At 73.0% G+C, this 57,273-nt stretch carries 56 protein-coding genes and 2 pseudogenes (2 of these 58 running past the window's edge); 29 read left to right on the forward strand and 29 right to left on the reverse strand.

What is annotated here, in order from left to right:
- From ASG41_RS06105 to ASG41_RS06190, 19 genes are all read left to right on the forward strand, one after another.
- Positions 1–84, forward strand: partial view of a YciI family protein gene (locus ASG41_RS06105; protein ID WP_056291347.1) — the 3' portion only. It extends 324 nt beyond the left edge of the window; only the last 84 of its 408 coding nucleotides appear in the window; the start codon falls outside the window, past its left edge; it ends in the stop codon at positions 82–84.
- A complete protein-coding gene (locus ASG41_RS06110; protein ID WP_304438014.1) occupies positions 81–1,238 on the forward strand; it encodes an RNA polymerase sigma factor in 1,158 nt (385 codons plus the stop codon). The genes ASG41_RS06105 and ASG41_RS06110 overlap by 4 nt, the downstream gene beginning before the upstream one ends.
- A 216-nt stretch (positions 1,239–1,454) precedes the next feature.
- Positions 1,455–2,117 (forward strand): HAD family phosphatase, encoded by a 663-nt coding sequence (locus tag ASG41_RS06115; RefSeq protein WP_056291350.1) that lies wholly within the window; start codon positions 1,455–1,457, stop codon positions 2,115–2,117.
- Between the two features lie 40 nt (positions 2,118–2,157).
- Complete coding sequence (locus tag ASG41_RS06120) at positions 2,158–3,387, forward strand: sedoheptulose 7-phosphate cyclase (RefSeq protein ID WP_056291352.1); 1,230 nt, start codon at positions 2,158–2,160, stop codon at positions 3,385–3,387.
- A gap of 10 nt (positions 3,388–3,397) precedes the next feature.
- Positions 3,398–4,177: an O-methyltransferase gene (locus ASG41_RS06125; RefSeq protein ID WP_200938753.1), complete on the forward strand. Its 780-nt coding sequence runs from the start codon at positions 3,398–3,400 to the stop codon at positions 4,175–4,177.
- Positions 4,178–4,186: 9 nt separating this feature from the next.
- Positions 4,187–5,026, forward strand: coding sequence for a TauD/TfdA family dioxygenase (locus ASG41_RS06130; protein ID WP_082556634.1), 840 nt, complete (start codon positions 4,187–4,189; stop codon positions 5,024–5,026).
- Positions 5,027–5,124: 98 nt separating this feature from the next.
- Complete coding sequence (locus ASG41_RS06135; RefSeq protein ID WP_200938754.1) at positions 5,125–6,363, forward strand: hypothetical protein; 1,239 nt, start codon at positions 5,125–5,127, stop codon at positions 6,361–6,363.
- Positions 6,363–7,376 (forward strand): D-alanine--D-alanine ligase, encoded by a 1,014-nt coding sequence (locus ASG41_RS06140; protein WP_056291358.1) that lies wholly within the window; start codon positions 6,363–6,365, stop codon positions 7,374–7,376. The genes ASG41_RS06135 and ASG41_RS06140 overlap by 1 nt, the downstream gene beginning before the upstream one ends.
- Before the next feature lie 99 nt (positions 7,377–7,475).
- The gene (gene serS, locus ASG41_RS06145; protein WP_056291360.1) at positions 7,476–8,774 is read left to right on the forward strand and encodes a serine--tRNA ligase; all 1,299 of its coding nucleotides are present in this window, start codon (positions 7,476–7,478) and stop codon (positions 8,772–8,774) included.
- On the forward strand, positions 8,771–9,700 hold the full coding sequence (locus tag ASG41_RS06150; protein WP_056291362.1) for an HAD family hydrolase: 930 nt from the start codon (positions 8,771–8,773) through the stop codon (positions 9,698–9,700). The genes serS and ASG41_RS06150 overlap by 4 nt, the downstream gene beginning before the upstream one ends.
- On the forward strand, positions 9,697–10,503 hold the full coding sequence (locus ASG41_RS23440) for an HAD-IIB family hydrolase (protein WP_056291365.1): 807 nt from the start codon (positions 9,697–9,699) through the stop codon (positions 10,501–10,503). Before ASG41_RS06150 ends, ASG41_RS23440 begins: the two co-directional genes overlap by 4 nt.
- Positions 10,504–10,521: 18 nt before the next feature.
- Positions 10,522–10,767, forward strand: a complete 246-nt coding sequence (locus ASG41_RS24180; RefSeq protein WP_200938755.1) for a hypothetical protein — start codon at positions 10,522–10,524, stop codon at positions 10,765–10,767.
- Positions 10,722–11,180 (forward strand): hypothetical protein, encoded by a 459-nt coding sequence (locus tag ASG41_RS23445; RefSeq protein WP_200938756.1) that lies wholly within the window; start codon positions 10,722–10,724, stop codon positions 11,178–11,180. Before ASG41_RS24180 ends, ASG41_RS23445 begins: the two co-directional genes overlap by 46 nt.
- A gap of 218 nt (positions 11,181–11,398) precedes the next feature.
- On the forward strand, positions 11,399–12,055 hold the full coding sequence (locus ASG41_RS06165; RefSeq protein WP_056291367.1) for a TetR/AcrR family transcriptional regulator: 657 nt from the start codon (positions 11,399–11,401) through the stop codon (positions 12,053–12,055).
- 124 nt (positions 12,056–12,179) lie between these two features.
- On the forward strand, positions 12,180–13,736 hold the full coding sequence (locus tag ASG41_RS06170) for a bifunctional 3-(3-hydroxy-phenyl)propionate/3-hydroxycinnamic acid hydroxylase (protein ID WP_157519087.1): 1,557 nt from the start codon (positions 12,180–12,182) through the stop codon (positions 13,734–13,736).
- Positions 13,733–14,830, forward strand: a complete 1,098-nt coding sequence (locus ASG41_RS06175; protein ID WP_200938757.1) for a S9 family peptidase — start codon at positions 13,733–13,735, stop codon at positions 14,828–14,830. The genes ASG41_RS06170 and ASG41_RS06175 overlap by 4 nt, the downstream gene beginning before the upstream one ends.
- 87 nt (positions 14,831–14,917) lie before the next feature.
- Complete coding sequence (locus ASG41_RS06180; protein WP_056291369.1) at positions 14,918–16,159, forward strand: MFS transporter; 1,242 nt, start codon at positions 14,918–14,920, stop codon at positions 16,157–16,159.
- 123 nt (positions 16,160–16,282) lie between these two features.
- Positions 16,283–17,185 carry an intradiol ring-cleavage dioxygenase gene (locus tag ASG41_RS06185; RefSeq protein WP_056291371.1) on the forward strand — a complete coding sequence of 301 codons (903 nt, stop codon included), beginning with the start codon at positions 16,283–16,285 and terminating at the stop codon, positions 17,183–17,185.
- The gene (locus ASG41_RS06190) at positions 17,182–18,249 is read left to right on the forward strand and encodes a maleylacetate reductase (RefSeq protein WP_235564561.1); all 1,068 of its coding nucleotides are present in this window, start codon (positions 17,182–17,184) and stop codon (positions 18,247–18,249) included. The genes ASG41_RS06185 and ASG41_RS06190 overlap by 4 nt, the downstream gene beginning before the upstream one ends.
- Positions 18,250–18,300: 51 nt before the next feature.
- Here the strand turns inward: ASG41_RS06190 and ASG41_RS06195 are convergent, their stop codons facing one another.
- Together ASG41_RS06195 and ASG41_RS06200 are read right to left on the reverse strand one after the other, a co-directional pair.
- Positions 18,301–18,771: an anthrone oxygenase family protein gene (locus ASG41_RS06195; RefSeq protein WP_056291472.1), complete on the reverse strand. Its 471-nt coding sequence runs from the start codon at positions 18,769–18,771 to the stop codon at positions 18,301–18,303.
- Positions 18,768–19,622 (reverse strand): SDR family oxidoreductase, encoded by an 855-nt coding sequence (locus tag ASG41_RS06200; RefSeq protein WP_056291373.1) that lies wholly within the window; start codon positions 19,620–19,622, stop codon positions 18,768–18,770. The genes ASG41_RS06195 and ASG41_RS06200 overlap by 4 nt, the downstream gene beginning before the upstream one ends.
- Before the next feature lie 81 nt (positions 19,623–19,703).
- Between ASG41_RS06200 and ASG41_RS06205 the strand changes: the two genes are divergently transcribed.
- On the forward strand, positions 19,704–20,675 hold the full coding sequence (locus tag ASG41_RS06205) for an AraC family transcriptional regulator (protein ID WP_056291474.1): 972 nt from the start codon (positions 19,704–19,706) through the stop codon (positions 20,673–20,675).
- Here ASG41_RS06205 and ASG41_RS06210 read toward each other — a convergent pair.
- The 3 genes and pseudogenes from ASG41_RS06210 to ASG41_RS25385 all read right to left on the reverse strand — a co-directional run.
- Positions 20,651–22,303, reverse strand: a complete 1,653-nt coding sequence (locus ASG41_RS06210; RefSeq protein WP_056291375.1) for an NAD-dependent malic enzyme — start codon at positions 22,301–22,303, stop codon at positions 20,651–20,653. The two genes, ASG41_RS06205 and ASG41_RS06210, sit on opposite strands and share 25 nt — an antisense overlap.
- A 1,419-nt stretch (positions 22,304–23,722) precedes the next feature.
- Entirely contained in the window at positions 23,723–24,325 is a 603-nt protein-coding gene (locus ASG41_RS24580; protein WP_235564562.1) for an IS3 family transposase, read from the reverse strand.
- Between the two features lie 29 nt (positions 24,326–24,354).
- Positions 24,355–24,654, reverse strand: a pseudogene (locus ASG41_RS25385) (hypothetical protein); the annotation flags it as partial.
- 173 nt (positions 24,655–24,827) lie between these two features.
- On the opposite strand from ASG41_RS25385, the pseudogene ASG41_RS06220 reads away from it, so the two are divergent.
- Positions 24,828–25,786: pseudogene (locus tag ASG41_RS06220) on the forward strand (IS481 family transposase).
- Between the two features lie 13 nt (positions 25,787–25,799).
- Here the strand turns inward: ASG41_RS06220 and ASG41_RS25390 are convergent.
- The 9 genes from ASG41_RS25390 to ASG41_RS06255 form a co-directional block, all read right to left on the reverse strand.
- On the reverse strand, positions 25,800–26,888 hold the full coding sequence (locus ASG41_RS25390; RefSeq protein ID WP_369799995.1) for an FtsX-like permease family protein: 1,089 nt from the start codon (positions 26,886–26,888) through the stop codon (positions 25,800–25,802).
- A 20-nt stretch (positions 26,889–26,908) separates the two neighbouring features.
- A complete protein-coding gene (locus ASG41_RS25395) occupies positions 26,909–27,565 on the reverse strand; it encodes an ATP-binding cassette domain-containing protein (RefSeq protein WP_082556636.1) in 657 nt (218 codons plus the stop codon).
- Positions 27,558–28,586, reverse strand: a complete 1,029-nt coding sequence (locus tag ASG41_RS06225) for a peptidoglycan-binding protein (RefSeq protein ID WP_162245535.1) — start codon at positions 28,584–28,586, stop codon at positions 27,558–27,560. Before ASG41_RS06225 ends, ASG41_RS25395 begins: the two co-directional genes overlap by 8 nt.
- Before the next feature lie 146 nt (positions 28,587–28,732).
- Positions 28,733–29,362, reverse strand: coding sequence for a hypothetical protein (locus ASG41_RS06230; protein ID WP_157519089.1), 630 nt, complete (start codon positions 29,360–29,362; stop codon positions 28,733–28,735).
- 37 nt (positions 29,363–29,399) lie between these two features.
- Positions 29,400–29,711: a hypothetical protein gene (locus tag ASG41_RS23450; RefSeq protein ID WP_157519091.1), complete on the reverse strand. Its 312-nt coding sequence runs from the start codon at positions 29,709–29,711 to the stop codon at positions 29,400–29,402.
- Positions 29,712–29,912: 201 nt separating this feature from the next.
- Complete coding sequence (locus ASG41_RS22830) at positions 29,913–30,428, reverse strand: DDE-type integrase/transposase/recombinase (protein ID WP_162245536.1); 516 nt, start codon at positions 30,426–30,428, stop codon at positions 29,913–29,915.
- Positions 30,425–30,739 (reverse strand): leucine zipper domain-containing protein, encoded by a 315-nt coding sequence (locus ASG41_RS25400; RefSeq protein WP_082556639.1) that lies wholly within the window; start codon positions 30,737–30,739, stop codon positions 30,425–30,427. The genes ASG41_RS22830 and ASG41_RS25400 overlap by 4 nt, the downstream gene beginning before the upstream one ends.
- Positions 30,740–30,766: 27 nt before the next feature.
- A complete protein-coding gene (locus tag ASG41_RS25040) occupies positions 30,767–31,540 on the reverse strand; it encodes a maleylpyruvate isomerase N-terminal domain-containing protein (RefSeq protein ID WP_157519093.1) in 774 nt (257 codons plus the stop codon).
- Between the two features lie 455 nt (positions 31,541–31,995).
- A complete protein-coding gene (locus tag ASG41_RS06255; protein WP_157519095.1) occupies positions 31,996–32,277 on the reverse strand; it encodes a hypothetical protein in 282 nt (93 codons plus the stop codon).
- Positions 32,278–32,429: 152 nt separating this feature from the next.
- Here ASG41_RS06255 and lepB point away from each other — a divergent pair, with 152 nt between their 5' ends.
- The gene (gene lepB, locus ASG41_RS06260) at positions 32,430–33,314 is read left to right on the forward strand and encodes a signal peptidase I (protein ID WP_255352965.1); all 885 of its coding nucleotides are present in this window, start codon (positions 32,430–32,432) and stop codon (positions 33,312–33,314) included.
- Here the strand turns inward: lepB and ASG41_RS06265 are convergent, their stop codons facing one another.
- Positions 33,315–33,842, reverse strand: a complete 528-nt coding sequence (locus tag ASG41_RS06265; protein ID WP_056291391.1) for a bacterial proteasome activator family protein — start codon at positions 33,840–33,842, stop codon at positions 33,315–33,317.
- Positions 33,843–33,926: 84 nt separating this feature from the next.
- Between ASG41_RS06265 and ASG41_RS06270 the strand changes: the two genes are divergently transcribed.
- Complete coding sequence (locus ASG41_RS06270; protein WP_056291393.1) at positions 33,927–35,144, forward strand: cysteine desulfurase-like protein; 1,218 nt, start codon at positions 33,927–33,929, stop codon at positions 35,142–35,144.
- On the opposite strand, the gene ASG41_RS06275 is transcribed toward ASG41_RS06270, so the two are convergent.
- Positions 35,141–36,115 carry an NAD(P)H-quinone oxidoreductase gene (locus ASG41_RS06275; protein ID WP_056291396.1) on the reverse strand — a complete coding sequence of 325 codons (975 nt, stop codon included), beginning with the start codon at positions 36,113–36,115 and terminating at the stop codon, positions 35,141–35,143. The two genes, ASG41_RS06270 and ASG41_RS06275, sit on opposite strands and share 4 nt — an antisense overlap.
- 61 nt (positions 36,116–36,176) lie before the next feature.
- Between ASG41_RS06275 and ASG41_RS06280 the strand changes: the two genes are divergently transcribed.
- Positions 36,177–37,397, forward strand: coding sequence for an FAD-binding domain-containing protein (locus tag ASG41_RS06280; protein WP_056291398.1), 1,221 nt, complete (start codon positions 36,177–36,179; stop codon positions 37,395–37,397).
- Between the two features lie 75 nt (positions 37,398–37,472).
- On the opposite strand, the gene ASG41_RS06285 is transcribed toward ASG41_RS06280, so the two are convergent.
- The 4 genes from ASG41_RS06285 to folP all read right to left on the reverse strand — a co-directional run bounded on the left by ASG41_RS06285 (position 37,473) and on the right by folP (position 40,771).
- A complete protein-coding gene (locus tag ASG41_RS06285; protein WP_056291400.1) occupies positions 37,473–37,685 on the reverse strand; it encodes a DUF4177 domain-containing protein in 213 nt (70 codons plus the stop codon).
- A 97-nt stretch (positions 37,686–37,782) separates the two neighbouring features.
- Entirely contained in the window at positions 37,783–39,387 is a 1,605-nt protein-coding gene (locus ASG41_RS06290; protein ID WP_056291402.1) for an AMP-binding protein, read from the reverse strand.
- A gap of 87 nt (positions 39,388–39,474) precedes the next feature.
- On the reverse strand, positions 39,475–39,900 hold the full coding sequence (locus tag ASG41_RS06295; RefSeq protein ID WP_056291405.1) for a PaaI family thioesterase: 426 nt from the start codon (positions 39,898–39,900) through the stop codon (positions 39,475–39,477).
- Between the two features lie 10 nt (positions 39,901–39,910).
- Positions 39,911–40,771 carry a dihydropteroate synthase gene (folP, locus tag ASG41_RS06300; protein ID WP_056291406.1) on the reverse strand — a complete coding sequence of 287 codons (861 nt, stop codon included), beginning with the start codon at positions 40,769–40,771 and terminating at the stop codon, positions 39,911–39,913.
- A gap of 47 nt (positions 40,772–40,818) precedes the next feature.
- Between folP and glsA the strand changes: the two genes are divergently transcribed.
- On the forward strand, positions 40,819–41,751 hold the full coding sequence (gene glsA / locus ASG41_RS06305) for a glutaminase A (protein WP_200938760.1): 933 nt from the start codon (positions 40,819–40,821) through the stop codon (positions 41,749–41,751).
- A 12-nt stretch (positions 41,752–41,763) separates the two neighbouring features.
- On the opposite strand, the gene ASG41_RS06310 is transcribed toward glsA, so the two are convergent.
- The 3 genes from ASG41_RS06310 to ASG41_RS06320 form a co-directional block, all read right to left on the reverse strand.
- Positions 41,764–42,690 (reverse strand): acetamidase/formamidase family protein, encoded by a 927-nt coding sequence (locus ASG41_RS06310; RefSeq protein WP_056291408.1) that lies wholly within the window; start codon positions 42,688–42,690, stop codon positions 41,764–41,766.
- Positions 42,687–43,904 carry a serine hydrolase gene (locus ASG41_RS06315; RefSeq protein ID WP_056291410.1) on the reverse strand — a complete coding sequence of 406 codons (1,218 nt, stop codon included), beginning with the start codon at positions 43,902–43,904 and terminating at the stop codon, positions 42,687–42,689. The genes ASG41_RS06310 and ASG41_RS06315 overlap by 4 nt, the downstream gene beginning before the upstream one ends.
- A gap of 191 nt (positions 43,905–44,095) precedes the next feature.
- Positions 44,096–44,383 carry an HU family DNA-binding protein gene (locus ASG41_RS06320; RefSeq protein WP_056291413.1) on the reverse strand — a complete coding sequence of 96 codons (288 nt, stop codon included), beginning with the start codon at positions 44,381–44,383 and terminating at the stop codon, positions 44,096–44,098.
- Positions 44,384–44,698: 315 nt separating this feature from the next.
- Here ASG41_RS06320 and ASG41_RS06325 point away from each other — a divergent pair, with 315 nt between their 5' ends.
- Positions 44,699–45,631 carry an aldo/keto reductase gene (locus tag ASG41_RS06325; RefSeq protein WP_056291415.1) on the forward strand — a complete coding sequence of 311 codons (933 nt, stop codon included), beginning with the start codon at positions 44,699–44,701 and terminating at the stop codon, positions 45,629–45,631.
- On the opposite strand, the gene ASG41_RS06330 is transcribed toward ASG41_RS06325, so the two are convergent.
- On the reverse strand, positions 45,603–46,556 hold the full coding sequence (locus ASG41_RS06330) for a DMT family transporter (protein WP_056291417.1): 954 nt from the start codon (positions 46,554–46,556) through the stop codon (positions 45,603–45,605). The two genes, ASG41_RS06325 and ASG41_RS06330, sit on opposite strands and share 29 nt — an antisense overlap.
- A gap of 72 nt (positions 46,557–46,628) precedes the next feature.
- Here ASG41_RS06330 and ASG41_RS06335 point away from each other — a divergent pair, with 72 nt between their 5' ends.
- On the forward strand, positions 46,629–47,552 hold the full coding sequence (locus tag ASG41_RS06335) for a LysR family transcriptional regulator (protein ID WP_056291479.1): 924 nt from the start codon (positions 46,629–46,631) through the stop codon (positions 47,550–47,552).
- Here ASG41_RS06335 and ASG41_RS06340 read toward each other — a convergent pair.
- The 5 genes from ASG41_RS06340 to ASG41_RS06360 all read right to left on the reverse strand — a co-directional run bounded on the left by ASG41_RS06340 (position 47,545) and on the right by ASG41_RS06360 (position 54,797).
- A complete protein-coding gene (locus ASG41_RS06340; protein ID WP_056291418.1) occupies positions 47,545–48,621 on the reverse strand; it encodes an EAL domain-containing protein in 1,077 nt (358 codons plus the stop codon). The genes ASG41_RS06335 and ASG41_RS06340 overlap by 8 nt on opposite strands.
- A gap of 92 nt (positions 48,622–48,713) precedes the next feature.
- Positions 48,714–51,014: a bifunctional diguanylate cyclase/phosphodiesterase gene (locus ASG41_RS06345; RefSeq protein WP_056291419.1), complete on the reverse strand. Its 2,301-nt coding sequence runs from the start codon at positions 51,012–51,014 to the stop codon at positions 48,714–48,716.
- A 147-nt stretch (positions 51,015–51,161) separates the two neighbouring features.
- A complete protein-coding gene (locus ASG41_RS06350) occupies positions 51,162–51,932 on the reverse strand; it encodes a trimeric intracellular cation channel family protein (protein WP_056291421.1) in 771 nt (256 codons plus the stop codon).
- Positions 51,933–52,056: 124 nt separating this feature from the next.
- On the reverse strand, positions 52,057–54,111 hold the full coding sequence (locus tag ASG41_RS06355; RefSeq protein WP_056291423.1) for an acyl-CoA dehydrogenase: 2,055 nt from the start codon (positions 54,109–54,111) through the stop codon (positions 52,057–52,059).
- Positions 54,108–54,797: a TetR family transcriptional regulator gene (locus ASG41_RS06360; protein ID WP_056291426.1), complete on the reverse strand. Its 690-nt coding sequence runs from the start codon at positions 54,795–54,797 to the stop codon at positions 54,108–54,110. Before ASG41_RS06360 ends, ASG41_RS06355 begins: the two co-directional genes overlap by 4 nt.
- Before the next feature lie 62 nt (positions 54,798–54,859).
- On the opposite strand from ASG41_RS06360, the gene ASG41_RS06365 reads away from it, so the two are divergent.
- Positions 54,860–56,134, forward strand: coding sequence for an acetyl-CoA C-acetyltransferase (locus ASG41_RS06365; RefSeq protein WP_056291428.1), 1,275 nt, complete (start codon positions 54,860–54,862; stop codon positions 56,132–56,134).
- A 20-nt stretch (positions 56,135–56,154) separates the two neighbouring features.
- Positions 56,155–57,273: the 5' portion of a 3-oxoacyl-ACP reductase gene (locus ASG41_RS06370; protein WP_056291429.1), read on the forward strand. 222 nt of this gene lie beyond the right edge of the window; only the first 1,119 of its 1,341 coding nucleotides appear in the window; its start codon is at positions 56,155–56,157; its stop codon lies beyond the right edge, outside the window.

A 57,273-nucleotide genomic window follows, 5' to 3' on the forward strand; every position in this document is an offset into this window, starting at 1 on the left:
GCACCCGGCGCCGGGGGCGAGCCGATCCACGAGTGGCTGGAGCTGCGGCCCTTCCTGCAGGCCCCGCCCACGGTCCGGGAGTGACCCCGGTGGACGAGGGCCTGCTGCGCGAGCTGACCCCGGTCGTGCTGACCGCCCTCGTCCGCCGCGGGGCGGACTTCGCCGCCGCCGAGGACGCCGTCCAGGAGGCGCTGCTGGAGGCCTGGCGGGTGTGGCCCGCCGACCCGCCGCGGGACCCGCGCGCCTGGCTGGTCACCGTGGCCTGGCGCCGGTTCCTGGACGCCACCCGCTCGGACGCCGCCCGCCGGCGCCGGGAGGACGGGGTCGGGGAGGAGCCGGCGCCGGGCCCGGTGTCCGGGGTCGACGACACGCTGCGGCTGTACGCGCTGTGCGCGCACCCGTCGCTGTCGCCGTCCTCGGCGGTGGCGTTGACGCTGCGCGCCGTCGGCGGGCTGACCACCCGGCAGATCGCGGCCGCGTACCTGGTGCCCGAGGCGACGGTGGCGCAGCGGATCAGCCGGGCCAAGCGGAGCCTCGCCGGGGTCCGGTTCGACCACCCCGGCGACCTGGGCACCGTGCTCCGGGTGCTGTACCTCGTCTTCAACGAGGGCCACTCCGGGGACGTCGACCTGGTCGTGGAGGCGCTGCGGCTGACCCGCCAGCTCGCGGCAGCGGTCGACGACCCGGAGGTGCACGGGCTGCTGGCCCTGGTGCTCCTGCACTCGGCCCGCCGGGACGCCCGCACCGACGCCGACGGCGCCCTGGTGCCGCTGGCCCGGCAGGACCGCAGCCGGTGGGACACCGCGGCCGTCGCCGAGGGGGTCGCGGTGCTGCAGGCGGCGCTGGCCCGGGACCGGCTGGGGGAGTACCAGGCGCAGGCCGCGATCGCCGCGCTGCACGCCGACGCCCGCAGCGTCGAGGAGACCGACTGGGTGCAGGTCGTCGAGTGGTACGACGAGCTGGTCCGGCTGACCGGCTCCCCGGTCGCACGGCTCAACCGGGCGGTCGCGGTGGGGGAGGCCGACGGGCCGCAGGCAGGACTGGCCGCCCTCGCCGAGCTCGACGAGGCGCTGCCGCGGTACACGGCGGTGGCCGCCCACCTGCACGAACGCGCCGGTGACCCGGTCCTGGCGCAGCAGCTGTACGGGCGCGCCGCGGCCCTGGCCACCGACGCCGCGGAACGGCACCACCTGACCCGGCAGGCCGCCCGGCTGCACGGTGACCGCACCGTCCAGTGACGCGGTGGCGGGCCGGGTGCGGCGGCCCGAGGTGCGCCGCCGGCCCGGCCGTGGTCGGCTGCGCGCGCAGGCGGTGAGGGGACGGTCGTCCCGCCGCCCGGTGTCTGCGGCGAGAATTGCGGACACAGCCAGCGTAAACGTCGTTGGGCGTGGGTAGGGTCGCGGTCGCCGTGCCGGGCACCAGCCCGGCAGACGCCCCTCACGACGGAGTCGCCCGTGTCTGCCCTGCTCTTCGGTTCCATCAGCACCCTCGCCGACACCTCCGAGCTGCAGCGGGAGTCGTTCAACGAGGCGTTCGCCGCCCACGACCTCGACTGGCGCTGGGACCAGGACGACTACCGCGAGATGCTGCGCGGCAACGGGGGCGCCGACCGGATCGCCGGGTACGCCGCCGAGCGCGGTCAGGACGTCGACGCCGCCGCCGTGCACGCCACCAAGTCCGAGCTCTTCCAGCAGAAGCTGGGCCGCGGCGGGCTGACCGCCCGCCCGGGCGTGCTGGAGTCCCTGCGCAGCGCGAAGACCGCCGGCGCCAAGGTCGCGCTGGTCACCACCACCTCGCCGGAGAACGTCGTCGCGCTGGTGCAGGGCGTCGACGAGCTGTCCCTGGAGGACTTCGACCTCGTCGTCGACAACTCCGTCGTCACCGAGTCCAAGCCCGACCCGGCCGCCTACGCCTACGCGCTGCGCACCCTGGGCGAGGACGCGGCCGACGCCGTGGCCGTCGAGGACAACGTGGGCGGCGTCGAGTCCGCCAACGCCGCCGGCGTCACCGTGCTCGCCTTCCCGAACACCAACACCGCCTCGCACGACTTCAGCGCCGCCTCCCGGGTCGTCGACCGGCTGGACCCCGCGCAGCTGCCCGCCGGCCTGCAGGCCTGACGGACACCCCGACCGCGATCCCCGAGACCAGGAGAACCGCATGAGCACCGTCAGCTCCACCGTCACCCGCACCGCCGGCGGATTCCACGTCGAGGCCGTGCAGAAGACCGAGTACAGCCTCGTCCCCGTGGACGGCGTCTTCGCCCCGCACAACCCGCAGCTGGCCGACTGCTACCGCGCCGCCGGTCGCTGCCTGGCCGTCGTCGACGAGAACGTGCTGGCCCTGCACCGAGAGGCGATGCAGGCCTACTTCGACCACCACGGCATCGCCCTCACGGTGATCCCGGTGGCCATCGCCGAGACCGACAAGACGCTGGGCACCCTCGAGCGCCTGGTCGACGCGTTCTCCGCCTGGGGCCTGCTGCGCACCGAGGCCCCGCTGGTGGTCGGCGGTGGCCTGGTCACCGACGTCGCCGGGTTCGCGTGTGCCTCCTACAAGCGGTCCACGCCCTACATCCGGATCCCCACCACCCTCATCGGGCTGATCGACGCCAGCGTGTCGATCAAGGTCGCGGTCAACCACGGCAAGGCCAAGAACCGGCTCGGGGCCTACCACGCCTCCTCCACGGTCTTCCTGGACTTCTCCTTCCTGGCCAGCCTCGCCGAGGACCAGGTCCGCAACGGCATGGCCGAGCTGATCAAGATCGCCGTGGTGGCCAACCGGACGGTGTTCGACCTGCTCGACGAGCACGGCGAGGACCTGCTGCGCACCCGCTTCGGCCACCTCGACGGCACCCCGGAGATCCGCAAGGTCGCCGACCAGGTCACCGACGAGGCGATCGACACGATGCTCCAGCTCGAGGTGCCCAACCTCGCCGAGCTGGACCTGGACCGGGTCATCGCCTACGGCCACACCTGGAGCCCCACCCTGGAGCTCACCCCCGAGGTGCCCTACTTCCACGGGCACGCCATCTCGGTGGACATGGCCTACTCGGCGACCCTGGCCGCGGCCCGCGGCTACATCTCCGTCGCCGACCGGGACCGGGTGCTGGCCCTCTTCAGCCGGCTGGGCCTCACCGTCGACAGCCCGTACCTCACCGACGACCTGCTCCGGGACTCGACCAGGTCGATCCTGCAGACCCGTGACGGACTGCTCCGCGCCGCGGCGCCGAAGCCGATCGGGGAGTGCACGTTCATGAACGACGTCGACGACGACGAGCTCGTCGCCACCCTCGCCCTGCACCGCGAGGTCGCCTCCGCGCTGCCCCGCGGCGGTGCCGGGATCGACGCGTTCATGGTCCCGCGCACCAGCCCCGTCGTCTCCGCCTGACGTGGCACCGGTGAGCAGGCTCCGACCGGTCACCCCGCTGGGCATCCTGGCCCAGCGGCTCGACGACGTCGCCGACCGGCTGGACGGCGTCGACGCGGGTCTCGCGGCCGAGCTGCAGGCCCTGCGGGACCTCGCGGTCGGCTTCGAGCCCTACCTGGAGGAGCACACCTCGCCGGAGTCCCCGGCGCTGGCCAGGCTGGCCGAGCGGACCCGCTCGGCCGCCTGGACCGGCTCGCTGGAGGCCGAGATGCTCTCCGGGCACGTCGAGGGCCGGTTCCTGTCCTTCCTGCTCGGGATGACCCGGGCCCGGCGGGTGCTGGAGATCGGCATGTTCACCGGCTACTCGGCGCTGGCCATGGCCGAGGCGCTGCCCGCCGACGGCGAGGTGGTGGCCTGCGAGCTGGACGCCGACGTCGCCGCCTTCGCCCAGGAGTGCTTCGCGGAGTCCTCGGCCGGGGCCCGGATCGACGTCCGGGTCGGCCCGGCGGGGGAGACCCTGACCGCGCTGGCGGCCGAGGGGCAGGTCTTCGACGTGGTCTTCATCGACGCCGACAAGGCCGGCTACGGCGACTACCTGGCCACGCTGCTGGACGGGCACCTGCTCGCCCCCGGCGGCCTGGTCGCCGTGGACAACACCCTGATGCAGGGCCAGCCCTGGACCGGGGCGGCCACCCCCAACGGCGAGGCCGTGGCGGCGTTCAACGCCGCCGTCACCGCCGACCCCCGGGTCGAGCAGGTGCTCGTCCCGCTGCGCGACGGGATCACCCTGATCCGCCGCACCGACACCTGAGGAGCTGCTGTGCAGACCACCACCTGGGAACCCCTGGGTGCCGAGGTCACCGACCTCGACATCGCCGCGGCCACCGACACCGACGTCGCCGAGCTGCGGGCACTGCTGGCCGAGCGGGGCGTCGTCGTGCTCCGCGACCAACACGTGGACGACGAGGTCTTCCTCGCCTTCCTGCAGTCCTTCGGGCCGCTGGCCTTCACCGCCGGGGAGACCCCGGTCGAGGGGTTCCCCGACCTCAACGTGATCAGCAACGTGGGCCGGGCGGAGCCGCCGCGCAGCACCTTCCACGTGGACAGCTCCTACCTGTCCACCCCGCCGGCCTACACGGCGCTGCGCGCGGTGCAGATCCCCTCGCAGGGCGGGGAGACGGTCTTCACCAACCAGTACCGCGCCGCCCGGACGCTGCCCGCCGAGCTCCGCGAGCGGGTCGAGGGCCGCAGCATCCGGCACGTCGTCACCGGCATCGACCCGGCGCTGCTGACCGCCGAGGACGAGACCGAGGCCGAGCACCCGGTGCTGCGGCCGCACCCGCTGTCGGGCCGGACGGCGCTGTACCTGTCCACGCCCAAGCGCTGTGCCGCGGTCAGCGGCCTGGACGACGCCGAGGCAGCCGACCTGGTCGCGCAGCTGTACGCGCACTCGACCAGCGAGGACAACAGCCTGGCGCACGCCTGGGCGCCCGGCGACGTCGTCATGTGGGACAACGGCTGCGTGCTGCACCGCGGTGACCACTCCGTCGTCGTCGGCGACCGGGTGATGCACCGCGGCATGGTCGCCGACTACGGCCCCGCCGCCGCCGCCGCCGCCGCCGCCGCCGCCGCCGCCGACGACGACGGGTCGGGCCGCTGACCGCCGTCGCCACCCCGGCCGCCCGGCCGCGGCCGACGCCCTGGCGCTCGCTGGGTGCGCTGGCCGCGCTGACGCTCACCCTGCCGGTCGACCTGGCGGTGACGGCGGCCGCGCTGGTCACCACCCGGCCGCGCCGTCCGGTGCCGGCGGCCGAGCCGAGGACCGTGCTGATCAGCGGCGGCAAGATGACCAAGGCCCTGCAGCTGGCCCGGTCCTTCGCCGCTGCCGGGCACCGCGTGGTGCTGGTGGAGAAGGCCACCTACCGGTTCACCGGGCACCGGTTCTCCCGCGCGGTGTCCGCGTTCCACGTCGTCCCCGACCCGCGGGACCCCGGCTACGCGCAGGCGCTGCTCGACGTCGTCCGGGCGGAGGGGGTGGACCTGTACGTGCCGGTCTGCTCGCCGGTGGCCTCGGAGTTCGACGCCGCCTCGGCCGAGCTGCTGGCCGGGGAGTGCGAGGTGCTGAGCCTGGACGCCGAGCAGGTGCGCACGCTGGACGACAAGCACCGGTTCACCACGCTGGCCGCCTCGCTGGGCCTCAGCGTCCCGGACACGCACCTGGTGACCTCGCCCGAGCAGGTCCTCGACCACGACTTCACCGGTGCGACCAGGCCCTACGTGCTGAAGTCCATCGCCTACGACCCGGTGCACCGGCTGGACCTGACCCCACTGCCGCTGCCCACCCGCGCGGCGACGGAGGCGTTCCTGGCCGGCAAGCCGATCACCCCGGACAACCCGTGGATCCTGCAGGAGTTCGTCACCGGCGACGAGGTCTGCACGCACTCCACCGCCCGGGACGGCGAGATCACCGTGTGGTGCTGCTGCCCGTCCTCGGCGTTCCAGGTGAACTACGCCCAGGTCGACCTGCCCCGGGTGCGGGAGTGGGTGTCCACGTTCGTCCGGGAGCTGGGCCTGAGCGGCCAGGTGTCCTTCGACTTCCTGGTGGCCGAGGACGGCACGCCCTACGCGATCGAGTGCAACCCGCGGACGCACTCGGCGATCACGGTGTTCCACGACCACCCGGCCCACCCCGGGCTGGCCGACGCCTACCTGCACGCCCGCGACACCCCGCTCGAGCCGCTGCCCACCAGCCGGCCCACCTACTGGCTCTACCACGAGCTGTGGCGCGCGATCAGCGCCCCGCGGACCGCGCGGGAGCGCTGGCGGGTGGTCCGGGAGGGCAAGGAGGCCGTGTTCGACCGGGCCGACCCGCTGCCCCACCTCGTGCTGCACCACGTGCAGGTGCCGGTGCTGCTGGTGCGGAGCCTGCTGGCCCGCGGGGCGTGGATGCGGATCGACTTCAACATCGGCAAGCTCGTCCAGCCGGCGGGGGACTGATGACACTGCGCGTGCTGCACCTGGTCGGGTCGCCGACCAGCGCCTTCTTCGACGACCTGTCCCGGCTGTACGCCACGGACTGCCTGGCCTCGGTCGCCGACCCGGCCCGGTACGAGATGGTCCTGGCGCACGTCTCGCCGGACGGGTCGTGGCGGTTCCCGACCTCGCTGGACGCCCTCGCCGACGCCGAGCCGCTGCCCATCGGGGCGGCCGTCGCCCGGCTGGTCGACCTCGACGTCGACATCGCCCTGCCGCAGATGTTCTGCATCCCCGGGATGACGCACGTCCGGGCGCTGCTGGACACCCTGGGCATCACCTACGTGGGCAACCCGCCGGACCTGATGGCGCTGGGCGCGCACAAGGCCCGGGCCCGCGCGGTCGTGGCCGCCGCCGGGGTCGCGGTGCCGGCCGGGGAGGTGCTGTCGCCGGGGGAGGCGCCCACGCTGGCGCCGCCCGTCGTCGTCAAGCCGGTGGACGGCGACAACTCCGTCGGCGTCACGCTGGTGCGTTCGGCCGGCGAGTACGGGGCCGCGCTGGCCGCCGCCTGGGCGGAGTCGGGTCAGGCGCTGGTCGAGGACTTCGTGCCGCTGGGCCGGGAGGTGCGCTGCGGCATCGTCGTCCGGGACGGCGAGCTGGTGGCCCTGCCGCTGGAGGAGTACGGCTTCGCCGCCGGGCACGAGGTGCGCAGCGCCGAGGACAAGATCCGCCGTTCCGACGACGGGCAGCTGGGCCTGATGGCCAAGGACACCCCGACGGTCTGGATCGTGGACCCGGCCGACCCGGTGACCACCGCCGTCCACCAGGCCGCCCGGGCCGCGCACGTCGCGCTGGGCTGCCGGGACTACTCGCTGTTCGACTTCCGGGTCGACCCCGACGGCGTCCCCTGGTTCCTGGAGGCCGGGCTGTACAACTCCTTCGCCCGGCAGAGCGTCATCCCCACCATGGCCCGCGCCGCCGGCATCGAGCTGCCCGAGCTCTTCGCCGCAGCCGTGGCCGCGGCGCTCTCCCGCTGATCCCCGTCGAGTGCGCAGCCGTGCCGGTCACCGGGACGTGACGACCGGCATGGCTGCGCACTCGGTGCCGCCGGGACGCCGCCTCCTACGATCGACCCTGTGATCGACCTGCGCCTCGTCCGCGAGAACCCCGACCTCGTCCGCGCCAGCCAGCGTGCCCGGGGGGACGACGAGTCCCGGGTCGACGCCCTGCTCGCGGCCGACACCGACCGTCGGGCCGCCGTGCACCGCGCCGACGACCTGCGCGCCGAGCAGAAGGCCGCCTCCCAGGCGGTCAAGAAGGCCACCGCGGAGGAGCGTCCCGCCGTCCTGGAGCGGGCCAAGGCGTTGGCCGCCGAGGTCAAGGCCGCCGAGGAGGCCACCCGCACCGCCGACGAGGCGCTGCGCACCGCGCACCTGGCGATCGCCAACGTCGTGGCCCCCGAGGTCCCGCCCGGCGGTGAGGACGACGCGGTCACCCTGCGCACCGTGGGCGAGGTGCCGACCTACGACTTCGAGGTCCGCGACCACCTGGACATCGGCACCGCGCTGGGCGCCATCGACATGGAGCGCGGCGCCAAGGTGTCGGGCTCCCGGTTCTACTTCCTCACCGGCCCGGGCGCGCTGCTGGAGTTCGCGCTGGCCCAGCTGGCCATCACCCGCGCCGTCGCGGCCGGCTTCACCCCGGTCGTGGCCCCGGCCCTGGTCGGGCCCAAGGCGATGGAGGGCACCGGCTTCCTCGGCGAGCACGACGAGGAGGTCTACCGCATCGAGCGCGACGACCTGTACCTCGTGGGGACGTCGGAGGTCGCGCTGGCGGGCATGCACGCCGACGAGGTCCTCGACCTGTCGGCCGGGCCCAAGCGGTACGCCGGCTGGAGCTCCTGCTTCCGGCGCGAGGCCGGGTCCTACGGCAAGGACACCAAGGGCATCATCCGGGTGCACTGGTTCGACAAGGTCGAGATGTTCAGCTTCTGCGCCCCCGAGGACGCCGAGGCCGAGCACCTGCGCCTGCTGCAGTGGGAGGAGGAGTTCCTCCAGGCCCTCGAGCTGCCCTACCGGGTCGTCGACATCGCCGCCGGGGACCTCGGCACCAGTGCCGCCCGCAAGTTCGACATCGAGGCCTGGTTCCCCACCCAGGGCACCTACCGCGAGCTGACGTCGACCTCGGACTGCACCACGTTCCAGGCCCGCCGCCTCTCGATCCGCTCCCGCGACGCCGACGGCAAGCCGCAGACCGTCGCCACCCTCAACGGCACGCTGTGCGCGATCGCCCGCACCATCGCCTGCCTGCTCGAGGTGCACCAGCGCGCCGACGGCTCGGTGCACGTGCCGGCCGCCCTGCGCCCCTGGCTGGGCGGGCACGCCGTCCTCACGCCGGGCATGTCGCTGGTGCCCACCGCAGCACCGACCGCGTGACCGCACACGTCCCGGCCCGCGCCGCCAACACCCTCCCGAAGCACAGCGGCGGCGAGGGCAGCGACCTCGTCGTCGACCTCGGCGACGTGGGGCCGTGGCGGCCCAGGCTGGTCGCCACCGACCTCGACGGCACCCTGCTGACCAGCGAGGGCGTCGTCAGCGACCGCACCCGGGCCGCCATCGACGCCAGCTGGGCCGCGGGCGTGCCCGTCGTCGGCGTCACCGGCCGTGGGCCCCGGCTGCTGGACAGCGTGCGGACCGCACTCGGCGGGCGCGGCATCGGCGTCCTGGCCCAGGGCGGGTTCGTCGTCGCGTTCGGCGACACCCCCGCCGACGACGAGGTGCTCCGCACCGTCGGGCTGCCCCGGGACGAGGCGCACGCCGCCATCGCCGCCATCGAGGCGGTCACCGGCGAGCTCGTCGTCGCCGTCGAGGACGCCGCCACCCAGAGCGGTGCGCTGTCCCCGCTGCGGGTGCAGCACGGCTTCGACTGGCCCTACCCGGAGCCCGCCGACCTGCTGCCGCGGGACCAGGTGCTGCCCGACGGACCGGTGCTCAAGGTCTTCCTGCGCTCGCTGACGCTGGGACAGGACGAGCTGCTGTCGCTGGCCCGCTCGGTCACCGACCCGTCGTCCGCCGAGGTCACCCACGCCGGGCTGGGCTTCATCGAGGTGCTGCCGCCGGGGATCACCAAGGCCAGCGGCCTGGCGATCGCCCTGGAGCGCTTCGGCGTCGCGATGTCCGACGTGGTCGTGTTCGGCGACATGCCCAACGACCTGCCGATGATCACCGCGGTGAACGAGGCCGGGGGCCGGTCGGTCGCCGTCGCCAACGCGCACCCCGCCGTCGCGGCCGCCGCCACCGCGCGGACCAGCGGCCACGACGTCGACGGCGTGGCCCGCTACCTCGAGGCGCTGGCGCTGTGAGTGACTGGAAGCCCGGGCTGATCGCCAGCGACATGGACGGCACGCTGCTGCGCAGCGACGAGACCGTGGCACCGGCCACGCTGGCCGAGATCGCCCGCTGGGGTGAGGCCGGGGTGCCGTTCGTGCTGGCCACCGGCCGCCCGCCGCGCTGGATGGTGGCCATCCGCGAGGTGGTCCCCACCGGGACGGCGGTGTGCTGCAACGGGGCGGTGATGCTGGACCTGGGGGCCTTCGAGGTCACCCACGAGCGCACCGTGTCCGTCGAGGTGCTGCAGCGGGTGACCGCGGGCCTGCGCGCGGCCCAGCCGGGCACCTGGTTCGCCGTCGAGTACGGCCTGGAGTTCCGGCACGAGCCGGTGTACCAGCCGCGCTGGGACGTCAACGCCGCCGGCGTCGCCGAGGCGACCCTGGAGGAGATGGTCGCCGAGCCGGTCGCCAAGCTGCTGGCCCGGCACGAGCAGCTCTCCCGCGAGGAGTTCATCGCGCTGGTGGACGACGTCGTCGGTGACCTGGCGACGGTCACCAACTCCTCCTCCGACGCGCTGGTGGAAATCTCCGCGAAGGGCGTCACCAAGGCCACCGGCCTGGCCGACGTCTGCGCCCAGCGGGGGCTCACCGCCGCCGACGTCGTCTTCTTCGGGGACATGCCCAACGACGTCGCCGCCTTCGAGTGGGTCCGCGACGGCGGCGGTCGCGCCGTCGCCATGGGCAACGCGCACCCCGACGTGCTCGCCGCCGCCACCGACGTCACCGACACCAACGACGAGGACGGTGTGGCCAGGTTCCTGGCCTCCCTGCACTGACCCTCGACCGAGTTCCCGATGCTCGACCTGCGCCTGTTCGCCTCGGGACCTGCGCGAGGCGCGGCCATCACCCAGATGGCCGCGGCCATCACCATGGCCAGCGTCCTGTTCGGGCTGATCCGGCACTTCCAGTACGCCTACGGCTGGAGCCCGGTGCGAGCCGGCCTGGCCGACCTGCCGCTGATCATCACCATGCTCGCCGCCACCCCGCTCTCGGAGTGGCTGGCCGCACGCTCCGGGCACCGCACCGCACCGCCTGCCTGACCGGCGCCGTGCTGCTCGCGGTGTCCCTGCTGGGCATGGCCTGGGCCGTCGAGCACGGCTACCCCGCGATCGCCGTCGCCATGGTCGTGCTGACCACGGGCCTGCGCATCATCATGACGATCTGCGCCGTCGCCCTGGTCGAGGCGATGCCGGCGAACCGCACCTCCATCGGCGCCGCGCTCAACGACACCGCCCAGGAGGTCGGCTCGAGCCTGGGGACGGCGATCGTCGGCACCATGATCGCCGCGCTGGTCACCTCGACGCTGCCCGCCGGCGTCTGGACCTCCGAGCTCGTGCACTCCTCCTCCAGTGGGGAGCGGACCACCTACCTGGTCCTGGTCGGCGTCGTCGGTGTCCTCGCCACGTACGGCGCGCTCTCCCTCACCGACTCCCGCGCCACCGACGCCCCCTGACCCGGTGCGTGGTCCTGGTGGGCCACCGGGGTGGCACCCGGGAGGTGCTGCGTCCGCGACAGTCGTCCGGTCGGCCACCCCGCGGTCCGGCTCGCCCCTGGGGTGGCCGACCCGGACACCCCCCGTCACGCGGCTCGTCCCTTCGGGAACGGCCGTTCGATGTGAACATCAGCTCACATCGATCGGGACGGTGTGACAGGCGAACGTAGGCTCGCCCGGTGTCCGACCCGAGCGCTCCCCTCGTTCCGCCCGCCGTCCAGGCGCGGAGTCGCGAGACCGTCGACAAGATCGTCGCTGCCGGGCTGCGCCTCCTCCAGGAGGGCGGTGCTGGCGCCCTGACGATCGCCGCCGTCGCCCAGGCGGCCGGCGTCGCGGTGGGCAGCGTGTACCGCCGCTTCGGTGACAAGGAGCGGCTGTTCGCCGTGCTGCAGTCCCACTTCACCGCTGCGTTCCGCGCCGAGTACGCCCAGCGGGTCGCCGACACCGGCCTGGACGCGACCACCACTGCGCGGGAGGTGATCGACACGGCGGTCTCCGGCGTGGCCTGGACCTTCGAGGCCCACGCCCCCCTGCTGCGGGTGTTCATGCTCCTGGGGACCCAGGACGAGGCGGTGTTCGCGACCGGCTCCCAGGCCAGCGTCGCCGGCGGCCGGGTCTTCCGGGACACCGTCATGCTGGCTGCGCCCGCCCTGCGCCACCACGGCGACGTCGAGGCGGCCATCGACTTCGCCCACCGCCTGACGTACGCCACGTGCGCCCACCGTGTGGTGCAGGGGGAGTTCCTGGAGTCGGCGCGGCCGCTGCCCTACGACGCGCTCGTCCGCGAGCTGCAGACCGCCGTGGCCGGCTACCTGCTGGGGCCACCACCCTCCTGACCCGGGGCGGCGGGGGAGCCCTTGACTCTCCGTCGCCGTTCTGTGAACCTCTCCTCACATTTGCTGTGGTGCACGCCACGGCAGCGCCGCCAACGGAGGCGGTACTCGAGGAGTGGAGGCTGGCGTGGACGACGTCTACGACGTGGCGGTCATCGGATACGGGCCCACCGGGATGGCGGCCGCGTCGCTGCTCGGCCGGCTCGGACACCGGGTGCTGGTGTGCGAGCGGTGGCCCTCGCTGTACGGGTTGCCCCGGTTCACCCACATCGACGACGAGACGGCGCGCGCGGTACAGGCCTGTGGTGACGTGGCGGCAGCGCTGGCCGACTCCACCCCCGTCGAGTACCGCTGGGTGAACGGGGCCGACGAGGAGCTGCTGCACCTGCCGGCGACCGTGGGCACGATGGGCTACCCCACCCACATCTCGATGTACCAGCCCGACGTCGAGGACGCCGTCGACGCCCGCGTCCGGTCCCTCCCCGCCGTCGACGTCCGGCAGGGGTGGTCGGTGACCGCGCTGACCCAGACCGCCGAGCACGTCGAGCTGGACCTCGAGCGCTGGAAGGCGGCCGGCCCCGGCTCGCAGCAGTCCGTCCGGGCCCGGTACGTGATCGCCTCCGACGGCAGCAAGAGCGCCGTCCGCGAGCTGCTGGGCATCGGGCGGGAGGACCACGGCTTCAACGAGCGCTGGCTCAACTTCGACACCGAGTGGCTGACCGCCCCGCCGGCCGAGTACGGCGTCAGCAAGCAGTACTGCGACCCCGCCCGCGGGCACATGTACATGGGCATCGGGCGGAGCCGGCAGCGCTTCGAGTTCGCGCTGCTCCCCGGCGAGGCCACCAGCGACTTCGAGCACCCGGACAAGGTCTGGGAACTGCTGCGCGACGCCCACGGCCTGGGGCCCGACGACGTCCGGGTCATCCGGCAGATCGTCTACACCTTCGAGTCCCGGGTCGCCCAGCAGTGGCGGGACCGCCGGGTCCTGCTCGCCGGCGACGCCGCGCACACCATGCCCCCCTACCTCGGCCAGGGGGCGTGCTCGGGCATCCGCGACGCCACGAACCTGGCCTGGAAGCTCGACCTCGTCCTGCGCGGCGAGGCGCCCGACGACCTGCTGGACACCTACGAGCAGGAGCGCCGTCCGCACGCCACCGCCCTGGTGCACATGTCCGTGGGCCTGGGCGGGGTGGCGAACACGCACGACCCCGCTGCCGCCGCGCACCGCGACGAGGCGTTCCGGACCGGTTCGGCGCCCCCGCCCCCGGCGATGCCACCACTCCTGAGCGGGGTCCTCCGGCCCGGGCAGGGGCCGGAGCAGGGCGTCGGCGGACTCGTGCCGCAGGGCAGGGTCTCCACGGGTGCGGTTACGGGCCTGCTCGACGACGTCGTCGGGCCCGGCTTCGTCCTGGTCACCACCGCCGATCCCGCGGTGGTGCTGGGGGAGGAGGCCGCCGCGGTGCTGCGGCGACTGGGCTGCCGGGTGGTGCACCTGGGGGCCGACGTCGTGGACCTGGACGGCGTGCACACCCGCTACCTCGACGAGCTGGGGGCGTGCGCCTACCTGGCCCGGCCGGACTTCGTGCTGTTCGGCACCGCGTCGTCCCCGGCGGACGTCGAGGCGCTGGTGCTGGACCTGCGGGCCGCGGTGTCCGCGCCGTCGGCTGCGGCGGTCCTGTCGTGACCGCGCCGTCCACCGGCACGGTGCCCCCGACGGAGCTGGACCCGGCGACCGCGGCCATGCACCGGGCGGCGCCCGCCACCCGCCTCGTCGACTACGGCATGGACCCGGCCGAGGCCCGCGCCCTGCTGGCCCGCACGGCCGGCGGGGAGGACTGGACCACCGTGGCCGAGTCCTTCGGGACGGCGCAGCGGGTGCGCTCGGGACGGGCCGCGGACATGGGCCATCCGGTCACCGCGACCGAGGCCGCCGGCTTCGCCGCGGCGGCCTTCACCGTCGCCCAGCTGGCCCTCAACGCCGACGACGACCGCAAGCGTGACCTCTACCGCGCCCACGTCGAGGCTGTCGCCCGGGTGGCCACGCTGCGTGGACCGGCGATGGAGCGGGTGGTCGTGCCGTACCGGGGTGGTGAGCTGTCGGGCTGGTTGTGCCTGCCGCCGTCCGGGACGGCGGACGCCACGGTCGTGGTGTGGGGCGGCATGTCCGGCTGGGGCGCGAGCTTCCTCGGGGTCGCCGACGCCTACACCCGCCGCGGGCTGGCCTGCCTGCTCGCCGAGGGCCCGGGGCAGGGCGTGCCCCGCCTGGAGCACGGCCTGCACGTCGACGAACACGTGGCGGCGGGGTTCGGGGCCTTCCTGGACGTCGTCGAACGCCACCCGGCGCTGGGGGACCGCGTCGGCGTCCACGGCAACAGCTTCGGTGGCCTGTTCGCCGCACTGCTGGCCGCCTCCGACGACCGGGTCGGGGCCTGCGTGGTCAACGGCGGGCCGCCCGCCCCGGGCGTCCCGGAGTTCCGCGCTGCCCGCGAGCAGCTCCTGGCCGCCACCGGCACCGACGACCTGGACCGGTTGGCGCAGGTCCTGGCCGCGCTGGCCTTCGACGGCTCGACGGCCCCGGTCCGCTGCCCGCTGCTGGTGCTGCACGGCGGCCGCGACCCGCTGGTGACCCAGGAGCAGCAGGAGCTGTTCACCGTCGGGGCCGACCCGCGCACCACGATGGTCCGGGTGTGGCCCGACGGCGAGCACACCCTCTACGGCCACTCCGCCGGCCGCAACGCCCTCACCGCGGACTGGACGGCCGACCAGCTCCTCCGCTGACCCGCCCTCCCGCACCACCCCACCACCACGCCGACCCGGACCCGGGCCGGCGATCCCGCCCTGCCCACCGGACGACGAGGTCCCGACATGTCCCACAGCACCACCGCACCCGCCCCGACGACGGCCGGCGTCCCACGCACGGCCGGTCGCCGCCAGCTGCTCCTCCTGCTCGCGGTCTCCTGCATGTCCCCCCTGGGGGCCGTCCTCATCGCACCGGTCCTCCCGCAGATCGCCGCCGAGTTCGCCGCGACACCCGGCGTGGGGACGCTGGTCCCCGTGATGCTCGCGATCCCGGCGCTGCTAATCGGGCTGGGTGCGCCCTTCGCCGGGTTCGTCGTCGACCGGCTGGACCGCCGACGCCTGCTCGTGGTCGCCCTCGTCGGCTACGCCGTCGCCGGGACCGCACCGCTGTACCTGACGACCCTGTCCTCGATCATCGCCAGTCGCGTGGTCGTCGGGGTCTTCGAGGCCGCGATCATGACCTGCGCGACCACGCTGCTGGGCGACTACTGGTCGGGTCGGCAGCGCAGCCGGTACCTGAGCCTGCAGGTCCTCGTGACCGCGCTGGCGGCCACCGTCTTCCTGCTCGTGGGCGGGGCCCTGGGCAGCGTGGGTTGGCGGACGCCCTTCTGGCTCTACGCCGTCGCCCTGCTCCTGGCCGTCCTGGTCGTGGCACTCATCTGGCAGCCCACCGCGACGCGGGAGGCAGGGGACACGCGGGGCACCGGGGACGCCGTGGCTGCCGCGCCGATGCCGTGGCGACGGCTGCTGGTGCCGTGCCTGGTCACCCTGGCCGGCGGCACGGTGTTCTTCGCCCTGATCGTGGAGCTGTCGTTCCTGCTGACCGGTGCGGGCATGCCCTCCCCGGCGAGCATCGGTGCGGTGAGCGCCGTCATGGCGCTGGCCACCGCGGCCGGCTGCCTCACCTTCGCCACCAACGCCCACCGCACCCCGCGGACGCTGCTCCCACTGGAGTTCGGCCTCACCGGGCTCGGTTTCGCGCTCGTGGCGAGCACCACGACCGTGCCGGTGATCGTCGTCGGCGCCGTCCTCTCCGGCCTCGGCACCGGGATGCTGCTGCCCACCCTGCTGACCTGGTCGGTGAACCAGCTCGCCTTCCACCACCGTGGACGGGGCACCGGGGCGTGGACGGGAGCGCTGTACCTGGGTCAGTTCGCCGCCCCCGTCCTGATCTCCGCCGTGGCGGCCGGCGTCGGTGGTCTCCGCCAGGCGTTCTGGGTGCTGGCCGTCCTCTCCCTGCTCGTCGCAGCGGTCACCGCGGTGGTCACCCGGCACCACGACGTACCGCTGGACGTCACCCGGGACTGACCGGACCCGGCCGCGTCGCGCCCCTCGACGAGCGGAGGACGACCGCCCGCCGCCAGGCTGTGCTCCTCGTCCCCGCGTGCACGACCAGCACCCCGCTCCCCCCGGCCAGAGAGGAACGTCGTCATGACGCAACACCCACCCACCTCCAGCGACGAGCTGTTCAGCGAGGAGCGGTCGGCCGAGGTGGTCGCGGCGTCCTTCGCCGGCACCCCGGACCCGCGGCTGCGGGAGGTGCTCACCTCGCTGGTCCGCCACCTGCACGACTTCGTCAAGGACGTCGAGCTGACCGAGGCCGAGTGGGAGGCCGCGATCGGGTTCCTCACCGAGACCGGCCAGACGTGCACGCCGACGCGGCAGGAGTTCATCCTGCTCTCGGACGTGCTGGGGGTGTCGATGCTCGTGGAGACGGTCAACCACCGCACCGGCGGGACGGCGACCGAGTCCACCGTGCTGGGCCCGTTCCACATGGTCGCCTCCCCGGTCCGGGAGCTGGGTGAGGACATCGCCCTGGACGGCAAGGGCACCCCGTGCCTGGTCTCCGGGCAGGTCACCGGGCCCGACGGGGCACCGCTGGCCGGGGCGACGGTCGACGTCTGGCAGACCAACGAGGACGGCTTCTACGACGTCCAGCAGCCCGACGTGCAGCCCGCCGGGAACCTGCGGGGGGTCTTCACCACCGACGGCGAGGGCCGGTTCTGGTTCCGCTCGGTCGTCCCGCGCTGGTACCCGATCCCCGACGACGGCCCGGTCGGTCGGCTGCTGGCCGCCACCGGCCGGCACCCCAACCGGCCCGCGCACCTGCACTTCATCGCCTCCGCGGCGGGGTACCGGCCGGTGACCACGCACGTGTTCGTCGCCGACAGCCCCTACCTGGACTCCGACGCCGTCTTCGGGGTGAAGGAGTCCCTGGTCCGCGAGGTCCTCGAGGTCGACGACCCGGCCCGGGCCGCGCAGGTCGGGCTGGCCAACCCGTTCCGCACGCTGACCTTCGACCTCTCGCTGCTGCCGGCGGTGTCCGACCAGTGAGGTCCTTCACCCACACCGCGCTGCCGATGCGGGTGGTCTTCGGGCCCGGGTCGCTGACCCGGCTGCCCGAGGAGGTCGCCGCGCTCGGGCTGACCCGGGTGCTGGTGCTGTGCTCCCCGGAGCAGGCCGCCACCGGGCAGCTGGTCGCCGATGCGCTGGGGGATCGGGCCGCCGGGGTGCTGGCCGAGGCGCGGATGCACGTGCCCGTCGAGGTCGCGCACCGGGCCCGGGGTCTGGCCGCCGAGCTGGGCGCCGATGGCTGCGTGGCGGTCGGCGGCGGGTCGGCGGTCGGGCTGGGCAAGGCGATCGCGCTGGAGCACGGCCTGCCGGTGCTCGCCGTCCCGACCACCTACGCCGGGTCGGAGATGACCCCGGTGTGGGGCCTGACCGCCGAGGGGGTCAAGAAGACCGGCCGCGACCCGCGGGTGCTGCCGGTGTCGGTCGTCTACGACCCCGAGCTGACCCTCACCCTGCCGGTGGCGATGTCGGTGACGTCGGGCTTCAACGCGATCGCGCACGCCGTCGAGGGCCTCTACGCCCCCGACGCCACCCCGATCGTGTCGTTGACGGCCGCCGAGGGCGTGCGCGCCCTGGTGTCGGCCCTGCCGCGGATCGCGGCGGTGCCCGACGACCTCGAGGCCCGGGGGGACGCCCAGTACGGCGCCTGGTTGTGCGGCGCGGTGCTCGGGGCGACCACGATGTCGCTGCACCACAGGCTCTGCCACGCCCTGGGTGGCACGCTTGACCTGCCGCACGCGTCCACCCACACCGTGGTCCTGCCGCACGCGCTGGCCCACAACGCCCCCGCCGTCCCCGACACGATCGCCGCGCTGTCCGCGGCGATGGTCGGAGTGACCGACCCCGCCCGGGCCCTGTGGGACCTGGCCGGTGACCTGGGCGCGCCCCGCTCGCTGGTCGAGCTGGGCATGACCGGGGACGACGTCGACCGCATCGCCGACCAGGTGCTGGCCACGCCCTACGCCAACCCCCGCGCGGTCACCCGCGACGGGCTGGTCGCCCTGCTGGGTCGGGCGCTGGACGGCGGTGCCCCCGTCGCCGGGTGACGGTCACCTCACCAGGCGCGCCCCACGGCCCGGCCCTCGGGCGCCCGGTCCTCACGCTCGCAGGGACGCGGCGTACAGGCCGGTGGCGGCCAAGGCTGCCACGGTCCGGACGGTGTTGCGGGTCGTCCAGCTGTCCGACCACGCCGCCCAGCCCTCCGCCGTCGTGCTGTCGGACGCGGTCGCGGCGAGAGCGTCGTTGAGGGGCACGTTGGCCGCGATCGTGACGCCGACGGTGCCGACCAGGTAGACGCCGGCACCCAGGAGGACCAGGGGTGCAGCGGGTCCACCTGCGCGGGCGGCGACGACGGCGGTGGCGAGGCACACCGCGGCGGTGCCGAACAGGGCCCCCAGTAGCGGGGGGCGCAGTGCCGCCTCGTTGACCGCCTGCATGGCCGCAGCGGCCTGCTGCGGGGCCAGCCGGTCCAGCGCCGGCATCACCAGGCCCGAGAAGGAGGCGAACACCCCGCCCACCAGTCCGGTGCCCACGGTGGCCGCGACGGTCAGCGCCGTGGCGGCGTTCATGCCGGCGCGGCCCAGCACCCGGTGGCCGCGGCCGCGGGCAGGTGGGCGGTGAAGTCCCGCGGCGGGCGACCGAGCGCTCGGACCACGCCGTCGGCCAGGTGGGTGTTGCGTCCGTCCAGGACCTCGGTGAACAGGTGGTCCATCAGCCAGCTGACGTCGTCCCCGACGCCGGCCTCCTGCAGTCCGCGCAGGTGCTCCGCGCGGGTCAGTGTCTCCAGCCGCAGCGGCCGGCCGGCAGCGGCGGCGACGTGCGCCAGCGCCTCGCCGAAGGTCAGCGCCCGCGGGCCGGTGACCTCGTACACCTCGCGGTCGTGGCCGGGGTCCAGCAGTGCGGCGGCGACCACGTCGGCGACGTCGTCCACGTCGACGAACGGCTCCCGGACGTCGTCCACCGGCAGGCGGACGACGCCGCTGCGGACCTGGTCCACCAGGAACGACTCGGCGAAGTCCTGGGCGAACCAGGCCGCCCGCACCACCGTCCAGGAGGCCCCGCCGTCCTCGGCGGCGGCCCGCACGAGCTGCTCCCCGCGCTGGGCGCCGGGCTCGCCGCGGCCCGAGAGCAGGACCAGGCGGGGGACGCCGTGCGCGGTGGCGCACCGGGCGAACTCCGCGACGGTGTCCGCGGCGCCGGGCACCGCGAGATCGGGGGAGAAGCAGAGGTATGCGGCGGTCGCTCCCTCGACGAGGTGCGACCAGGTGGACCGGTCCTGCCACGAGAAGGCCGGGTCGCCGGCCCGGGAGGCGACCCGCGTCGTGGCACCGCGGGCGCGCAGCCGGGCGTCGACGCGACGGCCGGTGGTGCCGGTGCCACCGGTGAGCAGGACCAGGGGGTTCCGGGGTGGGTGCGTCATGTCGTCCACGCAACCGCAGGCGCGTGCGGGTCTCCATGGTCGATCAGCGCGTTCCCATGTCCCTGCGTCTAGGTTGTGCGCGTGGATGCCGTGTCCGGACTGCTGGACGGCCCGCGGGCGCGGGGCGCCTTCGTGCTGCGCTCGGTGCTGCGGCCCCCGTGGTCGCTGCGGATCGCCGACGGCGCCCCGTTGTCGGTGATCGTCGTCGTCTCCGGCGAGGCCCACGTGCAGACCGACGCCGGCGGGTCGGTGCACGCGGCCACGCCGGGCACGGTCGTGGTGGTCAGCAGTCCCGCCCCGTACGTGGTGTCCGACAGCCCCGGGCGGGCGCCGTCCGCGGTGATCGGGCCCGACCAGGTGTGCGCGCACCCCGACGGCGGACCGCTGACCGGGTTCAGCGAGCTGGGTGTGCGCACCTGGGGTCACGACCTGGAGGGCCCGCACGTCCTGCTGACCGGGACGTACCAGCTGCCGGCGGAGACCAGCCGGCGGCTGCTCGACGCGCTCCCGCCGCTGCTCAGCCAGCCCTTGGCCGGTGACGACCTGGCGTTGCTGCGGTGGCTGGAGCGTGAGGTCGGCCGTGACGGACCCGGGCAGGTGGCGGTGCTGGACCGGCTGCTGGACCTCGTGCTGGTCTCGGCGGTCCGCAGCTGGCTGGACCGTCCCGACACCCCGACCCCCCGCTGGTACGCCGCGCACGCCGACCCGGTGCTGCGCCCGGTGCTGGCCGTGATCGACGACCGACCCGGCGACCCCTGGACGGTGGCCTCGCTGGCCGCCGTCGCCGGGGTGTCCCGGGCTGCGCTGGCCCGCAGGTTCACCGAGACCGTCGGGGAGCCGCCGATGGCCTACCTGACCGGACGCCGGCTCGAGGTCGCGGCGGACCTGCTCCTCGAGCCGGGCGCCACCCTCACAGCCGTGGCCCGCCGGGTCGGCTACGGCACCCCGTTCGCGTTGTCCGCCGCCTTCACCCGGGTGCGCGGCCTCAGCCCCCAGGACCACCGGCGGACCCGACCGAGCGCCTGGGGTCAGGCGGTGGGGTCGCCGGTGTAGCTCGGCTGCCACATGGCGTCCTGCACGGCCTGGATCAGGTCGGGGTGCTCGTTGGTGGCCACACCGTCCTCGGCTGCGGCCCGGGCCACGGCGACGGCGACGGTGGCCGAGGAGGCCCGCAGGTCCCGCACCGGCGGGAGCAGGGAGGCGCCCCGGGGCGTGGGGTCGACCTGGCCGGCCACCGCCCGGGCGGCGGCCAGCAGCATGCCGTCGGTGACGTGGGTGGCGCCGCTGACGATCGTCCCGAGCCCCAGGCCGGGGTAGAGCAGGGCGTTGTTGGCCTGGCCGATCACGTAGTCGACGCCCTGGTGCGTGACCGGTGCGGTGGGGATGCCGGTGGTGACGAGTGCCTTGCCGTCAGACCAGGCGATGACCTGCTCGGGCATGACCTCGATGCGTTCGGTGGGGTTGGAGAGCGGCAGGACCACCGGTCGGTCCACGCCGCGGCACAGGGCCTCCACGATCGGCTGGGTGAAGGCGCCGTGATCGGTGGAGGTGCCGATGAGGATCGTGGGGCTGGTCTGCTCGACGACGGTCAGCAGCGTGACGGCGCCGTCCTCGCGGTCCCAGTCGGCGGCCTCGTCGGCGGGGCGGGCGTAGGCCTGCTGGTAGGCGGGCAGGTCGTCCATGTCGTCGGTGACCAGGCCGTGCACGTCGATCAGCCAGACGCGGGCGCGGGCCTCGTCCTGGCTCAGGCCGTCGCGCACCATGGCGGCGGAGATCTGGTCGGCCATGCCGGTCCCCGCAGTGCCGGCGCCGTAGACCACCAGCCGCTGGTCGGACCACGTCTGCCCGGTGACCTCCAGGGCGGAGAAGACGGCGGCCATGACGATGGCGCCGGTGCCCTGCATGTCGTCGTTGAAGATCCGGTGGTCCGCGGCGTTGTCCTCGAGGATCCGGCGGGCGTTGGCCGGGCCGAAGTCCTCGAAGTGCAGCAGCGCCTTGGGGAACAGCCGGCTGGTGACCTCGAGGTAGGAGGCGATGAGGTCGTCGTAGCGCTTGCCGGTGATCCTGGCGTGTCGGTTGCCCAGGTAGCCGGGGTCGTTGAGCAGCACCTGGTTGTCGGTGCCGCAGTCGAGGTTGACCGCGATCACCCGCCGGGGGTCGATGCCGGCCGCGGCGATGTAGACGGCCAACTTGCCGATCGAGATGTCGGTGCCGTTGACCCCCCAGTCGCCGATGCCGAGGATCTCCTGGGCGTCGGAGACCACGACGAGGTCGACGTCGTCCGGTCCCAGGCCCAGGGTGTCGAAGGACGCCTCGATGTCCTGCGGGCGGTCGATGGAGAGGTAGACGGCCCGGGAGCGGCGGTAGTCGTGGCTCCACTGCTTGATGGCGTCCCCCACGGTGGGGTCGTAGACGACGGGCAGCAATTGCTCGATGTGGTCGGTCAGGACCTTGAAGTAGAGGGTCTCGTTCCGGTCGTGCAGCTGGTCGAGGAACACGTACTCGTCCAGCGCGGTGTCCAGCCGCTCGAGCTGGGCGTGGGCGCGGGCTGCCTGCTGCTCCAGGGTCTCCACCGCAGCCGGGAGCCGGCCGGTCAGACCCAACGCGGCCCGTTCCTCGAGGGTGAACGCGGTGCCCCGGTTGCGCAGCGGGTCGTTGAGGACGGGCGGGGTGTGGACCACAGCGGGAGCTCCAAGATCGTCGGGAGAGCAGCCACTGGTGTCTACTCGGGACGTCCGGGGAGCGCGCCTTGCGGCCATGACGTGCGCTCCTTTTGGCCGTGACGTTCACGACGGGCCCCGGCGCTCGACTGGATCTCGGTGCTTGGGCGGGCGCAGCCGTGGTCTGCGGCCGAGCCCGCCGCAGCGCGGCCATCCGGGCGGTCGGCGGTGACGCCCTGAGACCGCGCCTGTGGGTGGCGAGCCGGGTGCAGGGGTACGGCTGTTCGTCTGGGTGCGCAGGAGGTGTGCGTGGGCAGGCGAGGCGGATGCGGCGTCGGCGGGTGCCGGTCGGGTTGCTCCCGATCCTGCGCATGCCACCCGCACGCCTTCTCTCCCAGGTTCTCGATGCGCCGCACCCAGCGAAGGGATGACGGGAGGAGCCACCCGATGAGCTGCCGGGTCGTTGTTCGGCGACGACGCCCACCGACTGCCGCGGCGCTGGTGGTCCCCGGCCAGGACGCGAGCCTGGTGCACGGCCGGGTGGAGCCAGGACATCGGCAGGCCTGACGGGCTGACCAGCCAGGACGGCGCCCCGTACGGGTAGCCGCGCGTGGGCGGGCTGCAACCGATGCTGCGGGACCGGCGTGCGCTGAGCGCGCTGGTGCAGGTCGCCGAGGACGTGCGACGGGCAGGCGACGCGCTGTCGCTCGGGACGGGCGCCGAACGCCTGCTGCTCCGTGGCCGGTACGCACACCGCTCGGCGCTGCCCACCGACCCGCACCGACCGCCTCCCCAGCCCCGCCTCACCCCCCAGGGTGAGGCGCATGGACCACTCCTCGCCCCCGCCCGCCTCCACGACGGGACTGGTCCCGGCAGCGACGCCCGGTGTCGGGCCGCCCGCAGGCGAAGTCTCGGTCGGGATCTGGGCCACTCACCAACTGCGGCGCGTCCACGACGACAGCGTCATCAGCACCCACTGCGGGCTGGCTGCGGACTCCAGGCCCTCGAAGAGCTGACGCTGGACCAGAAGATCGGCCCGAACTCCCCGGGACCCCTCGAGCGCATCCGGGTCTCGCTCGTCGACGTGGCCACCGGCGAGGCGGGAGCCTTCACGGTGGGGATGCCCCCTCGACTACGAGCCATCCGACATCTGCACCTGGCCCTGACTCCACACCCCTTGCCGGACCGGCGGGACTACGGGGTGGAGCCCGTCGGCGACGACCTTGCGGCATTCACAACAGGCATGCCCGTATAGCCAGAAAGGTCGTGGATGCGCCATGGTGTCCCGGCTAGAAGCCAGGACATCTTGACGAGCTTCTGCGTGGCCCATTCTCAGGTCGGGCTGTCGAGCGAGCAGGTCGCCACTTGCCTTCGTGGGAACGGCGACCACGCATCGTGGGGACTGCCCAGACTTCAGTTGACCCTGGTTCGGTAGGTGGGTCAGGCCGCGTGGGCGGCGTGGGTGAGTGTGTCGAACTCGATGGGGGTCAGTCGACCGAGGGTGTCTTGGCGTCGGCGCCGGTGGTAGGTGGTCTCGATCCAGGTGACGATGGCCAGGCGTAGTTGATCGCGAGTGGTCCAGCGTCGGCGGTTGAGGACGTTCTTTTGCAGGGCGAAGAAGGACTCCATGGCGGCGTTGTCTGCGCTGGTGCCGACCCGACCCATCGAGCCCTGCAGCTGGGCGTCTCGAAGGGCTGCGACGTAGGCGTGGGAACGGACTTGCGACCCCCTATCCGAGTGCACGATCGCCCCGGCCTCACCGCGGAGCGCCAGGGCGTTGGTCAGGGCGTCCACCGCCAGTTGGGAGGCCATGCGGGCGTCGATGGAGTAGCCGACGATCCGCTTGGTGCAGGCGTCCTCGATCGCGCAGAGGTAGAGCTTGCCCTCGGCGGTGGGGTGCTCGGTGATGTCGGTGAGCCACAGCTTGTTGGGGCATCGGCGGTGGACTCCCGGCGCACCAGGTCCTCGTGCACCGGGGGCCCGTGCCGGCGCCCGGTGCCGGGCTCGACCGAGCGCACCGACCAGATCCGTTGCTGGGTGCACCGCCGGTTGACCCTGTTGGGGGAAGCCTTCACACCGGCGGCGGCAAGCTCGTCGGTGAGAAACCGGTAGCCGAGTTCGGGGTCGTCGTGGTGGATGTCGAGGGCTGCGTTGATCAGGTGCGCGTCGTCCCAGTCCCGCTGGCTCACCGGGTTGGCCAGCCGCGTGTAGGAGGCTTGCTTCGAGAATCCGAGCACCCGGCAGGTCACCGCGACGGAAAGACAGGACTCCGACACCCCGAAGCTCTTGGCGACCTGGGCGATGGACTGTTCACCATGACGGGCAACAGCGATCACGTCAGGCCGGAACTCCAACGGGAACGGCTTGGGCACGATGACGATCCTTCCAGTGAGCCCAAGAGCTCACAGGTGAGTGGTCATCCGAACCCTGGGCAGTCCCTAGGTGTACCCGGCCAGGACGTTGGTGACGTACGGGCGGGTTGATCTTGGGAGGACCTCCGGGTGAGGTGTGGCTTGTCGAAGGCCCGCACACCCCGGAGGTCCTCATGGCCCACGCTCATGCCCGCACCACCGTTCATGGCCGCCTGCTGATCGTCCAGCGCGTTGCCGCAGGCATGCCCCAGGCTCACATCGCGGCGGCGATGGGCGTGTCGCGCAAGTGCGTGCGCACGTGGATCGCGCGGTTTGCAGCCGAGGGCGCCGCCGGTCTGGTCGACCGGTCCTCCCGCCCGCACACCATGCCCACCACGACCTCCCCGGAGGACGCCGAGCGGGTGCTGGAGGCCAGGAAGCAGCTGCGGTGCGGGCCCGACGGGCTCGCCGCCGCCACCGGGGTCCCTGCTCGCACCGTGTCGCGGTGCTGGCCCGGGCGGGCATGCCCAGGCTGGCCCTGCTGGACCGGATCAGCGGGGAGGTGATCCGGTCGTCCAAGCAGACCGCCATCCGCTACGAACGGGAGCGGCCAGGCGAGCTGGTGCACATGGACGTCAAGAAACTCGGGCGCATCCCCGCCGGCGGTGGCTGGCGCGCCCACGGCCGAGCCGCCGGCCACCGAGACCGCGCAGTCAAGATCGGCTACGACTACGTGCACTCGATGGTCGATCACCACTCCCGGCTGGCCTACTCCGAAGTCCTGCCCGACGAGAAAGGCACCACGTGTGCTGGGTTCCTCACCCGCGCAGCGGCCTACTTCGCCGACCACGGCATCCCCACCATCGAGCGGCTGATGACCGACAACGCCTGGGCCTACCAGCACTCACTCAAGGCCGTCTGCGCCCAGCTGGGCATCGCACAAAAGTTCATCCGACCGCACTGCCCCTGGCAGAACGGCAAGGTCGAACGCCTCAACCGCACCCTGGCCACCGAGTGGGCCTACCAGCAGCCCTTCACCAGCAACGACCAGCGCACCGCAGCCCTTGCCCCCTGGATCGAGCACTACAACAATCACCGCCGTCACTCAGCACTCGGCGGCAAGTCCCCGATCAGCCGACTGACACCAACCTGATGGCCGGGTACACCTAGGGGGTTCGGATAACACGCACAGGATCACGGTATGCCGCAAGAGTCGCTGGCCCGGTCGCAGCCAGGACACTTGTGAGAACTGTCAAGATGTAGACACCCAGAATGAACTCCACCGGGGGTGCTTGATCCGTGCGCAGTCCATAAAGCACGCCAACCGTTGTACCCATCAAGCCGCCCAGCACTCCACCGAATACCGTTCTAAGAACGACAAGGCTCATGATTGCGGTACGCGTTGCGCCCAATGCTCGGCGCCGCCCGAGATCAACTCGCCGGACGATAGTGTCGGCAAGCACGACAACCCCCGTCAACATCGCGCCCGCCACTAGTACGAGTAGAAGTACAGAGCGGCCATACGAACCAACGTCGGAACTCACTCCATCCTCAAGGCCAGCGAGCTGAGAGGGACTCTGTACGGTTATGTCAGCAGGATTCGGCGGGGAGACCAGCCGTAAGATCTGATTCTCGGTGGGCGCTACTTGCGCTGCACTGCTGATGACCGCCAGAATGGTGGAGACGTCCTGGGGGAATATCGGATCAGGCGCTGTGACTGTTCCTGCACCTATCTGGTCAAAAGGGGATGCAGACTCGTATATGCCTACAACGGCGTACTCTGCGCCGGTCGCGGAAACAACGAAGCCAAAGGGGCCATCCAGTCCAAGCGTTGCAGCTGCTGGCGCAGACACGGCGACCTCGGAAGCCAGCGGCCAGCGGCCAGCCGTGAGCGTGGCGGCCTTGGATGGATCACCGAAGAGCGTCCACAGCGCTACAGGGCTCCCACCGCCACCTTTGAGTGTCCCAGCGGTCACGTCTCGCGGTAATGACAATCCGATGGCTGACTCAACTGTGCTCAATGACTCCGTCACCCTTAGGGTGCCGGGTGACAGAAGGCCTTGCGCGCGCGTGTCGGTAACCGTTAAAAAGCGGCTCCCGGCCGCCTGTAGCCGCTCAGCGACGAGCTGCTCGGCTGCGGCTGTTTGGCCTACCGTTATAAGTGAAGTACCGGTCATTGATGCCGTGAGAAGTAATATGAGGAAAAGTGACACCTTTTGACTGAGTGCCGAAATGACTATCTCGCGAAGGAGCATCGTGGGGTGCACTGGTCAGTCTAAAGTGTCAGTGTCTGATCGGACTGGTTGACCACAAAGGGATCGTGGGTGGCGATCACTATCGTACGACCGGTACTGGCAGCTGCCCTGAGCGATCGCAGGACCTCGAAAGTGTTCGCGCGGTCGAGGTTGCCCGTCGGTTCATCGGCTAACACAACCTTAGGGTCATTGATCAAGGCTCGACAGATTGCAACTCGCTGCGCCTGTCCACCAGATATCTCGCCAGGTCGATGCGTTGCACGATGATCTACGCCCATCATCGTGAGGAGCTCCATTGCTCGGTCTCGTGTCTCTGGTGACCTGGTTCCGCTGTACAGGGCCGGCTCACAGACCGAGCTGAGGATGGACCGACTCGGTTCAAGTACGGCATCTTGAAAAACGAAGCCGATGCTGCGGGCGCGGATGCGAGACCGCTGCGCGTCCGAAAGGTCCGAAGATGGTGTCTCGAGGACACGGACGACTCCGCTGCTAGGTGTCAGCAATAGACCAAGAATGTATAGGAGGGTCGATTTTCCTCGACCTGATTCACCCGTGAGGGCAGTTACAGACCCTGGCACGAATCGATGAGTTAGACCAGCGAATAAGTCCTCCCCGTTGCGGCTGTAGCGAAAGGTCAAGTCGCTGACCGACAGCGCTGCGAGGGGTTCTCTAGTCAACCGTTGCCGCCTGGTTCGTCACGACCACGACCTCGCCCGTTGACACTCCTCGGACAACGGCTAGTCCTTGTCCCGTGCCCAAGACCGAGACGGCTCGCTCCTCCATGGTTTCCTTGATCACCACGTAAGCGGAGCCGTCGACGGCCGTCCGGACGGCGGAAACAGGAACCGCCGGACCTGCGACCTCGGGGACGATCTGAGCAGCACCTCGGAGGCTTACGGTTCCGCCGGCGGGAAGCCGCGTGCAATCTGCTCCGCAGATGGGTGTCGCCGTGCCGTTCGACAAGACCAGGACGGTATTACCGTCCTGGTCTGCGGTAGACCCACCGGTCGTGGCTTGCCAGGTGAGATCCTCGTACGCCATGTCCACAATTGTGCCTTCGGGGATCTGACTGGCCTGCTCATCACTCAGGACCAGCGTGAATGCTTGTTCCCCGCTCGGTCCAAAAACAGCATCTTCGCCACCCACGAGAGTGCGGGCGGGTTGGATGTCGTCAGACAATGAAAGGGCAACTGGCAGTGTAGGTACAGCTATGATCTCGCCCAGCGTGACTGCGCCTGACTGCGGGATGTTGAGCATCCGCTGCCAGGTGCGCACTGCGGTCGCCGTCGCGGAGTCAAACTTCTCATCAGGAGAGGGGCGGAAGAAACCAAGACCCTTCAAGCCGGCTTCCAGCTGGGTTACGTCGACCCCGACGGTGCCGAGCTCCAGTGTCCGATAGAACGGCACTTCGCCTTGGATGGCACGCACAGGCAGGCCCGAAACCTCGTATACTGTATCGCCAGCTCCGAAAGAGTCACTGTTGTTCACGCCTGTGATCACACCGACCAGTTGATTCGTCGCGATTAGTCTCAGAGGCTGCGAGACGGTGACGCCAACTTGCAGTGTCCGGCCGACGGCCGCTTCGGTGACCGTCGCATAGATGGGCCTCGCACTGGATTGAGAGGGCGATGACTCGGGAGCTAGCGCAGCTTGGGCAGCCCACCACCCTGCGCCAGCGGAACCGCCCAGAAGCAGCATCAGCAGCAGTGTGCCACCGATGCGGTTCCGGGTGGAAACGGAGCGGGGGGCTGCGGACGCCTCTCGTCTAAATCTCATCATTCGCCCTCATTGCAGGCATGCAGAACGTTAACCGGTACGTTGGCTGGTTCACGCCGGCTGGTGCGTCAATTCGCGTCCGGAAACAGTAAGTTGGTTGGCGCAATCTGCGGGCACCTCACCTCGAGCGCGTTCCACTCCGCATTGCTCAATTGCAGGTCGAACAACTCGGCAAATGGATAAAAGGGGTCGGTCGTGTAAGTCTCGATGAAGACTTCGCGGCTTGGGGGGTCACTTATCGTGTATCCCTCGGCGCGCAGACATGGAATGACAGAATCAACAGTCCAGTCGTACTGGATGCTGATCTGCCGATCCGTGTACGCGCCCATGAAATCGGGGTTGATCGGATAACTCGCCGCGCAGACATACTCGGCTAGGTTATAAGCTGCAACCTGGTCTGAGGGCAAGCCCGAATCGATAATCTCGGCCGTGTCAAACCCCTGCTCGAGGAGACAGTCGGCAACGAGCTGTTGTCGATCCTCTGGGGTGACCAGCCTGATCACCTCTACTGGAGGCGGGTCAGAGATTCCGAAGCCCGCCGCCAACTCCTGCTGCTGCTGCTCGATGGAGACCGAGTCGTCGTCAGCACTGTCGTGCTGGGCAGGAGAATCGGGCAAACTGTCGCTCGAACACGCCGAGGTGAGAAGCAGCAATAGGGTCAGCATCGGTACGGCCAGCGGCCGGGGCGAAGTGGTCAACTTCGTCCCGGCCGCGGATCCGTTCGGCGTTCGCACGTCAGACGCAGCGCGCCGAGCCAGTGTTGTTGAGCGTCCCATTGGACGTGTAGACCTCCCAGGTCCCGCTCTTGATCGCGAAGTTCGCCGAGTGAGCTCCACCGGAGTACCAAGTCACAGGGGTGGTGTTCACCTTGTGACGGACGTAGAAGTTTCCGTTGAATGCGGTGGTCTTGCTCGAAACGTTGATCTGGTTGCTGCAGCTGATGTTTCCGCTCTTGGACTCCGAAGCCGATGCAGGTCCAGCTACGGCCAGGGTGGCGAAGAGCGCCGCCATGCCGATGACGGCGCCGCGCTGCAGGGAGGACTTCACATGGACTCCTAGGTGGGGGAGGGGGACGAACGAATGCACGGGCACAGTGGCAGACAGCAAGCGGGTAATCAAGAGCGGTGAGTCTCTGAAAGAGAACACTTGGTGACGCATCGCCTGAAGGGCGGGCCGGCGGCCGTTCGACCAAGGCGGCAGATGCTCGGCTGCTGGCACCGTCGGTCGGGTCCTCTGCGCCGCGCCGGCTTAGGCCCACTCGTTCTGCATTGTGCGGTTGAACCGCTCGGCCTTGCCGTTGGTCCAGGGGCAGCCGGGCTTGATGCATCGGCGGGCGATGGTCAGGGTGGTGCAGGCGGTGATCCACGCGGCGACGCGGCGGTAGCTCATGGCGTTGTCGGTGAGCGCCCGGGTGACGGTGACCCCGCGGTCGGCGAACCAGGCCGCGGCGCGGGTGAGGAAGCCTGCGCAGGTGGTGGTGCGCTCATCGTCGAGGACCTCGGCGTAGGCCAGGCGGGTGTGGTCGTTGATGGCCACGTGCACGTAGTCCCAGCCCAGCCCCCGGCCTCGGACTTCCTCGGATCGGCCGTGCGCCCGCCTGCCGCCACCGTCGGGGATGCGGCCCAGCTTCTTCACGTCGACCTGCAGGAGATCGTCGGGGGCATCGGGTTCGTAGCGGACCTCGCTGTGCCGCCGGCCGCGCAGCAGTTCACCGGTGAGCCGGTCGACCTCAGCCAGTCGAGGTAGGCCGGCGCGGTCGATCACCGCCCCGATCGTGGAGGCAGCGACTCCCATGATCGGCGCCAGCCGCCGTGGCCCGGCGTGGTGGGCGTGGCGGGCGGCGATGATCTCGACGGTCTTGCCGGCGGGGTCTGGCGTGGCATGCAGTGCGGTCGGGAGGAGTGGTCGGCCAGTCCGGCATCGCCCTCGGCGCGCCAGCGGCGCACCCACTTGTAGACCGTCTCGCGGCTGACTCCCAGCTGCCTGGCTACCCGGCAGGGCCGGTGACCAGCGGCGACTCGGGAGACGATCAGCTTGCGGGCGTAGACGGTGGTGCGGGCATCAGCGTGGGCCACAGAGACCTCCGGTTGGGAACGGCGACGTCAAGCAGCGCCACTCCTCCCGGAGGTCTCACTCGCGAGCAAGCCGCCACGCCGACTGTCAACAACGTCTCCGGTCCCGACATCTAGGTGGTCCAGACGGGCTACGGGGGCATGTCGGGTGGCGTCGCCGGCCCCGGTGGGTCCTTGCCGTCGGGCCAGCGTTCCGCCCTGCTCACGCGCGAGGTCGGAGTCGGTCGCCCTGATGGCCAGCCCGTGGGCCCGGTCACGACCACCGGCCACGCCGACGGAGGTCGTGAGCTGGTACCGCAGTGCGATGATGGTCTGGTCGAGGACGTCGACGTCGAAACGCGCCCGCAGCAGTCCGGCGGCGAAGTCGGTCCAGGTCGTGGAAGCGTCGTCGACCAGGTGGGACACGACGTCGTGGACGGTCCAACCGGGACACAGCGACGGGGTGGGGTCACCGCAGGCCTGTCGGTGAGCCCGAGCCCTTCGCCGTGGGTGCGGTGCGGAGCCTTCGTCGCGCTGGGGTGGGGGGCAGTGCGGCCACCGCGGCGGCCAGGGCTCCCAACGACCAGGGCCAGCCAGCCACCAGGTTGGCGCTCGCCTGGAGGAAGGGGGTCGAGGTGGCACCGACGAGTCCGGCCCGACAGGCCAGCAACGCCAGCGTGCAGGCCACGAGCCAGCGGACGGCGCGCCGCGTGGGGAAACTGCGGCTCCGCAACGCCAGCGTCGGTGGAGCTGCCACGGCCCACAGGGAGCCTGCCAGGAAGACCCATCCCACCACCGCTGCCACCACCCACACGTGCACATCATGACTCGTGTCGAGATGCGTCCGGGGCGGGTCGGTCACGGTGTCTGCGCCGGCAGCGAGTGGGCAGTCGGAAGGGCCGGCCAGCACCCGAGGGCGGGATGGGTGAGCAGGTCGTCGACGAGTCGGTGGCTGCTGGCGACGACGGTGGAGCCGACGCCGATCCCCGTGCCGATGACCCTCGCGCGGCCACCTGCCAGCCGTTGCCCGCACCTGCTTCCGGGGGTCCGTCTGCCGAGCAGGTGACCGAGGCCTGCGAGGGGCAGTCGTTCGGCGGGCCCTGGGCCCCACGGCCCGGCGAGGAGGTCAGCGAGGTACTGGGCGGAGGTGGGGTCCTGCCCGTGGACCGGTCCGGGTGCGATCACGCGGTCACAGCCGGCCGCTCCGAGGTCGGGCGTCGGTTCCCTGGAGAGGACGACCCTCGGTGGGTCGCCAGCGTCGTCTGGCGGCCGCGGCCCCGTCAGCCCAGGTCGGCGAGTGCCGCCCGCGCGTCAGCGAGGTCCGTGGCGACGTCTGCTCGCCGGTCCTGGGCCCAGGCCTCCAGCTGCTGGCTCAGCACCGCGCGGGCCTGGAGGTCCTCCCAGCCGAACTGCGCCCGGAGGCCGGTGACGGCGGCGGCGCGATCGGCTGACCGTTCGACGATGCCCAGCACGGCGGCACGGTGGTCGCCGGCCTGGGCCAGGGCGGACAAGAAGTAGACGCGCTGTTCCAGGCGGCGGCGGGTCTTCGCTGGCGTCGTCATGGGGCTGATCATGGTGGACGGGGCTGACTGCCGGACGCGACGGCGAGTCGAAGACCGGTCGTCCTCCGTCTCTGGGAAGACCACGGGCGAGGAAGCAGGACGTCCACCGCCGAACCGGCGTCCTGGACGGCTGCTCGTGGGAGTCTCCCCTGGTGAGAGACGCGGGAGCCCCTGGCGGTCGATGGTCCCGGTGGCGTGGGCGCGAGGGGGCGGACAGCAGCAGGCGGCGCTCGCTGCTGCGCGAGCTCCCGGTCCTGCTGGTGGTCGCCCTCGCGCTGGCGGTGCTGGTGAAGACGTTCCTGGTGCAGGCCTTCTTCATCCCCTCGGGGTCGATGGAGACCACGCTGCACGGCTGCGCCGGCTGCACGGGGGACCGGGTGCTGGTGCTCAAGCCGCCCTACTGGTTCGCCGACCCGGAGCCGGGCGACATCGTGGTCTTCGAGGGCCCGAACACGTGGACGTCGCAGACGCAGGCAGCTGAGTCGGAGGGCGTGGTGAGCGCTGTCCTCACGTTCCTGGGGCGGGCCGTCGGGGTGGGGCCGCCCGCCGAGGACGACTTCGTCAAACGGGTGATCGCGGTCGGCGGGCAGACGGTGCAGTGCTGCGACGAGGCGGGTCGGGTCACCGTGGACGGGGCGCCCCTCGAGGAGCCTTACGTCTTCCAGGACAGCCCGCTCACCGATGGCCCGGGCGGACGGGCGTTCGGGCCCGTCACCCTGCTCGAGGATCAGTTGTGGGTGATGGGTGACCACCGCTCCCAGTCCTCGGACTCCCGCGTCCACGGGCCGATCGGGGTGGCCGACGTGATCGGCAAGGCCTCGGTCGTCGTGTGGCCGCTCAGTCGGGTCACCGTCCTCGACGACCCGGACATCCAGGCCGTCGCCGGGGGAGCGGGCACCACCGGGGCACTCGGCGGGGGGCTGCTCCTCGCGACCGCCCACGCGGTCGCCCGACGTCGGGGTGAGCCGCGGGCCGGCGGCGGCGGGACGGCCGACGCGCGAGCGCCGCCCCGCCCCGCCCCGCTGCTCGACCGGTGACTAGAGGTACTGGCCCCCACCGGGCTGCTGCGGCATCCCGGGCTGCTGCCCACCGGGCAGGGCCTTGCGGCGCATCTCCTCCAGCTGGGCACGGGCGGCCATCTGCTGGGCGAACAGCGCGGTCTGGATGCCGTGGAAGACGCCCTCCAGCCAGCCGACCAGCTGGGCCTGGGCGATGCGCAGCTCGGCGTCGGAGGGGGTCACGCCGTCGGTGAACGGCAGGGTGATCCGCTCCAGCTCCTCGCGCAGCTCGGGGGCCAGGCCCTTCTCCAGCTCGCGGATCGAGGAGGCGTGGATGTCGCGCAGCCGGTTGCGGCTCGCCTCGTCCAGGGGGGCCGCCCGGACCTCCTCGAGCAGCTGCTTGATCATGGTGCCGATCCGCATCACCTTCGCGGGCTGCTCGACCAGGTCGGCGACACCGCCCTCGCCGTCGGCGGGCATCGGCATCGCGCCGACGGGCTGCCCGTCGGGTCCGACGACGACGACCTGCTGCTGGCCCGGGGCCCCGTTCGGTGTGGGTGCGGTCATGCCCCCCATCCTGCCCTCTGCCGGCCGCGACCGAACGTGACGGACTGACCCCTCACCGGCGCAGCCGCCCGTTAGGGTGCGCACATGTCATCGGGGGCCGCGGCGCTGGACGTCGCGCGTGTCCGCGGGCTGTTCCCCGGCCTCTCCGACGGCTTCGTGCACGCCGACGGCCCGGCGGGCGCCCTGGTGCCCGAGAGCGTGCTGCGGGCGGTCTCCCAGGCCATGCGGGTGCCCATCGCCAACCGCGGCGGGGTGTTCCCCTCCTCCGCCCGTGCCGAGCAGCTGGTCAGTGCCGCACGGTCCGCCCTGGCCGACCTGGTCGGCGGCGTCCCGAACGGCGTCGTGCTGGGCCCCAACACGACGTCGCTGACCTACACGATGGCCCGCACGCTGGCCAAGACCTGGCGCCCGGGCGACGAGGTCGTGGTGAGCCGGCTGGACCACGACGCCAACATCCGGCCCTGGGTGCAGCTGGCCGAGGAGGCCGGGCTGCTGGTCAAGTGGGCCGAGGTGGACATCGAGTCCGGCGAGCTGCCCGACTGGCAGTACGACGAGCTGCTCACCGAGCGCACCCGGCTGGTCGCCGTCACGCTGGCCAGCAACGCGATCGGCACCCGCCCCGACGTCCGGGCGATCGCCGACCGGGCGCACGCCGTGGGTGCGCTGGTCTACGTGGACGGCGTGCACGCCGCCCCGCACGGCCTCATCGACCTGGCCTCCACCGGCGCCGACTTCCTGGCGCTGTCGGCCTACAAGTGGTGCGGCCCGCACCTGGGCGCCGTCGTCGCCGACCCCGCCCTGCTGGAGACGCTGAGCCCGGACAAGCTGACCCCCAGCTCCGACCGGGTGCCCGACCGCTTCGAGACCGGCACCCCGGCCTTCGAGCTGTACGCCGGGGTCGCGGCCGCCGTCGAGCACCTCGCCTCGCTGTCGCCGGAGGCCACCGGCACCCGCCGACAGCGGCTGGCCACCTCGATGGCCGCGGTCGCCGAGTACGAGGGTGCGCTGTTCGACCGGCTGGACCGGGCGCTGCGCGGCATGGCGCACGTCCAGGTGCTGGGCAGCCCGCTCTACCGGACGCCGACGCTGTCCTTCACCGTCTCCCGCATGCGCCCGCGCCAGGTGGCCACCGAGCTCGCCCGGCGCAACATCTGCGCCTGGGACGGCGACTACTACGCCCGCGAGCTCTTCGACGCCCTGGGCGTCAACGAGCAGGGTGGTGCCGTCCGCCTCGGGCTGTTGCACTACAACACGGCCGAAGAGGTCGAGCACATGATCGAGAGCATCTCCGACCTGCGTTAGCCCTCGTTGACCAGCAGGACCTTGCCGATGTGCGAGCTGGCCTCCAGGACAGCGTGGCCCTCACCGGCGCGGGTCATCGGCAGCCGGCGGTCCACGATCGGGCGGACGGTGCCGCGCTCGACGTCGGGCCACACGTCGTGCCGGACGGCGGCGACGATCTCGGCCTTGGAGTGCGGGCCGGTCGCCGGCCGGCCACGCAGCGCGGTGGCGTGCACGGTGCCGCGCTTGCGCAGCAGCTTCCCCAGGTCCAGCTCGCCCTTCACCCCGCCCTGCATGCCGATGACGACGATCCGGCCGTCGGGGGCCAGCACGTCCACGTTGCGGGGCAGGTACTTCGCGCCCATGTTGTCCAGCACCACGTCGGCCTGCCCGACGACCTCCACGAAGTCCTGCTCGCGGTAGTCGACGAGCACCTCGGCGCCCAGCTCCCGGCAGAAGTCCAGCTTGGCCTGGCTGCCGGCCGTCGTCGCCACCCGGGCGCCGGCCCGGACGGCGAGCTGGATGGCCATGGTGCCGATGCCGGAGGACCCGCCGTGCACCAGGAAGGTCTCCCCGCGGCGCAGGCCGGCGAGCATGAAGACGTTGGACCAGACCGTGCAGACCACCTCGGGCAGCGCGGCGGCGGTGGCCAGCTCGACGCCGGCCGGCTTGGGCAGCACCTGCCCGGCCGGGACGGCGACCTTCTCGGCGTACCCGCCACCGGACAGCAGCGCGCACACCTCGTCGCCGACCGACCACTCCGTGACCCCGGCGCCGACCTCGGAGACGATCCCGCTGCACTCCAGCCCCAGGATCTCGCTGGCGCCCGGCGGGACCGGGTAGGCGCCCTGCCGCTGCAGCAGGTCCGCGCGGTTGACCGCGGCGGCGACGACGTCGATCACGACCTCGCCGGGCTGGCAGACCGGGTCGGGGGCCTCGCCCCAGACCAGGACCTCGGGACCGCCGGGGGACTCCATCGTGATCGCTCGCACGGGACCGACCGTAGGCCGCACCCGTCCGGCGCGCGCGGCCGGGAACCCGCAGGGTGGAGCGGTGAGCCAGCTCCCCGTCCCCGCCGTCGCCGACGTCCCCACCTGGGTGGGTGAGCACCTGGGGCACCTGCACCGGGACGACGCCGTCCGCCCCTCGGGCCGGTTCCGGGGCGGTCAGGCGGCCGCGGACGCCGCGCTGGCCACCCTGGACGTCGCCGGGTACGCCGGCCGGCGCAACGAGGTGCTGCCGGAGTCCCGCCGGGGCGCCTCGGCGATGAGCCCCTACATCCGGCACGGCCTGCTGCCGCTGCCCGAGGTCTGGGACGCCGTCGCCGACGCCCCGACCCGGGACCGGACCAAGTACCGCGACGAGCTGCTCTGGCAGGAGTACTCCCGGCACCTGTACGCCCGGCTGGGCACCCGCACCCGGACGGCGCTGCGGGCCGAGCCGGCCCGGGCCCGGGCGCGCTGGCAGGAGCCGTGGCCGCGCGAGATGGCCTGCCTGGACACCGTGCTGGGCGAGCTGGACGCCGACGGTTGGCTGGTCAACCAGACCCGGATGTGGGTGTCCTCCCAGTGGACGGTGCGCGCCGGCCACGACTGGGCGGCGGGGGAGGACGAGCTGTACGCCCGGCTGCTGGACGGGTCGCGGGCGGCCAACCGGGTCGGCTGGCAGTGGACGGTGGGTGCCGGCAACGGCAAGGCCTACGGCTTCTCCCGCTGGCAGGTGCGCAAGCGGGCGCCGGGGTTGTGCGAGCGCTGCCCGCTGGCCGCCGACTGCCCGATCGAGCAGTGGCCCGACGACCAGCCCACCCGCTGGTTGGAGCGCGAGCCGCTGATGGCCGCCGACCCCGCGCCCGACGTCACGGGTGGCCCCGCGGAGGTGGAGACGACGGGGGAGCCCGACGCCGTCTGGCTGACCGCCGAGTCGCTGGGCGCGGCCGACCCCGCGCTGGCCGCGCACCCGGACCTGCTGGTGGTCTTCGTGTTCGACGAGCCGCTGCTGGCCCGGCTGCGGCTGGCCTCCAAGCGGCTGGTGTTCCTCACCGAGACCCTGGCCGAGCTGGCGGAGGACCGGGACGTGCAGCTGCACCTGGGGGAGCCGGCCGCCGAGCTGGCCGGCCGGTCGGTGGCGGTGACGCACGCGCCCGTGCCCGGGTTCCGCCGTCGGGCTGCCGACGTGGAGCCGGTCGAGGTGCACCCCTGGCCGTGGCTGCACCGCCCGCACGCCGGCCCGGTGAGCTCCTTCAGCGCCTGGCGCAAGGGCCTGCCTCGCCGCTGACCCCGCAGGACGGCGACGGCGACACCCCGTGCACCGGGGTGTCGCCGTCGCCGTTCTGCAGTCTCGACCGGGCGGTCAGCCGACGGGGCGCTCGAAGGTGACGAGCACGCCCTCGGTGCTGCCCGGCCCGATGCGGCCCTTGACGTCGGCCGTGGTGACCGACTTGACCTGCCAGCCGTCGGCGGCGTGCTCGTTGAGGACCTTCTCCAGCTTGTCGCCGGACATCTTGCCGCCGATCATGCCCTCGCGGAGCTCGGCGACCTTGTACTCGTAGCGCTGCTTGGCCATGGTGCTCCGTCCTCGTGGCCCCGGTGCCCGGGGCGCCCGTCGGACAGCATGCCGCCCGACGGCCGTCGCGACGTGCCTCTCGCGTGAGACACGCAGGTCAGCGGGCCCTCAGCTCCTTGCGGAGGATCTTCCCGGCCGCGGACTTGGGCACCGCGTCGATGAACTCCACGATCCGGATCTTCTTGTGCGGGGCGACCTTCTCGGCCATGTAGTCCTTGACCTCGTCCTCGCTGATCTCGGTCCCCGGTGCCCGGACCAGGAACGCCTTGGGCAGCTCCTCGCCGGACTCGGCGTCCTTCACCCCGATGACGGCGGCGTCGGCGATCTGCGGGTGGCCGATCAGCACGGCCTCCAGCTCGGCCGGGGCCACCTGGTAGCCCTTGTACTTGATCAGCTCCTTGACCCGGTCGACCACCGTGTAGCGGCCGGCGTCGTCGACGATCGCGACGTCGCCGGTGTGCAGCCAGCCCTCGGCGTCCAGCGTCTCGTCGGTCGCCTGCGGGTTGTTCAGGTAGCCGGCCATCACCTGTGGGCCGCGGACCCACAGCTCGCCGCGCTCGCCCTCGGCGGCGTCGGCACCGGTGGCCGGGTCGACGAGCCGGCACTCGGTGTTGGGCAGCGCGTAGCCGACGGTGCCCTTGGGGGTGGCGCCCGCGCCGGCGGGCTCCAGGCCGTGGTCGGGGGTGGTGTGGCTGACCGGGGACAGCTCGGTCATGCCGTAGCCCTGGGCGACGGTGACGCCGTCGTCCCCGGTGCCGGCCAGGGCCCGCAACCGGTCCTGGGCCGCGAAGGCCAGCGACTCGTCCAGCGGGGCCGCACCGGAGGTGACCGAGCGCAGCGAGGACAGGTCGAACTGCTCGACCAGCGGGTGCTTGGCCAGCGCCAGCAGGATCGGCGGCGCCACGAACGCGCGGGTCACCCGGTGGTCCTGGATGGCGCGCAGGAACTGCTCCAGGTCGAAGCGCGGCAGCGTGATGACGGTGCCGCCCCACTGCAGGCCCTGGTTCATCAGCACGGTGAGGCCGTAGATGTGGAAGAACGGCAGGACGGCGATGATCCGCTCGTCGCCGTCGTGCAGGTCGATCAGCGGCACCGTCTGGGCGACGTTGGCCACCAGGTTGCGGTGGGTCAGCATCACGCCCTTGGGCAGGCCGGTGGTGCCGCTGGAGTAGGGCAGCGTGACCAGGTCGGTGGCCGGGTCGATGTCCGGGGTGACCGAGGGCGCCTGGGTGCCCAGCAGGTCGCGCAGGCTGTCCGCGCCCTCGGCGCCGTCGAGCACCACCAGGTCGGTGACGCCGGCGGCCTCCATCGCGGGGCGGGCCCGGTCCAGGAACGGGGAGACGGTGATCAGCGTCCTGGCGCCGGCGTCCCTGAGCTGGAAGGCGATCTCGTCGGGCGTGTAGAGCGAGTTGATCGGGCTCATCACGCAGCCGGCGGCCGCGATGCCGTGGAAGACCACCGGGAACCAGATGGTGTTCGGGGAGAAGACGGCGACGACGTCGCCCTTGCCCAGCCCGCGGGCGTGCAGCGCGGCGGCGAAGCGGTCCACGTACGCGAGCAGCTGGCCGTGCGTGATGGTCTCGCCGGAGAGCCCGTCGACCAGGGCCGGGTGGTCACCCAGCTCGCGCGACCGCGCCAGGACGTAGGTCGGGACGGCGGCGTCGGGGATCTCGACGTCGGGGAAGCGGCTGGCGTACGCCACGGGGGGTCCTCCTCGAGAGCTGGGTGGTGACCCCAGTCTCACACCCGGCGTGGCCCTCGCCACAGCGGGGCTACCGGTCAGTAGGGGTCAGCGCGGCCAGAGCACGGACTGCGTGCAGCGGAACAGCGCCATCGTCTTCCCGGAGTCCGCGTTGCTCACCACGGCGTCCCAGACCTGGGTCGTGCGTCCGGCGTGCACGTTCGTGGCGACGCACTCCACCCGGCCCTCGCGCGCCGTCCCCAGGTGGTTGCTCTTGAGCTCGACGGTGGTGAAGCCGGTGGCGCCCTCGGGCAGCAGGGCGCGGGTGGCCAGGCCGCAGGAGGTGTCCGCCAGGCCCACGACGGTGGCCGCGTGCAGGTAGCCGTTGGGTGCCAGCAGCTCGCCCCGGACGTCGAGGTGGCTGGTCAGCCGGCCGGCCTCGTGGCTGTCGATGACGATCCCGAGCAGCCCCGGGAGGGTTCCCGGCAGCAGCGCGTTCAGCTCGTCGGCGGTGTGGAACCCGGTGGCGGCCATGAGCGTGACGTTAAGCGAGGCCGCGGGTGGTGCGCAGGGGTGGGCGGTCGCCCCGGATGCTCGCGACCGTGTCCAGCGTCTGCCGGGTGGGGGCGACGTCGTGGGCCCGGAAGACCCGCGCGCCGAGCCAGGCGCTGACGGCGGTCGCGGCCAGGGTGCCGGTGAGCCGCTCGTCCAGCGGGACGCCGAGGGTCTCGCCGATGAAGTCCTTGTTGCTCAGCGCCACCAGCACCGGCCAGCCGGTGTCCACCAGCTCGCCCAGCCGGCGGGTGGCCTCCAGCGAGTGCCGGGTGTTCTTGCCGAAGTCGTGCCCGGGGTCGATGAGCACCCGCTCGCGGTCGACGCCCGCCGCGACGGCGGCGTCGGCCAGCGCCGTCGTCCGGGCGACGATGTCGGCGACGACGTCGGGGTAGGCCACCCGGTGCGGGCGGGTGCGCGGGGGCAGCCCACCGGCGTGGGTGCAGACGATGCCGGCCCCGGCCTCGGCGGCGACCTCGGCCAGCCGCGGGTCGACCCCGCCCCAGGCGTCGTTGACGACGTCGGCGCCGGCGGCCAGCACCTCGCGGGCCACCTCGGCGCGCCAGGTGTCGATGGAGATGGGCAGCTCGGGGTGGGCGGCGCGGATCGCGGCGACCAGGTCGACGGTGCGGCGGATCTCCTCCGCCGGCGTCACCTCCGCACCGGGCGCGGCCTTCACGCCGCCGACGTCGACCATGTCCGCGCCCTCGGCGACCACCTGGTCGACCCGGTCCACGGCGGCGGCGAGCTCGAAGGTGGCGCCGCGGTCGTAGAAGGAGTCGGGGGTGCGGTTCACGATCGCCATCACCACCAGCCGCCCGTCGGGGACGTCGAGGGCACCGATGCGCAGCACGGGTCCACTCAACCAGCCCGGTCGCGCGGGCCGTGTCAGCCTGGGGTGTGCCGCCTCGCCCCGCCGACCTGCCCGACGACCTCACCGACGCGCTGGACCGGGTGGCTGCCGAGGCCCGCCCGCTGGCCGGGGACGACGAGGTGCACGAGCCCGGGCAGGGCCCCGAGCGGTTCGGCCTGGCCCTGAGCGAGCTGGACGGCACCGAGCACGTCGCCGGGGACGCCGACGTCGGCTTCCCGGTGCAGAGCGTGGTCAAGGTCTTCTCCCTCACCGCCGCGCTGCAGCTGGTGGGCGAGGACGTGTTCGAGCGGGTCGGCCGCGAGCCGTCCGGGGACCCCTTCGACTCCCTGGTGCAGCTGGAGCGCGAGCACGGTGTGCCGCGCAACCCGTTCATCAACGCCGGCGCGGTCGTCGTCTGCGACGTGCTGGTCGGTGCCACCGGCTCGGCCGAGGCGGCGACGGCCGCGGTGACGGACCTGCTGTCGGACCTGGTGGGCGAGCGGCTCGAGCCCGACCCCGAGGTGCTCGCGCAGGAGCGGGACGGCGCCGACCTGGCCACCGCGATGGGCTGGCTGATGAGCTCGTTCGGGAACTTCCACCACCCGGTCCCCGAGGTCGTCGACGCCTACGCCCAGCTCTGCTCGCTCACCGTGACCGCCCGCCAGCTGGCCCGGGCGGCCCGGTTCCTGGCCGCGGACGGGGTCGACCCGGCCACCGGCGAGCGGGTGCTCCCCGAGCCGCTGGCCCGCCGGGTCAACGCGGTCATGCTGACCTGCGGCACCTACGACGCGGCCGGGCAGTTCGCCTACGACGTGGGCTTCCCGTGCAAGAGCGGTGTCGCCGGTGCGGTGATGGGCGACGTGCCGAACCGGTTCGGGGTCTGCGCGTGGTCGCCGCCGCTGGACGCGGCGGGCAACTCCCGGGCCGGCCGGGCGGCCCTGCACCTGCTCAGCGAGCGGCTGGGCCTCTCGCTGCTCTAGTCGCTGCTCTGGTCACTGCTGCAGGAGCCGTCTCGGTGGCAGCAGTGCGTGCACCCCCACCACCTCGTTGACCACCTGGGTCACCCGCAGGTCCACGACCATCGAGGCCAGCGCCAGGGCCTCCGACCGGCCGAGCCCGTGCAGGGCGCCCATCAGGTCCAGCACCGTGTCCAGGGCGTGCCCGGTGGCGGTGTCCAGGTCGTCGGCGACCCCCATCGCCACCCAGCCGGCCGGGGTCTCCGCGACGGGCGTCCGCAGCCGCAGGCCGTGCAGGTCCTCGAGCACGTCGAGGGTCAGGGTCGCCTCGACCGGGCACTCGATCGCGGTGCCGCTGACCTCGCCGTCGCCCTGCGCGGCGTGCCCGTCGCCCACGCTGAGCAGCGCGTCGGGGACGGTCACCGGCAGGTACAGGGTCGACCCCGCGACCAGCTCCCGGCAGTCCAGGTTCCCGCCGTGCCAGCGCGGCGGCACCGTCGAGTGCCGGCCGGGCTCGGCCGGCGGCAGGCCCACCACGCCCAGGAACGGCCGGACGGCGACCCGGTGCCCGTGCTGCTCGGTGGCCACCCCGTCGGCGATGGTCCAGCGCAGCACCACCGGGTCCCCGAGGACGCCGAGCCGGCGGTTGAGCGCGGTGTCCCGCAGCCCGCAGTACGTCGTCCCGAACGCGCCGGGGACGACGTCGTCCACCCGGACGGCGATCACCTGGCCCGGCCGCGCACCGCGGACCGCGATCGGGCCGGTGAGCGCGTGCCCGGTGCCCGGCTCCCACGCCGGGTGCCGCTCGCGCGCGGCCAGGTCACCGCCGTCGAACGGGCCGGTCGACCAGCCGGAGTCCAGGCAGCCGACGGTGACCGTGGCACCCGGGTCCACGGTCAGTGCGGGCGGGAGCGACGCGTCGAACCAGCCGTGCAGCGTCTGCGCCGTGGGGTCCAGCCTCACACCAGGGCCTGGTTCACCAGCTGCCGCAGGTACGAGCGGATCGGCAGTGTGCTGGAGGGCAGCAGCTGGGTGTAGAAGCTGACGGTCAGGTCCTCGACGGGGTCGACGTAGAACGCCGTCGATGCCGCGCCGCCCCACGAGTAGTCGCCCACCGAGCTGACGACGCCGTAGCGGGCCGGGTCCAGCACCATCGAGAAGCCCAGCCCGAACCCGACGCCGCGCAGCGGGGTCTCGGCGAACAGCGGCCGGCCGTAGGTCTCCAGGTCGGCGTTGCCCGGGATGTGGTTGCGCACCATGTGTGCCAGCGTCCGGGAGCCCAGCACCCGGGTGCCGTCGGGTGCAGCGCCCCCGGCGCGGAGCATCTCCACGAACCGCAGGTAGTCCCCCGCGGTGGAGACCAGCCCGCCGCCGCCGGACAGGAACGCGGGCTTCTGCCGGGCAGCCGGCTCGAAGGCGGCCAGCGGGACGACGCCGGGGCCGTAGAGCCGGGCCAGCAGGGCGGGGTCGTCGTCGGGGCGCAGGCCGAAGGAGGTCTCGGTCATGCCCAGCGGGCCGAACACCCGCTCGGCGAACACCTCGTCCAGCGGCTTGCCGGCGATCACCTCCACCAGGCGGCCCAGCACGTCGGTGGACACGCCGTAGTTCCACTCGCTGCCGGGCTGGAAGACCAGCGGCATCGCGGCGAACTGGCGGGTGACCTCGGCGGAGTCGGCGCCCGGGGGCGTGCCCCACTCGTGGCCGGCGGCGCGGTAGGCGGCGTCGACGGGGTGGGCGTGGTGGAAGCCGTAGGTCAGCCCGGAGGTGTGGGTGAGCAGGTGCCAGACCCGGATCGGCTCGATCTGCGGCACGGTCACCGGCTTCGCGGCCGAGCCGGCCACGTACACGCGGGTGTCGGCGAACTCCGGCAGCCAGCGGGTGATCGGGTCGGTGAGCTCGAAGGCACCCTCCTCGTACAGCGACATCGCCGCCACCGAGGTGATCGGCTTGGTCATCGAGAAGATGCGCCAGATGGTGTCCGGGGTGACCGGCAGGCCGGCCTCGACGTCCCGCACGCCGTGCGTGCCGACGTGGGCCAGCCGGCCGTGCCGCGAGACGGTGACGAGGAACCCGGGCAGCTGCCCGTCGTCCACCCAACGGGCCAGCCGGGCGTCCAGCCGGCGCAACCGGCCGGCGTCCAGGCCCACCTCGGCGGGGTCGGTGACGTTCTCGAGCACTGTGCCTCCTGGTCGCGCGGCCCCGTTCGTCGGTGGACGGGGCGCTCGCCCGCATCCTGCCCCCGCCGTCCGACAGGCGCCCCGTGCGGCGTCGTCCCCCCACGCGAGAGGCCGCCCTCCCCCACGAGTTCTCGCGGGGGAGGACGGCCTCGGACCAGCTCAGCCGGTCGACGCGCGGTGCGCGTCCTCGGTCAGGAGACGGGGACGGCGGCAGCGGCCTTCTTCAGGTTCGAGCCGGCCGACAGCTTGGCGGTGTTCGACGCGGCGATCTCGATCGACTCACCGGTCTGCGGGTTGCGGCCGGTGCGGGCGGAGCGCTGACCGCGCTCGAGGGTCAGCAGGCCCGGCAGGGCGATCTTGTCGCCGCGGGTGAGGGCCTCGACGAACTCCTCGCCGAGGGCGGCGATGACGGAGTCGACGGTCGAGGCGGGGACGTCGGCGCGCTTGGCGATGGCGGAGACGAGTTCGGCCTTGTTCACGGGGGGTTCCTCTCGGTGGTCTGGTGGCCCACTCGGGTGGGCCTCCCCGGTCGTCCGGGCGGACGGTCGGGGCCTCCGCGGGGTGCGGGGACGAGCCGTTCCCGGCTCCTCCCGCCGCCTCGCGGGCGGTCTGGCCGACCACGTCGTCGACCAGGGACGTCAGGCACGGTGCCATGCCGACCTGCGGTTCCGCCAGCGACAGGCCCGTCTTTCCGGCGTTTCGAGCCCTCATCCGGGTCGCAGCGGGCCCGTCGAGCCCGCGCCCGCCCCACCGGCCGGCCTGCGTGAGGGACCGGTCCGGCCTAGCGTCGGGGCATGCCACAGCTCCCCGGGACCGACCTGACCGTCAGCGACCTCTGCTTCGGCGGCAACGTGTTCGGGTGGACCGCGGACGAGGCGACGAGCTTCGCCCTGCTGGACCGCTTCCACGACGCCGTGCCCTCGACCCAGTCCCCGTTCGTCGACTCCGCCGAGATGTACGGCAACGGCCTGTCCGAGCAGATCCTGGGCCGTTGGATGGCCGAGCGCGGCGCCCGGGACCGGGTGGTGGTGGCCACCAAGGCCAGCCCCGGCGAGAAGGAGCACCCGCTGTCGGCTGCCGAGGTGCAGGCCGCGTGCGAGCGCTCCCTGCGCAACCTGCAGGTCGACACCATCGACGTCTACTACGCGCACTACGACGACGAGACGACGCCGCTGGAGGAGACCCTGCGGGCCTTCGACGACCTGGTGCAGGCCGGCAAGGTGCGCCACGTCGCTGCCTCGAACTACTCGGCGGCCCGGCTCACCGAGGCGTTGGACCTGCAGCGCGACCTGGGCCTGACGCCCTACGTGGCACTGCAGCCGCACTACAACCTGATGGAGCGCCCGGTCTACGAGGACGAGCTGCGCGACGTCGTCGCCGACCGCGGGCTGGGCACGCTGCCCTACTTCTCGCTGGCCAAGGGCTTCCTGACCGGCAAGTACCGGGCGGGGGAGACCATCGACAGCCCGCGCGCGAAGGGCGCCTCGGCCTACGTGGGGGAGGAGGGCGACCGGGTGCTGGCGGCGCTGGCGCAGGTCGCCGACGCGCACGGCACGACCGGGTCGGCGGTGGCGCTGCGCTGGCTGGCCGACCAGCCCACGGTGGTCGCCCCGATCGCCAGCGGCCGGTCGGTGGAGCAGCTGGCCGACCTGCTCCCGATGCTGGACCTGGTGCTCACCGACGACGAGCGCCAGGCCCTCACCGACGCCTCGGCCCAGCCGCGCTGACCCCGCCGGCGGGCCGGGACACCGGGCCCGCGGTTCCCGCGACGCCCGCGGTCCGGTGCTGGAGCTCCACCCGCTGACCCCAGCCGGTGCCGGCCAGCACCAGCGCGGCGCCCAGGCCGACGGCCCAGGTGAGGTGGTCCCCGGCCAGGCCGATCCCGACGGCCACCGCCCAGACCGGCTCGGTGCCCATCAGCAGGCTGGCCCGGGCGGCCGAGGTGGCCCGCACCGCCCACAGCTGCACCAGGAACGCGAACACGGTGCAGGCCAGCCCGAGCCAGGCGACCGCCCACCAGGTCCCGGCACCGGCACCCACGACGGCGCCGGCGAGGCCGGCCGGCAGCGCCAGGGCGGTGAACCCCAGTGCGCAGACCCAGGTCTGCACCAGGGTGAGCGTCAGGGTCCGGACCGGCCGGTCCCTGGTCAGCGACCCGCTGGCGGTGACGTGCACCGAGCGGACGAACGCGGCCAGGAGCATCACCGCGTCCCCCACGGTGGGGGCGCTGAGCCCGTCCCCGGAGACGAGCACGGCCACCCCGACGACGGCGACCACGACGGCGACGAAGAACCGCCGGGGCAGCCACCGCCGCCCGGCCAGGGACTCCAGCACCGGGGTGAGCACGACGGTGAGGCTGATGAGCAGACCGGCGTTGGTGGCCGTCGTCCGGGTGACGCCCCAGGTCTCCAGGACCAGGACGAGGGCCTGCGACCCACCCAGCACCACGCCCAGGCGCATCTCCCCGCGGCTGGGCCGCCCGGAGCGCAGCACGGCCGCGACGAGGGCCAGCACGACGCCGGCGACGAGGAAGCGGACCGCCAGCAGGGGGAGCACCCCCAGCTGCGCGGCGGCCTCCTGGGCGGCCCAGTAGCTGCTGCCCCACACCGCGGCGACCGCGAGCAGGCTGACGTCGGTCCGGGACGGGTGCACCGGACGAGCGTCGCCGTCGCCACCCTGAAGAACCAGGGTCACTTCGACCAAGCACGCTTTAGCATCGCCTTCATGGACGTGCGACAGCTCCAGCTGCTCCGGGAACTGGGGGAGCGGGGCAGCCTGTCCGCCGTCGCCGAGGCCGCCCACGTCAGCCCGTCGGCGGTGTCCCAGCAGCTCAAGGTGCTGCAGCGGGGTGCCGCCGTCCCGTTGACCGAGCGGCGTGGCCGGCGGCTGGTCCTGACTCCCGCGGGACGGGCGCTGGCCGCCGCGGCCGTCGACATCGCCGAGGCCCTGGCCCGGGCCGAGCACGCCGTCGCCGACCACCTGGCCGACGCCGCGGCGCCCGTCCGGGTGTGTGCCTTCCACAGCGCCGGACTGGCCTTCTTCGGGCCGCTGCTGCAGTGGTCCGGGCAGCCGGGCCACCCCCCGGTGCACTGCCGTGACGAGGACACCGCGCAGGACGCCTTCCCGGCGCTGGTCGCCGACCACGACCTGGTGTTGGCCCACCGGCTGCGCCACGGACCCCGGTGGCCCACGGGGCCCGGGCTCGTCGTCACCCGGTTGCTGACCGAGCCCATGGACATCGCCATGGCCCACGGACACCCGCTCGCCGGCCGGGCGCAGGTGACCCCCGCGGACGTCGCACGGCACCGCTGGCTGGCCGTGCACGAGGGGTACCCGCTCACCGGTGTCCTCGGCGCGGTCGGCGCCGCCGCCGGCCGCCCGCTGGACGTCGTCCACCGGGTCAACGACTTCGGGCTGGCCAGTGCCGTCGTGGCCACCGGAGACGTGCTGGCCCTGGTCCCCCGCCACCTGGCCCAGCAGGACCTGCACCCGGGGGTGGTCACCCGGCCGTTGCACGGCCTGACGGTGACCCGCGACGTCGACGTCCTGGCCCGTCCCGACCACCTCGCGCGGTCCGGTGTGCGGGCGGTCCTGGACCGGCTCCGGGAGGCCGGCGCCGCCCTGGTCGCCGGCCCGGCGGTCAGCTGAGCGGCACCGCCGTGGCCGCCTCGGCCAGGTCCTCGACGCGCGCCAGGCCGACGACGGTCCCCGCGGCATCGGTGCAGGGCACCGGGTCGAAGCGGTGCGCGGGGCGGCGGGCCAGTGCCCGGTGCAGGGCCTCGCGGACCTCGGTGTGCGCGGGCAGGGTGAGCGTGGCGGGGACGTCGAACCAGTCGCCGGTGCGGGCGTCGACCAGGGTCAGCCCGGCCGGTTCGCCGGTGGGCTCCAGCTGGACGACCGGCGGGGTGAGCTGGCGGTCGTCCCGTCCGGGCGTCCAGGTGCGCACCGGCCGCAGCAGGGCGGCGACGGTGGTGTCCCGGCGCTGCTCGACGGCCCGGCCGCGCAGCATCCGCAGCACCTCGGGTGCGGCCGGGCCGAACCCGGTGGACGGGCGACCCAGCTGCCAGCCGCGGGCCAGCGGCACGCCCAACCGGCTGAGCCCGGACAGCTCCGCGGTGGTCTCCACGCCGTCGGCCAGCACGGTGGCGCCGGTCCGCTCGGCGTAGGCCAGCAGCCCGGCGACCACCGCCGTGCGGCGCGGGTCGCCGGCGACGCCGGCGGTCAGCCCCTGCGGCAGGACGACGACGTCGGCCGCGAGCTGGGGCACCCGCAGCAGCAGTGCCGCCGGGACGGCGATCCGGGCCCCTCGCGCGGCCAGTCGGGCGCAGCGCTGCAGCAGGGTGGCCTCGTCGTCCACGGGGGAGTCGGTGAGCTCCACGACCACGTCGGTGAGCGGCACCTGCAGCGCCTCGTGCACCGCGGGCGCGCCCAGCAGCCACGGGTCCACGGCCACGTGCACCAGGCCGGAGTCGGGACGCCGGGCCAGCGCGGTCTGCAGCAGCAGCGCCTGCAGCGGGGCGGCGAGGCCGGCGTCCGCGGCGGCGGCGAACCAGACGTCGGGGGTGGCGGTGCCGGGGAAGCGCGCCTCGGCGCGCCAGCCGGCCACCGTGCCGGTGGTCAGCGCCACGACCGGCGCCCAGACGACGGTGAGGTCGTCGGGGTCGGCCAGCAGCGGGCGGCAGTTGGCTCGGCGGGTCGGCTCGAACAGGTCGGTCACCCCACGGTGATCGACGTCCCCGGGCACGGCCTTGACCGGGCCCCGGCCCGGCCTGACCCCTGCGAGGGGGTCAGCCGACGGCGGCGAGGGGGTCAGCCGACGGCGACGGCGCGGCGCTCGAGCAGCTCGGGGACGTCGTCGCCGTCCATCGGGCGGCCGAGCAGGTACCCCTGGGCGAACTCGCAGCCCAGTGCCCGCAGCTGGCGGACCTGGCTGGGCCGCTCCACGCCCTCGGCGACGACCTGCAGGCCGATGTCCTCGGCCAGTCGCAGCACGGCGCGCAGGAACGTGGCCTGCCGGGCGTCGGTGTCGATGGCGGCCAGGAAGGACCGGTCGATCTTCACCGAGTCCAGCGGCATCGAGTTCAGCTGGGCCAGCGAGGAGTAGCCGACCCCGAAGTCGTCCAGGGAGACCCCGACGCCCAGGTGGCGCAGCTGGGTGACGGTGCGCTTGGCGGCGTCCAGGTCGGCGAAGATGCCGGACTCGGTGATCTCCAGGACCAGCTGACCGGGCAGCAGCCGGTAGCGGCTGACCAGCTCGCCGACGATGGCCACGAAGCCGGGCGCGATGACCTGGCTGGGAGCGACGTTGACGTGCACGGTGAGCGGCTCGTGGCGCCCGGTGGTCCACTCGGCCAGCTTGCGGCAGGCCTCGGCGAGCAGGTCGGCGGTCAGCGCGGGCATCAGCCCGGTGCGCTCGGCCAGCGGGATGAACACGTCCGGGGGGACGTCGGTGTCCTCGTGCCGCCAGCGGGCCAGCGCCTCCAGGCCCAGCACCCGCCCGGTCTCCAGCTCCACGATGGGCTGGTAGGCCAGCCGCACCCGCTTGTCGTCGATGGCCGTGCGCAGTGCCTGGCGCAGCTCCTGGTCCTGCAGCTCGGCCAGGCTCATGCCCACGCTGTAGGCCACGATCCGGTCCTTGCCCGAGCGCTTGGCCGAGTACATGGCGGTGTCCGAGCGGGCCAGCAGCTCGTCGGCGGCGACCGGGGCGTCGTCGGCGTCCAGGGCGCAGATGCCGACGCTGGCGTGCACGTCCAGGGTGTTGCCGCGCACCGTGAACGGCGTCCGCAGCCCGCCGGCGATCTTGGCACCGATCTGCAGCGGGTCACCGCCGTCCTCGAGCAGGACGGCGAACTCGTCGCCGCCCAGGCGGGCCACGGTGTCCCCGGTGCGGACCGCGCCGGTGAGCCGGTCGGCGACCCGGACCAGCAGCTCGTCGCCGGCGGCGTGGCCCAGGGTGTCGTTGATGACCTTGAAGTCGTCGAGGTCGAGGAAGACGACCGAGACCGGCCGCAGGTCGCGGGCGTGCAGCTGCAGGGCGTGCTCCAGGCGGTCCAGGAACAGCGCCCGGTTCGCCAGCCCGGTCAGGCCGTCGTGGAAGGCCTGGTGGCGCAGCTCGGCCTCGCGGGTGGCCAGTTCGGCGGCGAGGCGGGTGTTGTCGCGCAGGGCCAGGTACTGCCGGGCCAGCAGCAGGCCGACGACGATGGCGGCGGTGAGCAGCTCCCCGCCGCCCAGGACCCGGCCGGAGACGGCCAGCCCCGCGGTGACGACGAGCGCGACCGCGACGGGCACGTAGGGGAGGAAGGCCGACCGGGTGCTCGGGACGCCGGCCGGGCGCTGGCGGGCGGCGCCCTCCACGGCCGTGCCGGCGACGGGGTCGCGGCGGGTCAGCGCGGCCAGCCCGATGAGCAGGAAGCCGGCGATCCAGCCCAGGTCGATGGAGCTGCCCACGTAGGCGCCGGTGGCGGCCACGTAGGCGAAGCCGCTGTCGGCGACGCTGAAGGAGGTCAGGCCCAGCCCGACCAGCACCAGCGGGGTCCGGCCGGTGGTCGTGCGGGCCAGGGTGAGCACGGTCAGCGTGATGACCAGGACGTCGAGCACCGGGTAGGTGACGAGGAGGGCGGAGGTGAGCGTGTCCTCGGTGATGTCGTAGCTGACGACGGCGCCCAGGGCGGTCTCCCAGCTGACCAGGCCGACCGCGGTCGAGGTCATCAGGGCGTCGAGGGTGCGCTGCCAGCGGCCGGTGCGGCCGTCGTCGGTGGGGTGCAGCAGCAGGGACGCGGTGGCAAGCAGCGGGAAGGCCACGAAGCCGACGTCGGCCACCGACGGGAAGGGGGCCTCGCCGCCCTGCACGACCTCGACCCAGGACCAGTACGCCTGGCCCAGCGTCCAGCAGCCGGTCCCGGCGCTGAGCAGCGCCCAGGACCAGCGGGTCCGCCCGGCGTGCCGGGTGGTCCGCCACGCGGTGAGACCGGTCGCGACCAGCCCGGAGCCGAGCTGTGCGAGGTTGGAGGTGAAGCGGTCGAAGGACTCCGCGGGGCTCCACAGAGCCGCGATCTGGCAGCCGACCAGCACCAGCACGACCGCCACGACGGCAGCACGAGGGGGGGCCATCGGCCACCGGTGCGATCCCCGCTGCATGAGGAGTCCTCTCGACACGGACCCGAGTGGTCCGCACGGAGATCATCGGCCGACCGGGCTCGGCGGCTCATCCCCCGCAGGGGTGACTCCCGGTGACGTCCCCACGACAGGTGGTGCTGGTCAGCGCCGCCCCAGCCGGCGCCGCCGCCGGGCCCGTTCGGCCGTGGCGTCCGTCGCCGGTCGGGGACGCCGCACCCGGGACAACCGGCTCCGGGCCCGCAGCGGCAGGTCGATCGCCACGGGCGCGGCCCACCCCCGCCAGACCGACAGCACCCGGAGTCCCGCGACCAGCACGATGACCAGGGCCGCCACCGGCAGCGGCGGCAGGTCCAGCGGACCGGCGAGCACCGTGAGCGCGCTCGCGCCGAGCAGGGCGGCGACCGCGTTGTACGGCCCGGGCTGCACGATGTCGGCCCGCTGGGCCAGCAGGACGTCCCGGATGACCGCGCCGCCGACCGCCGTCACCACGCCGATGAACACGACGCTCGCGCTGGGCAGCCCGGCCAGCTGGGCCTTCTGCGCACCGATGACGGTGAAGAAGCCCAGCGTGAGCGCGTCCAGACCGACCAGCAGCCCGGTCGCCCGGGACAGCCAGCCGGAGAAGAAGAACGTCACCATCGCGGTGATCGCCACGGTGGGCAGGTAGGCCGGGTTGGTCAGCGCCACCACCGGGACGCCGAGCAGCACGTCCCGGATCAGCCCGCCACCGAGCCCACCGGAGACCGCGAGCAGCAGCACCCCGGACACGGCGAAGCCCTCACGGGCGGCCAGCAGGCCGCCGGTGAGGGCGCCGATCACGATCGCGGTGAGGTCGACCGCGGCGGGGACCCGCAGCGCCTCGTCGGCCGCGACGTCCGCGGTGACCTGGAGGAGGGCTGCCGTGGTGCTCACGGTGGCCCATCCTCCCGCCCCGCCGCGGCAGAGGAAGCTGTACACCCCTCATTCGGGCCAGGAGGGGGTGTAGAGCTTCCTCTGCCGAAGCGGGTCTTGCCGAGGCGGGTCTTGCCGAGGCGGGCTACTGGGCGGGGGCCATCTCCAGGTCGATCGCCGTCGCGTCCGGGGTGTCGACGGCGGACTCGCCGGCCGGCGCGGCGGCACGCACCCGCGCGTCCTCGGCGGCCATGACGTCCTGGCGCTCGCCCTCGCGCTCGACGATGGAGGACTTGACCCACGCCTCCGGGATGGCGAAGGCGTCGACCAGCGTGCGCATGTGCGGGCGCAGCTCCTTGAGCAGCTGGTTGACCGCGCCGGTGACGGCCTTGGACCGGGTCGGGGTGAGCCGGCCGTGCTCCAGGAACCAGCCCTTGTCGGCCTCGATGGTGCTCAGGGCGTACAGGTCGCAGACCTTGGACAGCAGCGCCCTGGCCGCCGGGTCCGTCGTCCGCTCGATGCCGGCGACGAAGCCCTCCAGCACGATCCGGTCGATGTGCGTGGACGCCGTCCGCAGGACGTGGTCCTGGACGTCGTTGAAGATGTCGAAGGGCTTGATCCCCTTGGTCGCAGCACCCTTGCGCAGCCGCTTGATCGCGCCGTCCAGGGTGTGCTTCTCGCGGTCCTCGAAGGTCCGCAGCTGCCAGCCGCGGTCCAGCAGCGAGACGTCCTCGTCCCGCCCGGGGACGGCGTCCACCAGCCGGGCGATGAGCGACCGGGCGGCGGTGCGCTCCAGCACGGTCTCCCGGACCTGGTCGGCGACGAACTGCGCCTTGCCCCAGCCGTCCAGGGAGCCGAAGGCGTCCCGGTACCCGGTGAGCAGGCCCTTGGCGACCAGCTGGAGCAGGACGGTGTTGTCGCCCTCGAACGTGGTGAAGACGTCGGTGTCGGCCTTGAGCGCCGGCAGCCGGTTCTCCGCGAGGTAGCCCGCGCCACCGCACGCCTCACGGGCCATCTGGATGGTGGACGTGGCGTGCCAGGTGTTGGCCGCCTTGAGCCCGGCGGCGCGGGACTCGAGCTCCCGCTGGGCCCCCTCGTCGACGTCCTCCGCGCCCTGCACGTCGTGCATGGTGGAGACCAGCTCCTCCTGGGCGAAGTGCAGCGCGTAGGTCTTCGCCAGTGCCGGCAGCAGCTTGCGCTGGTGCACCAGGTAGTCGTTGACCACGATCTCGCGGTCCTCGCCGGGGGCGGCGAACTGGCGGCGGACGTCGCCGTAGCGGACGGCGATCTCCAGCGCGAGCTTGGTCGCCGAGCCCGCGGACCCGCCGACGCTCACCCGCCCGCGCACCAGGGTGCCGAGCATGGTGAAGAAGCGTCGGGTCTCGTTCTCGATGGAGGAGGAGTAGGTGCCGTCGGCGGCGACCTGGCCGTAGCGGTCCAGCAGCATGTCGCGGGGGACGCTCACGTGGTCGAAGGACAGCCGGCCGTTGTCCACGCCGTTGAGGCCGGCCTTGGCGCCGTCGTCCCCGATGGTGACGCCGGGCAGCGGGGCGCCGGCCTCGTCGCGGATGGGCACCAGCCAGGCGTGCACGCCGTGCCGCTGCCCGCCGCTGACCAGCTGGGCGAACACGACGGCCATCCGGCCGTCCGCCGCGGCGTTGCCGATGTAGTCCTTGCGGGCGGACTCGTGCGGGGTGTGCAGGTCGAAGGTCTCGGTGGCCGGGTCGTAGGTGCACGTGGTGCGCAGCTGCTGGACGTCGGAGCCGTGCCCGGTCTCGGTCATCGCGAAGCAGCCCATGAGCTCCCCGGAGATGATGTCGGGCAGGTAGGCGGCGTGCTGGCGCTCGGTGCCCAGCAGGTGCACCGCTCCGCCGAACAGGCCCCACTGTACCCCGGCCTTGACCATCAGCGACAGGTCGCCGAAGGCGAGCATCTCGATCGAGGTGACCGAGGCGCCGGAGTCCTCCTGGCCGCCGAACGCGCGGGGGAAGCCCAGGCTGGTGCGGCCGGTGGCGGCGAGGTCCTTGGTCAGGGCGGTGATCCGCTCGCGGGCCTCGGCGTTGGTCTCGCCGTAGACCGGGGCGTACTTGGCCTCGCCCAGCTGCTCGCGGGCGTCCCGGCGGACCTGGGCCCAGCGGCCGTCCAGCACCTCGGTGAGGCGGGCCGGGTCGACCGTGGTGGGGAGCGGGGTGCTGGTCATCGGTTCTCCTCCGTGGGGTGCTGCTGGGCCTGCGGGACGGTCGTGACGACGCCGGACAGTCCTGCCCAGGCGAGGTCGGTGAGGTGGGCGGTGAGCTCGGCGCGCGGCATGGGGTCCGGGGAGCGCAGCCAGCGGTCGGCAGCGGCGCGGACCAGGCCGACGAGCCCGTGGCCCCAGGGCTCGGCGGCGGCGGTGTCCCGGCCGGCCTGTTCCAGGGCGAGCGCGACGAGCCCGGCGGCCTGGTCCCCGACGAGCTCGGAGAGCCCGGCGATCGGGTCGGCGTCGGCGGCGCGGTCGGTGGGGGAGTGCACGACGAAGCGGTAGAGCTCCGGGTCGGCCTCGATGAAGGCGAGGTAGGTGTCGACGGCGGCGGCCACGAGCTGACGCGGCCGCTCGATGCCGGTCATCGCCTCGCGCAGGGCCCCCAGCAGCTGCTCGGCGACCTGGGCGCAGACCGCGAGGTGCAGCTCGCCACGGTCGGCGAAGTGCCGGTAGACGACGGTCTTGCTGGTGCCCGCGGCCTGGGCGATCTCGTCCATGCCGACGCCGGAGCCGTGCTCGGTGACGGCGGCCACGGTGGCCTGCACGAGCTGCTCGCGCCGGGCGCGGCGGTGCTCGTCCCACCGGGAGTCCCGGCGGTCGCGTGGCGGCGTCACTGCCGGCGCCGCGATCGTCTCGGCTTTCATGTGAACAACGGTACCTGGTACTTTCGGTACCGACAACGGCACCCACTCTCCCGGAGGCCCCTGTGACTCGCCAGGCCGCGATCGTCGGCGGGAACCGCATCCCGTTCGCCCGCTCCAACTCGAAGTACGCCCGCGCGTCCAACCAGGACATGCTCACCGCGACCCTCGACGGGCTGGTGGCGCGCTTCGGCCTGCAGGACCAGGCCGTCGGCGAGGTCGTCGCTGGCGCCGTCCTCAAGCACTCGCGCGACTTCAACCTGACCCGTGAGTCCGTGCTGGGGTCGCGGCTGTCGGCCGCCACGCCGGCCTACGACGTGCAGCAGGCCTGCGGCACCGGGCTGGAGGCCGCCGTCCTGGTGGCGAACAAGATCGCCCTGGGCCAGGTCGAGTCCGGCATCGCCGGTGGGGTGGACACCACCTCGGACGCGCCGCTGGCCGTCAACGAGGACCTGCGGCACGCCCTCATCGCGCTGAACAACGCGAAGACCCTCCCGCAGCGGCTCAAGGCGCTGTCCGGGCTGCGGCCCGGTCAGCTGGTGCCCGACGTCCCACGCAACGTGGAGCCGCGCACCGGGCTGTCGATGGGCGAGCACGCGGCCATCACGGCCAAGGAGTGGGGCATCACCCGGGAGGCCCAGGACGAGCTGACCGTCGCCTCCCACCAGCACCTGGCCGCCGCCTACGACCGGGGCTTCTTCGACGACCTGGTCACCCCCTACCTGGGCCTGACCCGGGACCAGAACCTGCGCCCGGACTCCTCGCTGGAGAAGCTGGCGACGCTGGAGCCGGTCTTCGGCAAGGGCGAGGGCGCCACCATGACGGCGGCCAACTCCACCCCGCTCACCGACGGCGCCTCCGCGGTGCTGCTGTCCAGCGACGAGTGGGCCGCCGAGCGGGGCCTGCCGGTCCTCGCACACCTGGTCGACGCGCAGACCGCCGCCGTGGACTACGTGCACGGCGGGGAGGGCCTGCTGATGGCCCCGGCCTACGCGATGCCGGTGATGCTGGCCCGCAACGGCCTGACGCTGCAGGACTTCGACCTGTACGAGATCCACGAGGCGTTCGCCTCCACCGTGTTGTCGACGATGAAGGCCTGGGAGGACCCGGCGTTCTGCGCGGAGAAGCTGGGCCTGGACGCCCCGCTGGGTCCGATCGACCGGAGCAAGCTCAACGTCCACGGCTCGTCCCTGGCCGCAGGGCACCCCTTCGCCGCCACCGGCGGACGGATCGTCGCCTCGTTGGCCAAGGCCCTGCACGAGATGGGCCCGGGCAAGCGGGGCCTGATCTCCATCTGCGCCGCCGGCGGCCAGGGCGTCGTCGCGATCCTCGAGTCCTGAGAGAGAGAAGGAGCACCCCCGTGAGCGACTGGTACCGCGACTTCGCCAACTCCGGCGTCGGCACGACCATCACCAAGCAGTTCGGCCTGCCCCGCCCCGCGGTGCTGCGCCGGTACGCCCCCGGCGACCCGCTGCTGCCGGGTCCCGCCGTCATCGGGTCCGCCGGGGAGGGCCGGCTGCGCGAGGAGCTGACCTCGCTGCTGACCGAGGCCGGGGTGACGGTGCTGTCCCCGGCCGCGGACACCGAGAAGCTGTCCGCCGTCCTGCTGGACGCGACCGGGCTGACCACGCCGGCCGACCTGGCGTCCGCGCACGACTTCCTCGCCCCGGCGGTCAAGCGGCTGCGGCCCAACGGCCGGGTGCTCGTGCTGGGTGACCCGCCGAGCGAGACGACGTCCCCGGCGCAGTCGGCCGCTCGGCAGGCCCTCGACGGGCTGGTCCGGTCGATCGGCAAGGAACTGCGGGCCGGCGCCACCGCCAACCTGGTGTACGTCCCGTTCGGTGCCGAGGCCTCGATCGCCAGCCCGGTCCGGTTCTTCCTGTCCGGCCGGTCGGCCTACGTCGACGGCCAGGTCGTCACGGTGTCCCCGGCCGACCTGCCCGCCGGTGAGGACGTCGACCGGCCGCTCGCCGGCAAGGTCGCCGTCGTCACCGGGGCCGCGCGTGGGATCGGCGCGGCGATCGCCCGCACCATCGCCCGGGACGGCGCCCACGTGGTCGCCGTCGACGTGCCCGCTGCCGGGCAGGCGCTGGCCGGGGTCGCCAACGAGATCGGCGGGACGGCGCTGCAGCTGGACATCACCGCGCCCGACGCGGCCGCCCGGCTGGTGGAGCACCTGCGGGAGCGGCACGGCGGGGTGGACGTGGTGGTGCACAACGCCGGCATCACCCGGGACAAGCTGCTGGTCAACATGGACACCGCGCGCTGGAACTCGGTGATCGCGGTGAACCTGCAGGCCCAGCTGGACCTCACCCAGGCCCTGCTGGACGCCGACGGCGTGCTCCGGGACGGCTTCCGGTTCGTCTGCGTCAGCTCGACCAGCGGCATCGCGGGCAACCGCGGGCAGACCAACTACGCGGCGTCCAAGGCCGGGATCATCGGCATGGTGCGGGCTTTCGCGCCCGGGTTCGCCTCCCGC

Origin of the sequence: Modestobacter sp. Leaf380 (assembly GCF_001424485.1) — a bacterium.
Taxonomy (GTDB): Bacteria; Actinomycetota; Actinomycetes; order Mycobacteriales; family Geodermatophilaceae; genus Klenkia.

Bases quoted from the DNA above. Each gene is read 5' to 3' on its own strand.
- ASG41_RS24180 (WP_200938755.1), top strand. From the start codon at position 10,522: ATGCTCGACCTGCGCCTGTTCGCCTCGGGACCTGCGCGAGGCGCGGCC.
- ASG41_RS06270 (WP_056291393.1), top strand. From the start codon at position 33,927: ATGTCATCGGGGGCCGCGGCGCTGGACGTCGCGCGTGTCCGCGGGCTG.
- ASG41_RS06200 (WP_056291373.1), bottom strand. From the start codon at position 19,622: ATGACGCACCCACCCCGGAACCCCCTGGTCCTGCTCACCGGTGGCACC.
- ASG41_RS06140 (WP_056291358.1), top strand. From the start codon at position 6,363: ATGACACTGCGCGTGCTGCACCTGGTCGGGTCGCCGACCAGCGCCTTC.
- ASG41_RS06265 (WP_056291391.1), bottom strand. From the start codon at position 33,842: ATGACCGCACCCACACCGAACGGGGCCCCGGGCCAGCAGCAGGTCGTC.
- ASG41_RS06185 (WP_056291371.1), top strand. From the start codon at position 16,283: ATGACGCAACACCCACCCACCTCCAGCGACGAGCTGTTCAGCGAGGAG.
- ASG41_RS06120 (WP_056291352.1), top strand. From the start codon at position 2,158: ATGAGCACCGTCAGCTCCACCGTCACCCGCACCGCCGGCGGATTCCAC.
- ASG41_RS06255 (WP_157519095.1), bottom strand. From the start codon at position 32,277: ATGACGACGCCAGCGAAGACCCGCCGCCGCCTGGAACAGCGCGTCTAC.
- ASG41_RS06225 (WP_162245535.1), bottom strand. From the start codon at position 28,586: ATGCTGCTTCTGGGCGGTTCCGCTGGCGCAGGGTGGTGGGCTGCCCAA.
- ASG41_RS06335 (WP_056291479.1), top strand. From the start codon at position 46,629: ATGGACGTGCGACAGCTCCAGCTGCTCCGGGAACTGGGGGAGCGGGGC.
- ASG41_RS06355 (WP_056291423.1), bottom strand. From the start codon at position 54,111: ATGACCAGCACCCCGCTCCCCACCACGGTCGACCCGGCCCGCCTCACC.
- ASG41_RS25040 (WP_157519093.1), bottom strand. From the start codon at position 31,540: ATGATGTGCACGTGTGGGTGGTGGCAGCGGTGGTGGGATGGGTCTTCC.
- ASG41_RS06195 (WP_056291472.1), bottom strand. From the start codon at position 18,771: ATGAACGCCGCCACGGCGCTGACCGTCGCGGCCACCGTGGGCACCGGA.
- ASG41_RS06360 (WP_056291426.1), bottom strand. From the start codon at position 54,797: ATGAAAGCCGAGACGATCGCGGCGCCGGCAGTGACGCCGCCACGCGAC.
- ASG41_RS25390 (WP_369799995.1), bottom strand. From the start codon at position 26,888: ATGCTCCTTCGCGAGATAGTCATTTCGGCACTCAGTCAAAAGGTGTCA.
- ASG41_RS06325 (WP_056291415.1), top strand. From the start codon at position 44,699: ATGCCACAGCTCCCCGGGACCGACCTGACCGTCAGCGACCTCTGCTTC.
- ASG41_RS06180 (WP_056291369.1), top strand. From the start codon at position 14,918: ATGTCCCACAGCACCACCGCACCCGCCCCGACGACGGCCGGCGTCCCA.
- ASG41_RS06295 (WP_056291405.1), bottom strand. From the start codon at position 39,900: ATGGCCGCCACCGGGTTCCACACCGCCGACGAGCTGAACGCGCTGCTG.
- ASG41_RS06285 (WP_056291400.1), bottom strand. From the start codon at position 37,685: ATGGCCAAGCAGCGCTACGAGTACAAGGTCGCCGAGCTCCGCGAGGGC.
- ASG41_RS06345 (WP_056291419.1), bottom strand. From the start codon at position 51,014: ATGGCCCCCCCTCGTGCTGCCGTCGTGGCGGTCGTGCTGGTGCTGGTC.